Origin of the sequence: Micromonospora jinlongensis (assembly GCF_013410645.1) — a bacterium.
In the GTDB taxonomy this organism is placed as follows: Bacteria; Actinomycetota; Actinomycetes; order Mycobacteriales; family Micromonosporaceae; genus Micromonospora; species Micromonospora zamorensis.
In genome coordinates this window covers 1,597,337-1,654,303 of the sequence record NZ_JACCHK010000001.1, presented here as the reverse complement: position 1 = coordinate 1,654,303, position 56,967 = coordinate 1,597,337, and the positions used below count along the sequence as shown (strand labels likewise).

Below are 56,967 nucleotides of genomic sequence, written 5' to 3'. Positions count from 1 at the left end.
GGCAGGTCCGGTGCGACGACCTCGTCTGCCGGCACCCCTCCGGCGATCTTTGGCCAGCCGTCCGCCGGCCACTCGACCCGCTGGATCGCGGTCTCCCGGCCGAGCACACAGCTGCCCAGTGGGGAGTAGGGGCGGCCCACCAGGTGGGCGAGGTACCACTCGCCGTCCTGCGTACGGACCAGACTGCCGTGACCCGCTTTCTGCAATCGCAGCTCGGGGCGGCCGACGGAGGTGAGCAGCGGACCGTCCGGGTCCACCTCGTACGGCCCGAACAGCTCCCGGGACCGCGCCACGGTGACCTGGTGCTCCCAACTGGTGCCGCCCTCGGCGGTGATCAGCCAGTACCAGCCGTCGTGCCGGTAGAGATGCGGGCCCTCGGTGACACCGACCGGGGTGCCGGTGAACAGGATGCGCGGTCGGCCGACCAGACTGCGCGCGGCCCTGTCGTACTGCTGGATCTCGATGCCGCCGAAGCGGTCCCGGCCGGGCCGCCAGTCCGCGCTCATGCTCAGCAGCCAACTGGTGCCGTCGTCGTCGTGGAACAGTGCGGCGTCGAACCCGCGCCCGTGCAGTTTCACCGGATCCGACCAGGGGCCGGTGATGTCCTCGGCGGTGACCAGGAAGTTCTGCGGGTCCCAGTAGCCGCTGGCGAAGCTGGCGACGTCGCTGTAGACGAGATGGAACTGGCCGTCGTGGTACGTCAGGTCGGGTGCCCACACCCCGTTGGAGTCACCGCAGCCGCGCAGGTCGAGCAGGCGGCGGTCGGTGATGACCCCGCCCAGGGTGCGCCAGTTCACGAGATCACGCGAATGGTGCACACGCACGCCCGGATACCACTCGAACGTCGAGGTGGCCAGGTAGTAGTCGTCCCCGACGCGCAGGATCGACGGGTCCGGGTGGAACCCGGCGAGGACGGGATTGCGGATCGACCGGGTAGCGGTCGCCACGTTAGCGATGTCGGTCGACACGATGGCTCCTCTGGACGGGGCTGTCTGGAACTTCCGGAAACTTGCGGTCCCGGATCACTGGAAGTCGTGACTACGCTAGCCGGTCTTTTCGCAATAGGACAGAGGTCTTGACCGTTGCGGAAACAGCTCGTAGCGTGCCGGCCATCGACCGGTAATACCGGCGAAGCTTTGAAAGTTCCGGAGATCCATAGGTTCCACCCCGCCGGCACGGCCGGCGTCCGAGCACCCCGTGAGTCCCCGAAGGGATGGATCATGACCACGCACCTTTCCCGCCGAACGCTGCTCGGCCTCGCCGGTGCCGGCGCCGGCGCCTACCTGCTGAGCGCCTGTAGCGGCGACGAGAAATCCAGCGACCCGAACGCCCCGCAGACCATCAACTGGTGGCACATCCAGAACACCGACCCGATGCTGCCGGTCTGGGCCGCGATGGCCAACGAGTACAAGACCGCGCACAGCAACGTCACGTTGACGATCCAGCCGCTGGAGAACGAGGCCTTCAAGGCCAAGCTCACCACCGCCACCCAGGCCGGCGACCCGCCGGACCTGTTCCAGTCCTGGGGCGGCGGCGTGCTCAAGCAGCAGGTGGACGCGGGCCTGGTCAAGGACCTCACCGACGACGTGAAGGATCTGGTCGGCGGCATCCTGCCCGCCGCCATGCAGCCCTACACGATCGACGGCAAGATCTACGGCATCCCGTTCGACATCGGCATGGTCGGGTTCTGGTACAACAAGGATCTCTTCACCCGCGCCGGCATCACCGAGGCTCCCGCCACCTGGGCCGCCCTGCTCGACGCGGTCCGCAAGCTCAAGACCGCCGGCATCACCCCGGTCGCCCTGGCCGGCAAGGACAAGTGGCCGGCCCACTTCTACTGGTCCTACCTCGCCATGCGCATCGGCGGCGTGGGCGCGTTGCAGAAGGCCGTCGACGACAAGAACTTCGACACCCCTGATCTCGCCGCCGCCGGCGAGCGGCTCAAGGAGCTCGTCGACCTGCAGCCGTTCCAGAAGGGGTTCCTGGGCGCCGAGTTCGGCTCGCCCGACGGGCAGGCCGCCACGATGGGCAACGGTGGCGCGGCCATGGAGCTGATGGGGCAGTGGGCACCGGCCGTGCAGGCGTCCAGCTCCACCAGCAAGAAGGGTCTCGGCGACAAGCTCGGCTTCTTCCCGTTCCCGGCCGTGGACGGCGGCAAGGGCTCCGCGACCGAGGTCTTCGGCGGCGGCAACGGTTTCGCCGTCGGCAAGGACGCTCCGGCCGCCACCATCGACTTCCTGAAGTTCCTGCTCAGCGTCGACAACCAGAAGCGGTCCGCGCAGACCGGCGCGGTGCTGCCCACGGTGAAGGACGCCACCTCGGCGATCAGCGACGCCAACAACAAGGTCGTCGCGGAGACCCTGGCCAAGAACACCGGCTTCCAGCTCTACCTCGACCAGGCGTACGCGCCCGCGCTCGGGCAGCAGATCAACGACAGCGTCGCCGAGATCATCGCCGGCAAGAAGTCGCCGGCGGCGATTCTCAAGGACATCACGCAGGTGGCAAAGACCGTCTGACCGTGATCCATCACCCATCCGTAGCCGGCCGTAGAACCCGAGTGGAGCAGGCATGACCAGGCCATCGACCGTGTCGGACACGAGGCGCGGCGACACGGCGACCGATCCGCCGGCACCGGGGCCGGGCACCGCGCGACTGCGCGGCCGCCAGCCCCGGCCGGGCCGGGGTGGCGTCCTCGCCGTGTTCCTGGCGCCTGCCCTGGCGCTGTTCCTGCTACTTGTCCTCGCCCCCATCGTGGTGGCCGGCTACGCCAGCCTCTACAAGTGGAACGGCTTCGGGCTGCCGGAGAACTTCATCGGGCTGGACAACTACACCCGCGCCTTCGGCGACCCGACCTTCCGCGGCGACCTGCGGCGCGGCCTGGTGCTGGTGGTGCTGTCGCTGGTCGTGCAGCTGCCGGTTGCGCTGGCCCTGGCCATGCTCCTCAACCAGCCGATTCGCGGTCGGGCCATCTACCGGCTGATCTTCTTCGCCCCGTACGTGCTCTCCGAGGTCACCACGGCCGTTCTGTTCACCCTGGTCTTCTCACCGAACCGAGGGTTGGGTGAGGGTGTCTCCCGGTGGCTGGGCGCCGACGCGGGCGCGGTCTTCGCCGACCCGGACACCGTGCTGTTCGCTGTCTTCCTGGTGGTGTCCTGGAAGTACTTCGGCCTCTACATGATGCTCTTCCTGGCCGCCCGGCAGGGAATCCCCAAGGAGCTGTCCGAGGCCGCGGTCACCGACGGCGCCACCGCCTGGCAGGCGTTCCGGCACGTCACCCTGCCCCTGCTCGGCCCGACGATCCGGATCAGCGTGTTCCTGTCCGTCATCGGCACCATCCAACTGTTCGACATGGTCTGGGTGCTCACCGGCGGTGGTCCGATCCACACCTCGGAGACGCTGGCCGTCACGATGTACCAGTTCGGCTTCCGCCGCTTCGAGGTCGGCTACGCGAGCGCCATCAGCATCGTCATGTTCCTGCTGAGCCTCGTCTTCGCCCTGTTCTACCAACGCATCGTGCTGCGTCGTGACACCGCGGGCGCGATCACCAACCAGGGAGGCCAGCGATGACCGCCACGGCGAGCCGTGCCCAGCGGACCCGCAGCGTCGTGCTGCACCTCGTCTGCGTCGCCGTCGGCGCGCTCATCGTCGTGCCGGTGTGGTTCGGTGTGCTCGGCGGCTTCAAGGACAACGGCCAGCTGTCCACCAACCCCCTGGGCTGGCCCGACCCCTGGGTGCCGAACTACATCGACATCCTGAGTAACGGCGTGTTCTGGCGGCAGCTCGGCAACAGTCTGCTCATCGCCGTGAGCAGCACCGTCATCGTCGTCGGCGCGGCGGCGATGGCCGCGTTCGTCTTCGCTCGCTACGCCTTCCGGGGCCGCGAGTTCCTGGTGACGCTGTTCGCGATCGGCCTGATGTTCCCGTTCGCGGTGGCCATCCTGCCGCTGTTCGTCCTGCTGCGCGGCATGAACCTGCTGGACAACCCGCTCGGTGTCATCCTGCCCCAGGCCGCCTTCGGGCTGCCGATCACCATCATCATCCTGCGCCAGTTCTTCCGTACCATCCCGGCCGAGGTCGAGGAGGCAGCCGTCCTCGACGGTTGCGGCTCGTTCGGGTTCTTCTGGCGGGTCCTGCTGCCGATGGCCCGTCCGGCCCTGGCCACCGTGTCGGTGCTGGCCATCGTGACCAGCTGGAACAACTTCATGCTCCCGCTGGTCGTCTTCAGCGACCAGAGCTGGTGGACCCTCCCCGTCGGGGTGCAGGCCTTCCAGGGCCAGTACGCCGACGACACCGCACGGGTGCTCGCGTACGTCGTGCTGTCCATGCTGCCGGCCCTGGGCTTCTACGCCGTGGCCGAACGCCAACTGATCGGCGGCCTGACCGGCAGCGTCAAGGGATGACACCGCGTCACCGCGAGCAGACCTGACGCTTCCAGCACGACGAAGGGGGGACCGTGGGCACGGAGAACGGCCGAAACGTCACCATCGCCATGATCGCGAGGTTGGCCGGTGTCTCAGTGCCCACGGTCTCCCGGGTCATCAACGGTCGCTCGGACGTCGCCCCCGACACCCGGGAGCGCGTCGAGGCGCTGCTCAACCGGCACGGCTACCGCCGCCGGTCACCGGCCCGGCGCACCGACGCCGCCCTCATCGACCTGGTCTTCAACGATCTGGACAGCCCCTGGGCCGTCGAGATCATCCGGGGGGTGGAGGACGTCGGCCAGACCAGCGGCGTCGGCACCGTCGTGTCGGCCATCCACTGGCGCATCTCCTCGGCCAAGCAGTGGCTCGACAACATGCGGACGCGTTCCACCGAGGGCATCATCTTCGTGACCTCGATGGTCAACCCGCCGTTGCAGGCCGAGCTGCGCCGCCTGCACCTGCCGGTGGTCATCATCGACCCCGCCGGGGTGGACCCCCAGGAGTCACCCACGATCGGCGCCACCAACTGGGCGGGCGCCCTGAGCGCCAACCAGTATCTGATCAACCTCGGCCACCGCCGCATCGGCTTCATCGCCGGCCCACCGCACCTGATGTGCAGCCGGGCCCGGATGGACGGCTACCGGGCCGCCCTCGGCGCCGCCGACATCCCCATCGACGACGCCCTCATCCGGCCCGGCAACTTCTACCACGAGGCCGGGTTCAGCGCGGGTACGCAGCTGCTGGCCCTGCCCGACCCGCCCACCGCCATCTTCGCCTCCAGCGACCAGATGGCCCTCGGCGTCTACGAGGCGGTCCGCAAGCGCGGCCTGCGGGTGCCCGACGACGTCAGCGTGGTCGGTTTCGACGACCTGCCGGAGGTCCGCTGGTGTTCACCGCCGCTGACCACCGTTCGTCAACCCCTCGCCGAGATGGGCATGCTGGCCGCACGGACCGTGCTGCGCCTCGCCGGTGGCGAGAAGACCGAGAGCCCCCGGGTCGAGCTGGCCACCGAACTCATCGTGCGCGACAGTGCCGCACCGCCGCGAGCGTCCTCCTCGGGGCGGCCCCGGTCGTGACACCGTTCAGCCGTCACCGAGAGCGTCGTCGACGCCCGTCTCCCGTCGACCGAGGTGCGCCGGGTCCCGACGGGACAGCAGGTCCAGGGCTGCCTTCAGGCAGGCGCCACGAGTCGTACGTGTCGAAACCGGGTCCGGCCCGGGGCTGACCATCACGGCCCTTCGGGTTTGGCTTTCGTTGCTAGGGTTTCGTGGGCCATGACGGGGAGGCTGCGGGATGCCAGACGATGCCGGGGACAGCTACACCGCGCGGGTGAACGCGTACCGCCAGGAGCTGGCGGGTCTGCGCGCGGAGCCACCGAGGACCGACGCGGTCGCGCAGAGCCGCGCCGACGACGCGCACGGGTCGGTGACCGTCGTCGCGACGGCAGGCCGTCTGCAATCGGTCGAGGTCGCCGCCCAGCTGATGCGGCTGTCCGGTGCGGAGCTGAGCCCTCTGGTGACGGAGGCGTCCAACAACGCGCTCGCCGAGACCCGCGCCGTGCCATCCGATGTGGAGCGTGGCCCGGACGTCTCGCGATTGACTGACAGTGTGGCGGCGGTCCTGGCGGAGAGCGAGCTGGCGATGCACCGCCTCCAGGGGGCGTTGGCCGAGGCTGTCGCCAAGGTTGGCCCGGCGACCGGGCTCGGTGGTGACCTTCCGGCGCACGGCTCCGCGGAGCTGCTGCACGGTGTCCTGGACGTGTTGCGGTCGGCAAGCGCGACGACGCCCGGCCCCGACCAGGTCGAGGAGGGTGAGCGTCAGTGGACCGGGTCCGACGACGCGGGGCATGTCCTGGCCGAGGTGGATGTCACCGGCCAGGTCGTCCGCCTGGAGCTGGTGCCTCGTGCCGGCCGGCTCACCTCCGCGGAGCTGGGTGCGTCGATCGTCGAGGCGGTCAATCGGGCGTTGGACGAGTTCGACCCGGCGGACGCCCCGCAGCAGGGGCCGTCCTGGGAGGACCTCGGCGGTCGGGCGGCCGAGCTGCAGGAGGCCAGCATCCGACAGATGGCTGCGCTGACCGGGGCGTTGACCGGCATGATGGCCCGCGTTCGGGAGCCGTGACGATGATCGATCGAGGTGAGGCGTGATGGCCGGTGAGATTGAGATCAACCCGGAGACGATCATCGAGGCGGGTGACAACATGGTCGCCTCGGCCCAGCGCATCCGCTCCGCGCTGTCCGCCTTCGACGCCGAGCTGGCCGCGTTCGGGGCGCCCTGGGGCAACGACGATCTCGGTTCGCTCATCGGCATGGTGTACGAGACGATCCGCGACCTGGCGCTGGAGAGCTACGACGCCAACGGGGTCGAGATCGAGGACATCGGCAAGTTGAGCCGGGTGATGGGCCTGAACTATCAGGAGACCGAGCGTGCCATCGTGGAGCACCTCGGCCGTTTCGGGGAGATGCTCAGCTGACATGGGAATGACGCTGCCCGCCGAGTTGGTGTCCCTGCTGGGTCTTCTGGGCTACACCTGGCCCGAGGCCGACGAGACGAAGTTGCTGGAGATGGGCCAGGCATGGCTCGCCTTCCCGGACCGTCTGGCCGCGCCGGTGGCCGACGCGGACAGTTCGGCACGACAGGTGTGGACCGACAACCGGGACGACGCCATCGAGCGTTTCCAGGCCACCTGGCAGGCCGGCGACTCGGCGAAGACGAACCTCGACGACGGGGCTACCGCGGCGGCGTTGATCGGGGCAGGGCTCATGGTGTGCGCCGGCATCGTGCTCGCCCTCAAGATCAACGTGATAGTGCAGCTCACGTTGCTGGCCATCCAGATCGCGCAGGCCGTCGCGACGGCGGCGGTCACCTTCGGCGCCTCGTTGCTGGAAATCCCGATCTTCAAGCTCATCACCGGCGCCCTCATCGACCAACTGCTGAACATGGCGACCGAAGCGGTACTCGGTGGGTAGCCGCGGCAAGGCGGGCCTCTTCCGGCCGGTCGAGAAGTGGCTCCGGGCGCGAATGCGCCACCGCCGCTACGAGCACATCTTTCGTGGCCACGTCAACGCGAACGCCACCCCGCCCCGCGGCACCGGCTTCCACCACCGCTTCATGGGGGAGAACCCGCCCGGCGCCCGGGTCCGCGTCGGCCCCGACGGCCGGGAGATGATCCTGGAGCGGCACGTCGACGGCACGTACCGGGCCCGGGTGGACGTGCTCGACGACGGCGGCGTCTGGCGCCAGAAACGGGGTTCGAGCACCTTCTTCCCGGACAACTGGACGCCGCAGCGGGTCGACGAGACGATCGAGGGCGCGTTCCGGTCGGGAGGTCCGCACCCGGCGGATCCGAACAAGTGGCAGGGTAGGGCCAACGGGGTGCTGGTGGAGGGCTTCTACAATCCGGGCGGCACGACGTGGTATTCGGCCTGGCCGGTGGGGGGAAGCTGACGATGGGGCACGTTGAGTTCGGCCGTAACCAGTACGGCGCGCCGACCATGACGAGCGGTGACAGGCGCTTCCGCGACCTCGCCTCCCAACTCACCAGCGACATCCAGAGCTACGCTCCGGACTGCCTGGAGCTGTTGCAGTGCATCGACGACGTGGTGTCCGGGCGTTCCGCGTACGAGGAGTACGAGGGCAACTCCGCCGTCGTGCGCTGCACGCCCACCGGTGTCACGGTGGACAGCCTCGGGCCTGTCCCGTCGGGTACGACGTACACGGTCGACGAGGCGCGCGAGGTCATCCTCACCTACTTCGACTTCCTGGCCCCGGCCGTGCAGGACAGGAAGCGGCACCTGGCGACCTGGGAGCAGGAGCACGGCGGCCCGTTCCCGGGTCGCCACCTGCTGCGTCTCGACGACTGAAAGCAGGTGCCCGCGGGCTACCCGATGTCGTGGGGTGCTCATAGCCAGCCGTTGGCCCTCGCGGTACGGGCCGCCTCGATCCGGTTGCGGGTGCCGGTCTTGCCGATCGCCGCCGACAGGTAGTTGCGCACAGTGCTCTCGGACAGGTGCAGCCCGGCCGCGATGTCGGCGACGGTGGCACCGTCCACGGCGGCGGCCAGCACATGCCTTTCCCGCTCGGTGAGCGGGTTGGGGCCGGCCGACAGGGCCGCGGCCGCGAGCGCCGGATCAATCACCCGGTGGCCGGCGAGCACCCGCCGAACGGCCACCGCCAGTTCCTGCACCGGCCCGTCCTTGACCAGGAAACCCCGGGCGCCGGCCTCCATCGCCCTGCGCAGATATCCGGGCCGGCCGAAGGTGGTGAGGATCAGCACCCGGCAGGAGGGCAGCTGTTCCCGCAGGGCGGCGGCCGTGTCGAGGCCACTGCCGTCGGGCATCTCGATGTCCAGAAGGGCCACGTCAGGGCGTACCCGAAGGGCCGCCGTGATCGCCTGGGCTCCGGTCGCAGCCTCGGCCACCACCTCGATGTCGGGTTCGAGGTTCAGCAGCAGCGCCAGCGCGCCGCGCATCATGCCCTGGTCCTCGGCGAGCAGCAGCCGGATCACCGGGTCACCGTCCTTCTAGTGGGCGGGGGATCCGGGCGGTGAGCAGCATGCCACCACCGCGCGCCGGCCCCACGTGCAGTTTCCCGCCGGCCCGCTCCAGCCGTTCGGTGAGCCCGCGCAGACCGTTGCCCGGCTGCGGCCGGCCGCCCACGCCGTCGTCCCGGATGGTCAGCACCGACTCGCCGGCGCGCGCGTCGACCTCGATGTCGCACCGGGACGCCCGGCTGTGCCGCAACACGTTCGTGACACCTTCCCGCAACACCCATCCGAACGCGTCGTCAGCCTCCACACCCAGTGGTTGGCTCGTCTCCCGCACGGTGACGGTGATCCCCACCTCGGCCAGGGCGGTCCGGACAATGTCGAGTTCCCGGCCGAAGTTGCGCTCCCGGTAGCCGGTGACCGCCTCGCGTACCTCGACGAGTGCGGTACGGCCGATCCGTTCGATGTCGGCTGCCTCCGCCGCGGCCCGTTGCGGATCGCTCGGGGCGAGCCGGCGTACCACCTCCGCCTTCACGACGACCAGCGACAACGTGTGTCCCAGCAGGTCGTGCAGATCCCGGGCGAACCGCAGCCGTTCCTGCTCCACAGCCGTGCGGGCCAGCTCCCGTTGCGTGCGGCGCAGCTCCTCCACCAGGCGGGCCGTCCGGGAGAACGCCAACGTGACGGTGCCCGCGAGCACGGTGATGAGGGCCGCCTGGGCGGTCTCGCTGGCCGACAGCCCGTGCGCCAAACCGATCGCGAGGACGGCGACGACCGACGCGCCGATCCAACCGAACCCCTGGGCCGCCCGCACGAAACCGACCGCGCCGGCGGCGGCGACGTACATGAGCAGGGCCAGCCAACCCTCCGGGCCGTCGCCGTACGCGACGGCGAGCCCGATTCCGAGCAGCGCGAAGGCGACCAACCCGCCGTGGTGCACGGCTGGCCGGACGGCCAGGTCGGCGACGGTCACGGCGACCAGGGCCAGGTAGAGCACCGCGAAGACGACCAGCCCGACGGCAGCCGGCAGCGCGGGGTCCACCTGACCCCGCGCGATCGCGGCGGCAGGCGTCAACAACAGCCACAGCCAGAGGGTGTGAGCCGCGACGAGCAGGAAACCGCGACGGTTTCGAGGCGGCTCGACGGCACCGGACGACATGGTGGACACCGTATCGGCGGTCAGCGGAGGACGGTCGAACGCCGGTACGCCCAAGCCGCGAGGAACCCGAAGGCCATGGCCCACGCGGTGAGCACGGCGAGGCCGGACGGCGTGGGCGCCAGCCCGGCCACCGAGCGCCAGCCGAGTTCGGCGAACCGGTACGTCGGCAGTGCGTGGGCCAGGTGCCGCAGCGCGGCGGGGAAGTACGCCACTGGCACCAGCAGCCCACCGAGCACCGACAGGCCGAGGAAGGCGAGGAAATTGACCGGCTGGGCGAGTTGCGGGGTGAGGCCGTACCCGATGGCGAGCCCGAGCAGGGCGAACGGTGCCGTGCCCGCCCACATCAGCAGCAGCAGTGCGATCCAGCGGCCGGCACCCAGCTCGACGTGGTGTTGGATCCGCCCGGTGACGCCTACCGCGACGATCGCGGGCACCCCGCTGAGCGTGCAGACGACAGCCTTGGCGGCTACCGCCTGCCATGCGGGCAGCGGGGTGATGCGGAGTTGGTGCAACCAGCCGAGCGCCCGTTCCTGGGAGACGGATGTGCCCACCGAGAGGACGCCCGCCACCGCGCCATAACCGGCCAGGCCGACCATGAGGGCGGCTGCCGCGTCGACGCCCTCCAACCGGTCGCCGTCGGGGCCCACCGACGAGAAGATCACGTACGTGACCACCGGCGAGAGGACGGTGAACAGCAGCAGCCGCAGGTCCCGGACCAGCCGACGCAGCTCGAACCGCAGGTACGCACGCATGTCAGTGCTCCGTCCCGGGCGCGGTGAGGGTGAGGAAGGCGGCCTCCAGTGCGGCGGCGTTGACTTCCAGGCCGCGGAAGCCGCGGGTGCCGGCCAGGGCGAGGACCGTGGCGTCGGAGTCCTCCGTGGTCAGCACCACCCGTTGGCCGCGGACCTGCACCGAGCGGACGCCGGGCAGCGCGTCGAGGCCCTCGATCGGCCCGTCGGCGAGGTCGAACGAGACCGTACGGCCGCCGGCCAGTGCGCGGATCTGCGCGGGTGGCCCCTCGGCCACCACCCGCCCCGCGGCGAGCACCACGACCCGGTCGGCGAACTCGTCCGCCTCGTGCAGGTGGTGTGTGCTGAACAGAACGGTGTGCCCCTCGGCGGTGTACTGGTGGATGGCCGCCCAGAACGCCTGCCGGGCGGCGACGTCCATGGCGGCGGTGGGCTCGTCGAGGACCAGCAGGTCCGGGTTGCCGGCCAACGCGAAGGCGAACCGCGCGCGCTGCGCCTCGCCGCCGGAGAGCTTGTCGAGGCGGCGGTCCGCCCGCTCGGTCAGTCCGGCCAGGTCGAGTATCCGGTCGGTGGGGAGCGGGTGGGGGTAGAGCGCCCGGGCCAGCTCGACCACTTCCCGGATCGTCGCGCTGGGCACCCATCCAGCGTCCTGGAGCATGGTGCCGACCTGGCCGGCCCGCACCGCCTCGGCGGGAGGCCGGCCGAACACGGTCGCGGTGCCGCTGTCGGCCGCGTCGAGACCCAGCATGATCGAGATGGCGGTGGTCTTGCCCGCGCCGTTGGGACCGAGCAGGGCGACAGTGCTGCCCCGCGCGATGGTCAGGTCGAGCCCGTCGACGGCCCGGACCGGGCCGAACCGCCGGGTGAGCCCGGTGAGGCGTACGGCTGTGTCATCCATGCCCGTCACGCTACGAGCGGGCGCGCAGCGCTGGCAGAGTCACCGATACGTGTTCGGCGGGGACATTTGTCCCGGGTGGCAGCCGTGTAGCCCTTGAGGTCGCCGATTCGGCCATGACATTCTTGACCGTCGATGACGCCACGCGCGGGGCTGACCGCCGTCCGATGGGCAGCCGGGATCAAACACGATCCCGGGGGACGGTGACACGAGCGATGGAGCACCGGGAGCCATCCGTCCACGAGTCCGTCCGCTGCCGGGCCGCACCCTGACCTGCCGGGCGGCTCACTGCTCAGTCTCCGTGAAGGAACTCCGCCCATGCGTGAACCGAAAGCCCGCACGGCACTTGTGGTGAGCATGTTGCTCGCCGCGGGCGCGCTCTCCGGCATCAATCCTTCGACCGCCAGCGCGGCAGCCGACCCGGTCGCCGTGACCGTGAACGCCCGCGCGGGGCTGGCCGCCGTGCCCAACACATCGTTGGGCGTCAACCACGCCATCTGGGACCAGAACCTGGGCACCACCGAGACGTCGGACCTGCTGCGCGACGCCGGCGTGCAGATGATGCGTTACCCCGGCGGCTCGTACGCCGACATCTACCACTGGAAGGACCACACCGCGCCCGGCGGTTACGTCGCGCCGAACACCGACTTCGACACCTTCATGGCGGCGGTCCGACGGGTCGGCGCGCAACCGATGATCATCGCGAACTACGGCACCGGCACCCCCGCGGAGGCCGCCGACTGGGTGCGCTACGCCAACGTGACCAAGGGGTACGGCGCCCGGTACTGGACGGTGGGCAACGAGAACTACGGCAACGGCCACTACGGGTCCGCCTGGGAGGCGGACGACCACCCGGACAAGAGCGCGACACAGTACGCGAGGCTGGTCGTCGAGTACGCCGACGCCATGAAGGCGGTCGACCCGAGCATCAAAGTCGGCGCGGTGCTGACCATGCCGGGCAACTGGCCGGACGGAATCACCGCCGGCAGCGACCCGGGCCCGTGGAACCAGACAGTGCTCTCCATCGCCGGACCGAAGATCGATTTCGTGGACGTGCACTGGTACCCCGGTGGCACCGCCGCCGAGTCGCTGGCCCGCGTCAACCACCTCCCGGACGCCACCTACCTGCTGCGGCAGCAACTCGCCCGGTACGCCGGCGCGAACGCCGACCGCATCGGCATCAGCTTCACCGAGTTGAACGTCGACGCGGGCCGGACCACCCAGCCGGCGGCACTCTTCCTGGCCGACGTCTACAGCGGGCTGCTGGAGAGCGGCGTCTTCACCGTGCAGTGGTGGAACGTGCACAACGGGTTGGGCACGGTGACACAGGTGGCCGGCCAGACCGACTACGGCGACTTCGGGATGCTCTCCAGCGGCTCCTGCAACGAGGACGGCTCGGTCTGCGAACCGCCGCTGAACACGCCGTTCGCGCCGTACCACGGGCTGAGCATGATGAAACTGTTCGCCAGGACGGGGGACCAGTTCGTACGCGCGGGCACCGACGAGCCTCTGGTCACCGCCCACGCCGTCCGTCGGGGCAACGGTGACCTCGCCGTGCTGCTGGTGAACAAGGACCCGGACAACGATCACCCGGTCACCATCGACTATGCCGGGTTCACCCCGTCGGCCGCCGCGCCGACGGTGTCCACCCTCACCAACGGCGCCACTGGCATCGCGACCAGCCAGTCCGGTTCGGCGACCAGTCGCACGCTGCCCGCGTACTCGTTGACCACGATCGTGCTGCGACCGGCCGGCACGTCCGTCGGGCGCCCCTCGGCCCCGGGCCAACCCACCGCGAGCGGCGTCACCGACCGCGCCGCGACGATCACCTGGCCGGCGGCCACCCCGGGTGCCAGCCCCGTCGCCAAGTACGAGGTGTACCGGCAGAACGGCGCGGTCAGCGAGCAGTTGGGCGAGACCAACGCGACCTCGTTCACGGTCGGCAACCTGGTGCCGGGCAGCCGGTACACGGTGAACGTGCTGGCCCGGGACACCGCCGGTCGGGTGTCCTGGTCCTCTCCGCCGCTCACCTTCGCCACCGGAAGCCCGACGGCCAGCGCGTGCACCGTCCGCTTCACCACGGCCAACGACTGGGGCAACGGCTACATCGGCGGCGTCGAGATCACCAACAACGGGACGAAGCCGATCAGCGGTTGGACGCTCAGCTGGACCTGGCCGACCGGTTGGCAGCAGGTGAGCAGCGGCTGGAGCGCCACCTGGGAGCAGGTCGGCACCGCCGTGCGGGTCACCCCGACCGACGACAACCGGCAGATCGCCGTGGGCGCGAGCGTGAGCGCCGGTTTCGTCGGCGCGTACAGCGGGCCGAACGTCCTGCCCACGGCGTTCACCCTCAACGGCACCGTCTGCACCACCGGCTGACGCCCAGCACCGCCGGGCCACGAGATCTTGGACAGTTTCCGTTACGACGTAACGGAAACTGTCCAAGATTCGCACGGACGGAGGCCATCAACGAGTTTCTGGCGCGGATCGTGCGCCGGCTGGCATCGGGTTTGGGAAGCTTCGCATGGCCGACTTGCCGCCCCCGCTCGCCGCGTTCATCGTGGGTGAGATCCGCCGGACCCGCGGGGTCTTCGGGCCGGTGGCCTGGCGGGCGTTCGTCACCGAGGTCGCCCGGCGGTCCTGACCGAACCCGCACACAGAAGCGCCCGCCCCCAGCAGAAAGGGCGGGCGCTTCGCTGTGCGGGATTCGTCAGCCGACCACCGACCGCAGCGGCACCTTGGCATCGCGGAGCGCGCGTACCAGATCGCTCGCGAACGGGTGTTCGTCGACCTGGAGGCCCTGCGGGTTGGGGATCACGACGTACGCCGAGCTGTCCTTCGCGGGCGTCCTCGCGTCGGTGGTGAAGCGTTCGACGATGGCCTTCGCACGCGGCAGGTCCGCCGCCGCGACCTCGATGGTGATCGGCCGCCATCCGCCGCCCAGGTCCGCCGCCACCGGCGCGGCGGCGGCGCTGGCGCGCGCCGGGTCGATCCCGGCGGAACGCCGGGCATCCGAGGCGTCCGTCGGGTAGAGCAGCGCGTTGGCCACCAGGTGCAGACCATTCTCGTTGTACGCCCGGAAGAGCGGATTGAACGCGAACAGCACCGCCCGGCCGGCACCGGTCGGCTCGTCGACCACTGCCGCCGTGCCCTTCAGGGCGTCCTCGCCGACGGTGTAGCCGTTGGCCCAGAACGTGTCACCCGTCGGGTAGATGAGCACGTTCGTCCCGGTGGTGCTCGGGTTGAGGATCGGGTCGCTGTTGTTGAACTCGAAGTCCTCCGCCGGGCGGCCCAGCGCGACCGGGCTGTCGGTGTCGACGTCGACCCGCAGGTGCGAGCCGATCACCAGGTAGTCGGCCGGTTTGGTCTTCTCGGTGGTGGAGGTGAGCCCGGCCGCGCGGGCCACCCGTGTGCCCTCGTTGCGCAGCCCGAGGTAGGTGTGGCCCTGGGCGATCCAGTCGCGCAGGTTGGCCTGCCCGGTCGCGGTCAGACCGCCGGTCGCGCTGCTGCCATCGGGGACCAGCAGCACGGTACGCCCGGTGAACGCCTCGGTGTTGTCGTTGATGTCGGCGGTGGTGACCGGCGTGAGGTCGAGCCCCCACCGCTTGCCGAGCACGTACCGGGCCTCGCCGTGCGAGCCCGAGGTGGTGGAGATGCCGGTGCCCTGGAAGAGCCCGACGTCGGGCAGGGCCAGGCTGGTGCCGGTGGGCCGCCCGCCCGGGGTGAGGGTCACCCCGAACGACTCGGCCAGCTCGTCGACGGTGCGGCTCAGCTTGGTCGCCGGTATGGCGACCCGGCTGGTCCTCAGGTCACGGACCAGCGGAACGCCGCGACCGAGCAGGCGGAAGGTGAACTCCGCGGCGGCGGCGGAGTCGAGCGGGTACGTGTACGAACCCCACGGCCACGCGAGCGAGCCCCGGCCGCCGGAGATTCCGCGGACCAGCTCCGCCTTCGGTCGGACGTTGTCGCCGGTGTAGATGGTGGAGACGCCCATCAGCAGCGGGTTGCTCCAGGACGACACGTCGTAGAAGTAGGGGAACGGAACGTACGGGTCCTCGCCCATGATGGCCTGGATCCAGTGCTTCTGCGGCTGGTCCATCGGGATCCAGTACGCGCCCTTGGGCACTGTCACGTTCGTGGCGGTCCGCCCGCCGAAGACCCGCGCGGTGGGCACCCGGGTCGGCTTCTGCACCTCGTACACCTCGACGTCCATCCGGCGCAGCCGCTCGACGAGCTGGCGGACGTCGGCGAGCTGCCGGTCCGGCAGCAGGAAGTACGAGCGGATCTTGATGTCCGGAACGGGGAACTGGACCTCGTTGGTGGGCTGCACCACCTCGTTCGGCTCCAGGGTGCCCGCCCTGCCCTGGGCGAGCGCGTCGGTCCAGATGTCGAAGTAGCCGCTGAGCACCTCGCGCTTGTTCGCGGCGGCCCAGCCCAGCGTCGACCACTGGGTGTGGAACTGCTGCTGGACCCGGTCGGCCACCGCCGACGCGCTGCCCTTCTCGTACGTCATGCCGGCCGCACCGAAACCGGTGGTGGGCACTGTGTCGCCGTAACCCATGAAGAACATGTCGTACGTGTCGTAGTTGAAGTAGCACTCGGTGGTGACGGTGTCGTCGCAGGCCCCGTTGAAGCCGAAGCCGGCCTTGTTGGCCTCGCCGATCCGGTTGATCCAGTCCACCGTCTCGCCGGCGATCTCGTGGTGGATCGGGTCGGCGTTCGGCGGGAAGAAGTACTGCCGGCCACCCATCTCGTGCGCGTCGATGAACACCTGCGGCGGGTAGCGGCGCAGCAGTTCGAGCTTGCCGTCAGTCTCCTGCTGGGTGCGGGCGAACCAGTCCCTGTTCATGTCGAAGCCGAACTCGTTCTGCCGACGCGTCGCGTCGCGGCCGTCCGGGTTCTGGGTCGGAACGATGATGGTGACCAGGTTGTCGTTTCGCCGGGCGACCTCGCAGGACAGGCCCGCCGCCAACTCGTACAACGTCTTCAGCGCCGCGTCGGTGCCGCTCTTCTCACCGCCGTGCACGTTCGCGGTGACCCAGACGATGGCCGGGCTGTCCTTCGCCGTCCGGTCGGCCGTCCGCGCGCTGGTCCGGCGCGGGTCGCGCAGGTCCCGTACGTCGTCGGCGATCTTCCGCAGGGCGGCCGGCCGCACGTGGCGTTCGTTGGACACCACCGCGTACGGCAGCGGCTGGCCGAGCACGCTGGTGGCCATCACTCCGGTGACGACCCGGTTGGAGGCGCTGTCCACAGCCCCGAGGTACGTCCGCACCTCGTCGTTGGTGACGACCCGCTCCTGCCCCGCGCCGAGGGGGAAGCCGAGCACTGTCTCCGGGCTCGGCACGGTGCTCAGCCGGGCGGTCGGGTCGTTGCTGCAGGGGGAGGGTCGGGTGGGGCTCGCGGTCGCCGTGCCGCTGAGCAGGGGAGCCATGCCGAGCAGGAGCGCGATCGTGGCGGCACCCGCCAGCCGCTTCGGAGGGACCGTCCAGAACGGACGCGACGATGGGGCCATGTCTCGGGTTCCCTTCCTGGGGAAAGCCTCGCAGTGGCCGGAGCCTATGAACCGTCGATGCGACGGTCAATAGCTGATCGACTTGGGTGATTCTGTGGGGCTGCCCGAAGGCGACACCGGCTGGCAGGATAGGGGAGTGGGGTTTGCCTTCGTCGGAGGGAGAAGACGGTGCCCGCGTCTCAGCAGACGATCACGCTCTCGGTCGACCCGGATCTGCCCTCTGCCGATGCTCGGAGATCCCTCGCGTCCTGGCTGCGCGCCGAGGACCGGCTCCGCGGGCAGGTGACCGCCGCGCCCGCGCCGGGTGCGACGGCGCCGACCGACGAGATGTCGGCCGGGGCCACCGACGTGCTGCTGGTGGCTGTCGGTAGTGGCGGCGCGGTGATGGTGCTGGTGCAGTCGATCGCCGGCTGGCTGACCCACCGTCGCGAGGACGTCACGGTGAAGCTGACCCTTCCGGACGGCTCGTCGGCGGAGTTGGACGTCCGCCGGGCCCGTGACATGGACCAGGTCACCACGCTCATCAAGGCTGCCGTCCGGGCGCTGTCCGAGCACGAACCGGCTGTCGAGACGACCGACAGGTGAGCCGCCCCGACCCGACCAGGTCGACCGCCCTGCTGATCGGCACTGCCACGCACAACCAACAGGCACTGGACGATCTGCCCGCCGTGCGGGCGAACGTGACCGAGTTGGCGCGACTTGTCACGACTGGGCCGGTCGATCTGGTCGCGGTGGAACGCTGCACGCAACTTCTCGACCTCTCGCACCCGGGCGAGGCGGGCGTGACCATCGCCGAACGTTGCGGCGAGGCAGAGGACCTGCTGCTGGTCTACTACGCCGGCCACGGGCTCCTCGACGACAACGGGGAGTTGTTCCTCGCGCTGTCCGGCACGAACCCCCGCCCGGACTGGCTCAAGTACACGGCGATCCCGTTCAGCTGGATCCGGGACGCGATGCGGGACAGCCCCGCGCGTACCCGGGTGTTGATCCTCGACTGCTGTTTCGCGGGCCGCGCACTCCACACCATGTCCGCCGCCGACGTCGAGAACGGGCTGGCTGACCGCAGCGAGATCCAGGGGACGTTCACCCTGACCGCCACCTCCGACAACGTCGCCGCCATCGCCCCGGTCGGCGCGGAGCACACCGCGTTCACCGGGGAGCTGCTCACCCTGCTCCGGCACGGGCCACCGATGCGCGACGGTCATCCCGACGGGGAAGACCTCACCCTGAACGCCGCGTACCGGCACCTGGCGGTGACCCTGCCCAGCCGGGGCCTGCCCCGTCCGCGTCAACGCAATACCGACCTCGCGGCCGACCTGGTGTTACGTCCGGGGTCCGGCGGCCCACCGGCAGCCGATGACCAACCCTCGGGTGAGACGGCCGGCGTTGCTCCGGCGGCGAATCTGCCCGCACTGACCGTGGCCCGACCAGTGCTCGACACACTTCGCCGACCGCAGCGGCTGTTCCACCCACTGCACCGGGAACTCCTAGGCGTGCAACGGCGACGGCTCGCGGTCTCCGTCGGCATCGCTGCCCTCTACACCGTGTTGTTGTTGGCGCGGCTCGTTGTTCCCGAGTTGACGTCGAGCCGAGGTGGGTGGCCGGGCGCGGGGGTGTTGCTCACGATCCTCGACATCGCCGCCGTGGCTGTCGGCACCGGCCTGGCACTCACCGCCGCCAGCGACGCGCGAGAAGGGTTCCCGGGGGACGCAAGGATCAAGTGGGGCCTGGCCATCGTCATCTGGGGCGTGGTCGCCGTGTTCCTGTTGGTGACGGTGGCCATGCGAGTTCTGGTGCCGCTGCTCGGTGAAGACTCGCATTCCCTCGTTCCCTTCGGCTCCTGCGTGATTGCCCTGGCGTTGTGGTGGTGGTTCGGGGGCGATCGTGACGTGCTGCGGATGTGGTGGCGCGCCGCGTTCGTGGTCGCCGTCGTCTTCGGTGCGATGACCGCGTACTACGCCACCCCGGACCCGATTCGGGGAAGGACCCGGTTCATCAGGTTGTTCGAGACCCACGCCCTCGGTGAGCTGTGGACGCTGGCCGGCTTTCTCACCGTCGGCTTCCTGCTCGTCGTCCAGTGCCAGGACGTCCTGACCGGCCACCTGGCGCTCTCGAAGAGACCGCTCGTCGTCGCTCTCTCCAAGCAGGGCATCGGCATCCAGACCAGAGCGCACCACAGGTTCATCGCCTGGCATCACCTGGACCGGATCTTCGTCGCCGGCAACGTCCTCGTCATCGCCTTCAAACGGGACTATCCCGAGGTGGACAAGCCGCGCGAGTTCACCTACTCCACCGAGCTGGGTGGCTTTCCAGTGGCCGACATCCGGCACTTCCCGCACAGCCGGGGGGAGATCCTGCACGCCCTCTCGCACTTCGCGGGTGCCACCCTGCACGGAGTCACCCCACCCGGCCCGGACGAGGACCGCCTGCCAACGCGGCCGGACGGCAGCCCGGCATGGCGGTACAACGAGCGGTGGAGCACCCACTGACCTGACGCCGGCCCGCCGCCAGCCGAGGAATCGGCCGGCGACGGGCCGGAGGACCGCCAGGTGGATCGCGGTACGCCTACCAGGTCGTCAGGCCGAGGCCGATCGTCCTGGTCAGCGTGGCGTTGTCGTCGTCGCCGTCCAGCGACCAGATCATCGCTCCGGCCAGGCCGGCACGGCGGATGTAGAGCGTCTTCTGTAACACGACCGCCGGGTCGTCGTACGTCCAGAACGTCGTACCGTCAAATAGCCAGGCGTGCCCGGCGCGCAGGTCGCGGTGCACTGTGTAGCCGTTGCCGGCCAGGGTCTTGAGCAACTTGTAGTCCTCGTAGCCGGCCTCGAAGGTGGCCGGCGCGGGCCCGGTGGCCGGCTGGAAGAGGCCGTTGCCGCCTCCGGTGACACCGGTCCAACCCCGACCGTAGTACGGGATGCCGAGCACGAGCTTGTCGCGCGGCGCCCCGCGGGCGATCCAGCCGTCGATGGCCACCTCGACGGAGAAGTCCGGGTTGTCCGGCGATCCCGCCGGTACGCGCAGCGCCGACTGCTGGTTGGCCACTGCCTCCCAGCCGCCGTGGAAGTCGTACCCCTGCACGGTGGCGAAGTCCAGGTACTTGAAGATCTTGCGGCCCTCGTAGCCGGCGTCCATGGTGGCCGGGTTGGCCGGCAGGAAAGCGGTCAGCGGGTGGTGCTTCCGGGTGGTGCGCCCGTACGCGTCGAGTTGCCGGCGGAACTCGGCGAGCAGCTTGGTGAAGTTCTCCCGGTCCTCCGGGCGGATGACGTTGCCGGGCTCACCCTCCCAGTTGGGCCACTCCCAGTCGAGGTCGATGCCGTCGAAGACGCCGGCCCCGGCACCCGGGCTGCTACCCGGGAGGTTGCCCTTGAGGTACAGGTCGATGCAGGACGCGACGAACGCCTTGCGGGAGGCGTCGGTGCGGGCGGCGTTCGAGAAGTACGTCGACCAGCTCCAGCCCCCCAGCGAGATCAGCACCTTCAGTTTGGGGTGCTTGGCCTTCAGCTTGGCGAGCTGGCCGAAGTTGCCGTTGAGGGCCTGGCCCGGGGCGTCCGCGACGCCGTCGACGCTCTCCTCGGCGGGGACGGGTCGCTGGTAGTCGGCCCAGGCGTCGCCTTCGCCCGGCCCTCCGTCCACGTAGCAGCGTCCGTCCTCGCTGACGTTGCCGAAGGCGTAGTTGACGTGGGTGAGGCGGCTCGCCGCCCCGGACGTGTCGAGCTTCTTGACCGGGAAGGCCCGGCCGTAGATGCCCCACTGGGTGAAGTAGCCGACCCGGTGGTAACCGGCGCGGCGCTGCTGGTTGTCGCCCGCGCTCGCGGCGCTGGGCGGGGCGGCGGTGAACAGCAGGGCCGCCAGGGTGACGACGGCGGTGAGACGGCGGTGGCGGAATGGTCGCATCGGCACACTCCCACGAGGCATCAAGCAGTATTAGTAAAGAGACTTATCTGATTGATGAAGTTAAGCCGACCACAGTCCGGGGTCAAGAGCGTCCAGCCACATGGGGGATTGTTGCGGCGTTACCCGGTGGTAACGATGTTGTGCCATGGACTCCGCCCTGACTCTGATCGGCCTGCCCATCGCCCTCGGCATCATCATGCTCGGTCTGGGTCTCGGACTGACCATCGCGGACTTTCGCCGGGTGGCCCAGCATCCACGAGCCGCCGTCATCGCCCTGGTGTGCCAGGTGCTGGTGCTGCCGGCGCTCTGCTTCTGCCTCGTCCTCGCGTTCGACCTGGCACCCGAGCTGGCCGTCGGCATGATGCTGCTGGCAGCCTCGCCGGGCGGCACGACGGCCAACCTCTACAGCCACCTGTTCGGCGGCCACGTGGCTCTGAACATCACCCTGACCGCCATCAACTCGGTGCTCGCCGTGTTCACCCTGCCGATCCTGGTCAACCTGTCGGCGGCGTACTTCCTGCCCGACGGCAGGAGCATCGGGTTGCAGTTCGACAAGATGGTTCAGGTCTTCGCCATCGTGCTCGTCCCGGTCGCGATCGGCATGCTGATCCGGGCCCGGCTGCCGCACGTCGCCGAGCTTCTGAACCGGCCGGTCCGGATCCTCTCCGTCGTCGTGCTCGTCGCGGTGATCGCCGGGGCCGTGCTCGGCGAACGGGAGAACATCGCCGACTACTTCGTCTCGGTCGGCCTGGCCGTGCTCGCGTTCAACCTGCTGAGCCTCGCCATCGGGTACGGGGTGCCGCGGCTCGCCGGTGTCGAGCGGAGCGCCGCGACGGCCGCCGGGTTCGAGATCGGCATCCACAACAGCACCCTGGCCATCACGATCGCGCTCAGCCCAGCGTTGCTCAACAGCACGCAGATGGCGATCCCGGGCGCCGTCTACGGCATCGTCATGTTCTTCACCGCGGCGGCCTTCGGCTACCTGGTGACCCGCGTCGGCGCCCGGTCCGCCACCCTGCAGCCCTGACCCGGGTGCCGCCAGCCCGGCCGGCGGTGCCGCCGGCCGGGCTGATGCTGATCAGCCGACCTGGCTGTTGTCCTTGAGCGAGCCCCAGCCGTGCCAGCGGTCGATCTCGATCAGGGCGCTGACCCGGGCGCGCTCCCGCCGGGGGTACGCGTTGCCGGTGTAGTGCCGGGACAGCCGGTCGATGTCGGCAAGGGCCTCGTCCTCGCGCAGCTCGGCGACGTGCCCGATGATGCTGACGTGGGTGTACCAGCCCGCGTCGTCCAGCACGGTGAGGGAGACCCGGGGGTCGTTCCGGACGTGGTTCAGCCGGCGGCGGCCCGCGTCCATGTTCACCAGGATCCGGCCGTCCTCCCACAGGTACCAGGTAGCGGCAGAGACCGGCTGACCGGTCGCCTGCAGGGTGGTCATGACAGCCGGATTCGGCTTCTGCAGCATGGCGATCGCGGGCTCGGGCAGCGGTGGCTTGGACATGAAGTCTCTCCTCGTCGCGTCAGGGTTACCCCTGCACGTTACGCACCCTCCGTCCCGGTCACCGTGGGATGTGATCGCTCAACTGGCGTACATCATCGTGGCGGGGAACTCGCCGCTGGACCGCCACGCCTTGACGATCTTTACGCTGATCGCGCTGGCGGCCGAGTTGAATTCGCCGTCGTCGACACCTGCTTCAAGGGTTCTGGGATCGATCGTGAGAACCCGGTCGAACCTGTCCTCGAACCCGAATTCATAGCGGACCTCATCCGCGGTGGCCTCGATCCGCCTCGCGGTTACCATCATTCCCATCGCGCTGACTCCCAAAGTTGTACCGTGATGCCACCTAGTCGAGGTCCGCGCAGATCCGCTCGTGCGGCAGCAGCGGTCGGACCACCAGGCGTACCCGGTGTCCCTCAGCCTGCCATCGGGTCTCGCCGCGCGCCGCGCCGGCTTCGGCCAGCAGCGGTGCCAGCGTCGCGCCGTCGACCACGTGGCAGGGCCGCTGGGGTGCGCTCCACCCGCGTGCGGGGTGCCGCGCCACGCCGGAGAGGATGTGGGCATGACCGATCCCGCACTGCCCAGCCGTGTTGTCGTCACCGGGGCCACCGGCAAGCTCGGCCGCGCCGTCGTTGCCCACCTGCGCGCCGTGGGCGTCGACGTGCTCGCGGTCGACCGCGCCGGAGGCCGCGACCTCCGCGACGTGGCCGGCGAGTTCCTCCAGGTCGATCTGACCGACTACGGGCAGGTGGTGGAGGCGTTCACCGGAGGCGCCGACGAGCACGCCGGCGGCATCGACGCGGTCGTGCACCTGGCGGCGGTCCCGGCCCCCGGGCTGATGCCGAACGCGACCACGTTCGCCAACAACTCCGCGGCCACGTACAACGTCTTCGCCGCGGCCAGGGCGGCCGGGATCAGGCGGGTCGTCTGGGCGTCCAGCGAGACGGTCCTCGGGCTGCCGTTCGACACCCCACCGCCGTACGCGCCGGTCGACGAGGAGTACGCGCCGCGCCCCGAGTCGACGTACTCGCTCAACAAGGCCCTTGAGGAGGAGATGGCGCGGCACTTCTGCCGCTGGGACCCGGAGCTGGTCATGGTGGGTCTGCGCTTCTCCAACGTGATGGACGTCGAGGACTACGCCCCGTTCCCCTCCTTCGACGCCGACCCGCTGCTGCGCCGGTGGAACCTGTGGGGCTACATCGACGCCCGCGACGGTGCCCAGGCGGTCGAGCGCGCCCTCGCCCACGACCAGCCCGGCGCCGACGTGTTCATCATCGCCAACGCCGACACCGTCATGACCAGGTCCAGCGCCAGCCTGATGGCCGAGGTCTACCCGGGCGTCGAGATCCGTAAGGAGCTGAGCGAGCACGAGACCCTGCTCAGCATCGACAAGGCCCGCCGGGTGCTGGGGTACGAGCCGCAGCACTCCTGGCGAGACCACGTGGATCAGCTCTAAATCAGCGAGCCGCCTGGTAGGCGCGGCCCACGGCGGTCGCCTCGCTGCCCGTGCGGAAGAGCCCGGTCTGGTCCTTGTCCGTGGCGGGTAGGCCGAACCACGCGTACCGCTGAAGCCAGGACAGGCCGCCCAGCATCCGGGTCGCCGCGGTGAGGAACGCGGCCTGCTGCGCCTGGGTCGGGAAGCGAACGCCGTTGGAGAAGTCGATCAGGGCGAACTCGGTGAGCCAGACCGGCAGCTTGTAGCGGTCGTGCACCGCCTGCAGGTACGACCGGAGCTGGTTGACCGCGTTGGCGGTGGTGAAGTCGCCGCCGTACCAGTGCAGGGCGATGAAGTCGACGCGGTACCCGCGCTGCTTCGCGCCGGCCATGAAGCGGTCGAGCCACTCGCCCGGCCGGTCACCGCCCCAGGCCACGGCGGGGCTGCCCAGCGGAAGGCCGGTCGCCTCCAGCTGCGGCCACAGCTCCAACGCCTGCTCCACGGTCATCTCCGCCTGACCCTTCAGGTCCGGCTCGTTGAACCCGAGCAGGTGACTGCCGTTCTTTTTGGCCTGTTGCAGGTTGGTGGCGGTGACGCTCTTCGCCCCCCAGATCATCGGGACGAACTCGGCGTCCTTCGGGCTGGTGACGCCCTGGTGGGCCACGTCCCAGGTGTAGTACCAGCTCGCCCCGGAGCTGGCCAGCGCCTGGTTGACGCCGTCGAAGGTCCACACCCCGACACCCTTGCGCTTCGAGGTCACCACGGGTGCCGCCGGGGCGACCGTACGCCCGGTCGTCGGCTTCGTCGTCGGCGTCAGGGTCGGGGTCGCTCCCGTCGGGCTCGGCGTGGCGGCCGGCGTTGTCGCGATGGCAGAGCTGGACGCCGGGTTGGCGCCCAGCGGCTCGTCGACGGCCTGCGGGGCCGCCGCCGGAGCGGGCGTCGGCCCGGTCGGTTGGATCACGACGATCACCCCGGTCACCAGGAGGACGACCACGGCGGCCACGGCGAGCGGCCACAGCAGACGCCTCGCGCCCCGATTCCCCTTCGCGGCGTCCGCTCCACCCTGACCTGTTGCGCGCATCGTCTCGACTCCTCCGTGTGGTCGCATCGCTAACCGATGCCGTGGTGGCGGGGGATCTTGCCACCACCTTCCCCTCAGGAGACTGGACGCCCGTACCGGGATAACAGTTTCTGCCCGGGGTGAGCGGCGGGCCAGATCCGCCATCTACCGCAGAATCCCAGAAAGATGGATAAAGTACGCGGAACAGGATCACGCGGTCGGTGAGGGGGCTGGGGGCGATGGCAACGGGTCGAATCGCCGAGCACCGCCATCACCTCGGCCCGCCCGTGTCGGCGGCCCTGGCCGGCTGAGCTGTCCCGCCGTCCGTGTTGACGCGCATCCGGTCTCGTGGGCTCGGGGACAGCAGGAGCCCGAACTCGGCGACCGTCCTGGAACTGCTGTTCGACATCGTGTACGTCTTCGCGCTGGCCCGCCTCGCCGGGCGGGTCGCGGACGACCTGACCATCGTCCGGCACACGCTGCTGTCCGAGGCGGGCCAGACGGTGCTGTTCTTCACGGCGATGTGGATGATCTGGTCGCTCAACGCCCTGCTGGCGAGCACCTACGACCCGCGTCGTTCCGATGTGCAGGCAGTCCTACTGGCGACGATGTTCGGCACGCTGGTGCTGGCCGTCTCGTTGCCGCAGGCCTTCGGTCAACGCGGCGTCGTCTTCGCCTGCACCTACGTCGTCATCCAGGTCGGTCGACCCCTCTTCCTGGCGTTCGCCCTGCGGGGCCATGCGGTTTACGCGTTCTCGCTCCGGGTGCTCACCTGGCACCTGGTGTCCGGCGTGCTCTGGATCGGTGGTGGGATCAGTGGTGGTCTCGGTCGGGGCATCTTCTGGACCCTCGCTCTCGCCATCGAGATGATCGGCGCCGCCACCACCTACCCCCTTCCGCGCATTGGCGGGAGACAGCTGAACGCCCTGGGGGTCTCTGTCTCGGAGGAGCATCTCGCCGAGCGGTACAACCAGTTCTTCATGATCGCTCTAGCCGAGGTGGTGCTCGAAGCCGGCGCCGCGGTCAGTTTCCCGGGCTTCTCGACCGATGGGACCATCACCCTCGTCGCCTCGTTCGTGGCGGTGGTCTCGTTCTGGCGGATCTACTTCTACCACGTCAGGTCCGGCCATGCCTCGACCCCGAGCGGTGAGGGGGTCCATCTGTCGAGGTGGGCGAGCTACAGCCTGCTGTTGATCGTCGGCGGCATCATCTGCACCGCCGTCGGCTTCGGGCAGGTCATCGAGGATCCGCACCCGCCGATCGACTGGGCCCTGGTGGTCATCATCTTCGGCGGCCCGGTGCTGTTCCTCATCGGGCGCAGCACCCTGGAGCGGGCGAGCAAGACCGCGCCGCGGTGTCGGGTGCTGTACCTCGGCGCGGTGGCGCTGGTCGTGGTGGCCCCAGTGATGGTGGTGCTCCCGCCGGTCGCCGTGGCCGCCCTCGCGGCGGTGGTCCTGGCCGGCATCGCCGTCTTCGACCAGCGAGCCCACCGGCGTGGGTCGGAGACCAACCCGACGCTGTGACAACCTGTTGCGGGCCAGCGACCGATCGGCGTATGTTCTTCCGGCACGCCGTCGAGCCGGGAGGAGGTCAGAACAATGTCCGATGTTCTGCGCCCCCTCCGCGCTCCGGCGTCCGCGCGGATCTGACCCGGGGCGCTCGCTTCCCGGAGGACCAAGCCATGACTGATCTGGTCATCCGTCCGCTCGTCGCGGGCGAGGAAAACCTGTTCGACTCCATGCCTGATCCGCTGCCCCAACTGCGCCAGGTCGGCTACGCCGACGGGGTCGCCGGCGGCGGCTATCGGCCCGAGACCACCTGGGTGGCCCTGCGCGACGGCCGGGTGGTCGGCCGGGCCGCCTGGCTCCTCCCACCGGGCGCCGTCGGCGCGCCCTGGCTGGACCGGTTCGATCTGGACGCCGAGCCCGAGGTCGGCGCCGAACTGCTGCACGCCGCCCACCAGGCGCTGGGTGGCCCCGGCCTGTACTACGCCGCCCTGCCGGCACACTGGCGGCGCCGCCCCGAGGTGCGGGCCGTGGTGGAGGCACCGATGGCCGCAGCTCGGCTCGCCGGCCTGGTCGAGCGGGGGGAGCGGCTCCGGTGCTCCTGGGCGGGCACGCCCCTGCCGGCGTCCTCCAGGCGGTACGACTTCCGTTCGCCCGTCGACGCGACGGAGGTCAACGCCCTGGTCGCCAGGATCGACGAGCCGGACGTGCTGACCGGCGTCGAGATCGCACGGGTGGTCAGCGGCGTCGACCTCGCCACCGACCCTCTGGGCTGGCTGGGGGACGGGGTGCAGGGATGGCGCGTCGCGCTGGACGCCGGAGAGCCGGTGGGTCTGGTCGGCACCGCCGGGGACGCCTGCTACCCGCTTCTCGTCTACCTCGGCCTGCTTGACGAGGCCGCCCGGCCAGAACTGCTGGTCGAGGCGGTCCGGCTGCTGGCCGCCGGGGGCGCCCGGGAGGTCATCGCCGACGTGGACGCGCGCCGGGTGGCGGTGCTGGCCGAGCTGGAACGGACCGGGTTCCGGCAGTTGCGCACCAGGGTCGTCTTCGCGCCGGCGGACCAGCAGGAGTAGCGGAATCGGGGGTGCGCCCTGTCACCGGGGCGCACCCCCGCACCGGTGCCGACCGCTGGCCCTGTCAGCATCGGGCCATGCTCATCGTCGGCGTACTGGCGCTGGTCGTGGCGGCCGTCGCCACGCTCTGCCTGTGGCGGTCGCTGCGCCGTGAGCCACCGGTCGCACCGGCGCGGCCGCTCGACTTCGACACCGCCGTCCGTGCCGCCGAGGCCGTTATCGCCGCCGAGGCGGCTGACCCGGCGGTCCGGCCGGAGTCGCGCAGCCGTCTCCTGAGCCACGGCTCCCGCACCGGCAGGGTCGTGTTGCTGCTGCACGGATACACCCTCGCGCCCGACCAGTACGACGAACTGGCCGAGGAGTTCTTCGACCGCGGCTACAACGTCTGGGTTCCGCGAGCCCCGCAGCACGGCACCGTCGACCTGCGGGCCCACCACCGGGTCCGGGCCGACGAGCTGACGACGTACGCCGCGCGGGCGTTGGCCGTCGCCGAGGGCCTGGGAGACGAGGTGGGCGTCGTGGGGATCTCCGGCGGTGCCGTCCTGGCCGCCTGGCTGGCCCAGGTGCCGGGCACCGTCGTACGGCGTCTGCTGTTGCTGTCGCCGTTCTTCGGTCCGGACCGTCGGCAGGCGCCGGCCTTCGCGGTCCGACCGCTCATCATGTTGTACGGGCGCCGCATCCTCCCGGACCGCGTCACGTCGCGCGGTTACTCCCTCGCCGCCGTCACCCAGTACCTGAGCATCGCGCGTACTCTGCCGACGCCGTCACGACGGACCGGTCTGCGAACCGCGGCCGTCGCGATCAGCCCCCTCGACGGCGTGGTGGACCTCGGTGCGGCGGTGCGCGTGCCGCGCCGGATCGCCGACGCGAACGCGATCCCGCTCCAGGTCTGCACCCTGCCGGAGGCGTTGGGCGTCGGCCACAACACCCTCAACCTCATCGCGCTCGGCGCCGATGGGCCCGAGTTGCGCCGGTTGTACATCGCGCTCTACGAGGGGGAGTCGTTCCCCGGACCGTTCCGCTACTGGATGGGCGGGGTGGCGCCGTTGAACACCGGCGGGGCGTAACCGGCCGGCTTGTCGCCGATGCCGAGGCCGGGGCTCACCACCCAGGACTGGTACCGCGGGGTGAACATGCTGTACACCAGCCCGAGGTTCGGGGCGCTCGCCTCGTCGAGTCGCCGACGGGCGTCCGCCGGGATCTCGAAGTCGAGCGCACCGAAGTTGCTGGCGAGCTGCTCGGGGCTGCTCGCCCCGACGACCACCGAGGCGACAGCGGGTTGGGTGGCCACCCAGTTGATCGCCACCTGCGCCATGCTGCGCCCGAGATCGGCGGCCACGCTCTCCAGTGCCTCGATCACCTGCCAGTCGCCGGGGCTGATCTCCCGACCCGCGGCGTCGGGGTTGGTCAACCGGCCGGTGCCGCTCATGCCTTCGCTGGTCCGGCGGTACTTGCCGCTGAGCAGGCCGCCACCGATCGGGCTCCACGCGGTCACACCCATTCCCAGGGTCTGGGCCATCGTCACGAACTCCGCCTCGATGTGCCGGGTGACCAGGGAGTACGGCAGCTGCACGTTGATCATTGGGGCGAGCCCGTGTGCCTCGGCGTAGCTCTGCGCCCGGGCCGCGTACCAGGCCGGCACGTCGGAGAGCCCGGCGTACCGGATCTTGCCGGCCCGTACCAGGTCGTCGAAGGTGTGCACGACCTCCTCGACCGGGGTGATCCGGTCCCAGGTGTGCAGGAGGTACAGGTCGATGTAGTCGGTGCCGAGTCGGCGCAGCGAGGCCTCCGCCGCCCGCGTGATGTGCTTGCGACCGTTGCCGCTGGCATTCGGGTCGGTTGGGTCGACGGTGTTGGTGGCCTTGCTGGTGAGCACGAGCCGTTCGCGGACGCCGGCCCGGTCGATCAGGCGGCCGAGGATCTTCTCGCTCTCCCCGGCGGTGTAGAAGTCCGCCGTGTCGATGAAGTTGCCCCCCGACTCCAGGTACTGACGGAAGATCGGCTCCGCCTCCTCCTCGGTCTTGCCGTAGGCGGCATGGAACCCGTCGACGCCGAAGTTCATCGTGCCCAGCGCCAGCCGGCTCACCCGCAGACCGGACCGCCCGAGCAGGTAGTAGTGGTTCATCGTTGCGTCCTCTCGATCGCGTGTCGGCCCTGAGCGGGCCGCTCCAGACCTTTGCTCGGTAAAAATGGACCCGCAAGTCCAAAGCCCGCGCTAGCGTTGGACCGGCAGGTACGGATGCGGATCGGTGACGGGGGTCTCATGACACGGGCGTTGACCCGCAAGGGCGAGGCCACCCGGGCGCGGATCGTCGCCGGCGCGGCCGCCGAGATCCGCGAGCGCGGCGTCGACGAGGTACGCCTCGAAGACGTGATGGCCCACACCGGCACCAGCAAGGGACAGCTCTTCCACTACTTCCCCGGCGGTAAGGAAGACCTGCTGCTGGCGGTGGCCCAGCACGAGGCCGATCAGGTGCTCATCGACCAGGAGCCGATGCTCAGCAACCTGACGTCCTGGCCGGCCTGGCTGGCGTGGCGCGACCGGCTCATCGAGCGCTACCTTGCGCAGGGCGTGAAATGCCCGCTCAACGGGCTGCTCGGTCAGACCGGCCGACGCGCGCCGGGCGCGCAGGCGATCGTGACCGGGCTCATGTGGCGCTGGCAGGCGGCGATCACCGAGGGCATCCGGCACATGCAGTCGACCGGGGACATCGGCCCGGACGTGGACGCCGACCGTGCCTCCGCGGCGCTGCTGGCCGGCATTCAGGGCGGCGTCCTGCTGCTGCTCTCCACCGGGAAGATCGATCACCTCGAGGCGGCCCTCGACCTCACCATCGACTCGCTTCGGGCCAGCGCCCGGACGATCGGAGAGCAGGAAAGGCGCGACAATGACTGACGACGACCGACCACCGTTGGTGCTGCTGCACGGCCTCACCTACGACCGGCGACAGTGGGACCCGGTCCGGCGCGAGCTTGCGGCGATCGACCCCAACCGACAGGTCCTCGCCCTCGATCTGCCCGGTCACGGCGACGCACCACGTCGGCAGTCCTACCGGATAGCGGAGGTCGCCGAGGTCCTGCACGACCAGGTGACCAAGGCCGGTCTCGCGCAGCCGATCGTGGTGGGACATTCGGTCGGCGCGGTGGTCGCCACGACGTACGCGGCCCGCTACCCGGTGCGCGGGGTGGTGAATCTGGACCAGATCCTGCTGCCCGGCCCCTTCGGTGCGGTCGTACGCCAGGCGGAGTCGACACTGCGCGGCCCGGACTGGCGGCGGGTGTGGGACGGCATGCTGGCCGGGATGGGCATCGAGTCGTTGCCGGCCGAGGCCCGGGAGATCGTGACCACCGCGACCGATCCCCGGCCGGACCTGCTGCTGGGCTACTGGGGGGAGATCCTGAGCGGGTCGGACGAGGACATCGCCGCCCAGCGGACCCTCGCCCTGCGGTCCATCGGGGTGCGGGGGATCCCCTACCGCTGGGTGACCTCGTCCCAGCCGCCGCCCCGGTATCTGACCTGGCTGACGGATGTCCTGCCGGAGGTGGTGGTGACCGTGCTACCCGGTAGCCACTTCCCGCACCTGGCGGAGCCGGCGACGATCGCCCGGCTGCTGGCGACCGGCTGAGACGACGATTGGGCATGGCGGCAGGAACGACCGCAGCCCACCCCCACCCCGCCGGTGATCAAGAGGTTTCGGTCACGACACGCCGGGCCGGATGACAGAAACCTCTTGATCGACGCTGGTGGGGCGGGGGTGGGGGTGGCCTGGTCAGGCAGGCCGGTTCAACCGGTCGAGTCGGGTGAGCTCGGCGTCGCCGGCCCGGACCACCTCCGTGGCCAACGCGGTGGTCGCCGGAGACACCCCGTTCCGCTGCTCCGCGGTGGCGACCCGCACCGCCTGTTGCAGGTGCGCTCGTACGTGCTGACCTGCCAATCGCTGGAACGCGACACCGGTGGCCGACCGCAAGGTCGTCAACTCCTGCTCGGTGACCATGCCCGGCATGTCGTGGCCCTCGTGCGGGTTGGTCGCCGGGGCGCCGGACTCGGCGAGCAGCCGTCGGGCGGTGCTCAGATCCGCGCGGTGCGCCGTGCCGAGCCGGGCGGCGAACGTTTGCCAACCCGGGTCGGTGGTCCGACTCGGCACCATGTCCAGCACAGGCAGTAGGCGTTCGTTCATCGCCACCGTCAGCTGGAGCCACGCGACGTCGGTGGGGCTGAACAGGCTGGCCGAGCCGCTGGGCGAAACCGAGCCGGACGGTCCGGCGTTCGACGGTGCGGTCGTGGTCGGTGATCCGGTGGCGCAGGCCGTGACGAGCAGCGCCGCGAGGAACAGGGACATGGACGCGCTCACGGGGGCTCGCATCCGGCCTCCTCTCGCCCCCGGACGGCGGGCCCGGCGTGACCGGACCCGCCTCCGTGGTGGGAGCCTGTCGGCTCAGATCGGTCGGCCGTCGTGACCGCACTTGATGACGGGACGAATGCAGTCCTGAACCCGACGGGCCATCTCCGCCACCGGCCAGGCATTGAAGAAGTCACCGTGCATGGTGTAGCCCGGCCCGGAGGCGAGCCGGATCCGCGAGGGGTCGCCGGTGACCGGGTACCGCAGCACCTGCCGCAGCTTCGGCACGTGCACCGGGTGGGTGCTCGGGCAGGCCTGGTTCACCGGGTACGCCAGGTGGCTCTTGTGGTCGGGCGAGTCCAGGTCGCGGCCGTTCCAGCACTGCGGGAAGTCCAGGTACGACTCCAGCATCGTGCCGGACGGGCAGTTGACGAAGTCCTTCGACGGAGGCACGTGCCCGGCGTGCAGGCACGACCACCGGGCGATGCTGTCGTTCGAGCCGGTGGCTTTCGCGTTGCCGGCGACGAGTCGCAGCCCGAGCGGAAACGGCTGGGTGTTCGCGACGACGTCGGAGCGTACGCCCTCGCCCAGGTAGTAGAACGTGGCGATCGCCGGCTCCACCGGCACGTTGTCGCGGTACAGCGTCGGTACCCAGTAGGACGAGACGTCCACCCGCGGGTTGCAGGTGCTGGGGGAGTTGACCAGGTCAGGGAGGGTGGTGTTGGCGTTCGTCACCGTGGCGCCGAAGAAGCTGTGCATGTGCGAGGCCCCGGGCAGCCCGGGGAAGATGATCGGGTCGTCCGGCAGTCGGTGGCTGTAGGTGCAGTCGGCGGGGAATTCGGCAACCCGGATGGCGTTGGCGACCGGGGCGGCGTCGGCCCGCTCGGTGGTGGAGACGACGTACGTGCCGAGTAGCACCAGCAGTGCGCCGATCGCCGTGGCGAGGCGCAGCCGGCGGTGGGTGCCGGAGAGGGGTGCGGCCCTGTCCATCTCGTGACTCCTGTCGGGGGGACGGGTCAGGGACAGCTCCGGCGCCGCCGCCGAAGACATCGGAGATTGCCCTGGCCAGACTGGTGGTGGCCGGTTGAGGCCGGGTGCGAGAGAGCGCTCTCAGCGAGTCAAGCCTCACCCTGATGTCGAAACTTGTCAATACGTTCCGCAATTGGCGGAAATGAAAGACGACGAAGGGCCGGTCCCCGTGGTGGGGTCCGGCCCTTCGTGGTGTGTCAGTCGCGGTCAGCTGGTGGCGTAGCCGCGGGTGGCGATCCAGTCGGCGAGGTGCTCGACGGTGACCTCGTAGGAGGCCTGGTTCGGGTCGGCGGAGTCGGCGATCTTCACCAGGTTGCCGTTGTCGCGGTAGCCGACGACGCTGATGTAGTGCCCGCCCTCGTAGGAGTGGGTGGTGCCATCAGTGTCGGTGCTGGTGCCGGCGATGTTGGCGATCACGGCCCGACCGTCGTCAACGGTCTTGACGATGTCAGCGCGCAGCTTGTCGGTCTGCTTCGCGTCGGCGTTCGAGTTCTTGATCTCGACCGACCGGTAGGCGTCGTTCTTACCGGTTTCCTTGTTCAGCACGGGGGTGATGTCGTTGATGGAGTTGGTGCCGGCCTCGGTGGTGCCCATCTCCTTGGCCATGTCATCAACGTTGATGTTCTTACCCTGCACACTCAGGGCGTTACGGGTCGCGGCGGGCCCGCAGTAGTAGAAGTTCGGCTGCGCCTCGTAGCGCACACCCAGCTGACGCTCACCGGCCGGCTTACGATCCGACTGCGCCTGCGAGGTCGGCTTCGCATCCGACGCCGCGTATGCGGCGGTGACAGGTCCGACGATCGCACCACCGGTGAAGGCCAGACCAGCGGCGGTGAGTGCGGTCTTACGAATCAGATCGGTACGCATGATGGCGTGCTCCTCTGCATCGGGGGTGTCCGCACGGCACCTCACAAGGGGGTACGGCGACCGTGCGGGAAAGTCTCGCGACAAACGCCGGCGATCCTCGGGGGACCTGCTCGGGCGTTGCGGGGGATGTAACCGGGGCGGCCCAGCGGATGTTCCCGGCCGGTGCGCCCTGCCCCACGACCCGAAAGTCGCGGTGGCATGCCAGGTATAACGACCCCGCCCGGCCCACGATTCCGCCCCCACGGTGGCGCCGGCCACGGGACACCGACCCCCCAAACCGGACACCCACCCCAGGACCGCGCCCCGAAACCGGACAAAACCCACTAACCGACGGCGTGGGCAATCCAAGATCCGCGCACTTTCCGGGAAATTGCTGCCTCAGATCGCGGCGAGGCAGCAAGTTCCCTGATGTTGCGCGGATCTTGACCTGGGTGGGGATACCGGACAGCGCCGGACGCAAGGGTGGGGCAGCTCGAACGCGTCGGACTGCCCCACCTGTGGCACGAAGACGAAATCAGAACCCGAGGACGCTCCGCCCGCCGACCACCGGCAGCCGCAGTTCGCTGTCGTTCGGTGCGACTCGCAGCTCGGTGCCACCCAACGGCAGCAGGGTGTACTCCTGGTCGCTGGAGAAGATGACCACGCCGATCCGGTGCCCCGCCGGGAAGACGTAGTCCTTCGGCTCCATGGTCCACCGGTAGTCGTACAGCTTGCCCTGCTTGACCGGCTCGGTGCGTGCGGCGCTCTTGCGGTTCTGCGGGTCCATCCAACCTCGCGTCACCACTGTCGGCGCGGCGGTCGACCCGGCCGGGCCGTAGTCGACCAGGTACGCGGTGAGGTTCGCGTCCGGCTTGTTGTCGATCGCCATCCGCAGCCGCATCTCCGGACGGCCGGAGATGCGCACGCTCTGCGTCAGCTCGGGCGAGCGGTACGCGAGCCGGTTCGCGCTCGCCGTGTCCGGGTTGGACACCAGGGTGTCCGGGTGGATGGTCCGCCCCTCGTCGACGAAGCTCTGCTCGACAGTGGACTTCGGCGGCTTGCCCGTGGTGAGTGCGCCCGGGGCGGTGGCGTCGGTGGCGGCGAACCGCAACCCGACCTCACGCGCGGCCGGGTCGGGCCAGTTGGCGTACGTGGTGTAGGCCCGGTCCTCGCGCTGGAGCACCGCGGTCGGCTCGTCCATGATGCCGTTGCGCACGTTCCACAGCCAGAAGTCGAACCAGCGGTTCTCGGTCTGCTTGTACGTCCACGTCTGGCCGCTCGGCAGGGTTACCGACGCGTTGCTGCCCGGGCCGCCGTGGCCGCCCTGGTGCAGCCAGATCTTGCGCGGTACGTCGCGTTTGGCGAGCTGGTCCCACCAGCCGGCGAAGTGCTCGGTCTTCACGTTCCAGTCGTTGAGGCCGTGGACGACGAAGACGCTCGCCTTGACGTTGCGGGCGTCGAGGTAGTCGCGGTCCCGCCAGAATTCCGAGTAGTCGCCGGTGACCCGGTCCTGCTCCTCGGTGATGGCGGCGAGCTCGTCGGCGCAGGGCCCCTCGGCCCGCGCGTGCCCGGCGGTGTACTGGGCGAGGATGTCGAGGTCCTCGCCCTGGAACGTCCCGGGGGCGACGACCAGACCGTTGGCCCGGTAGTAGTCGTACCAGCTGCTGATCGCGGAGACCGGCACGATGGTCTTGAGTCCCTTGACCCCCGTGGTGGCCACCTGGTTGGGCAGCGTCCCGTTGTAGGAGACACCGGTCATGCCGACCGCGCCGGTGGTCCAGCCGGCGGTGACCGGGGCGCCGTTCGCGTCGTACCCCTTGGCCCGGCCGTTGAGCCAGTCGATGACCGCCTTGGTGCCGAGCGTCTCGGCCTGGTCGCCGCTGGTGGGGCAGCCGTCCGAGTCGCCGGTGCCGACGCTCTGACCGAGCACCACCGCGTACCCGCGGGGCACGTAGTAGTCGTCCAGCGAGCCCGGCAGGTTGGCCTTCGCCTGGGCGCGCTGGGTGCCCACGTCGAACGCCCGCCGTCCGGAACGGTCGGTCAGACCGTTCTGCGGCAGGTCGTCGACCAGCACGCTCGGGTACGGCACGTCACCCCAGGTGCCCTTGCGGTACGGGCTGTGCTCGAAGATGACCGGCACCTTGAAGCCCTGCGTGGCGGTCTCCCGGGGTCGCGAGATGTCGATCGCCACCCGGTCGGGTCGACCGTCGTGGTCGGTGTCGACCGGGGTCTGGACGAACACCCGCTCCTCGATAGCGTCGGCGAGCGAGAACACCGGTTGGGTCATGCCGTCGCTGACCACGATGCCGGTGGGCGTGGTCGCGGTGGGCGGTGCAGCCGTTGCTGTGGGGGCTGCGCTGAGCACCAGAGCGCCGGACACACCGATGCTCAGCAGTGCCAGATGACGGGGTCGACGCATGCGCGTCTCCCTTCGGTTGGGCTGGTTGCCGGGGGTCGGCAGGGGCCAATCTCGAAGATCCATTCGTCGCCATGCTAGGACGGCGCTGGCGTCCCGTCGATCCCCTCGGACGGAGAGGCATCCCTCGCGCGGGCCAGAAAACTCCTCGTTCCGGGGCCTCGGAAGAGACACTCCCGTGCATATGATCTTGCGGGAAGTCGCCCGAAGAGACGGCTTCGTCCACATTAGACGAGGAGCACCATGCTCAGGAAAACGCGGTGGCTGTTGGCCATCGCCGTCACGGCCACGACACTGACCGCCCTACCGGGCGGCTCTGCCACGGCCGGGCCAGGCGGCATCGGCACGACCGACACGCCCAGGACCTCGGTCGACGGGAAGACGCACACCGTCACCCTGCTGACCGGGGACGTGGTGACCGTACGGAGCACCGGATCGGGATGCCCCAAGGCCACGGTGCGGCCGGCCGACGAGAACGCGGTCATCCAGCAGACCTGCGGCCCCGACGGTCACCTGCACGTCGTACCCGCCCGCGTCGCGTCCCAGATCGGTCCGGTCCTCGACCCCGACCTGTTCGACGTCACCGCGCTGATCGCCGACGGGTACGACGACGAGAACACCACGGAGCTGCCGGTCATCGTGCAGCCCGCCACCGCGTCCGCCCGGGTGGCCGCACTCGGTGACGTGCTGTCGCTGCCCAGCATCGGCGCGGTCGCCGGTCACGTACCCAAGAAGAGCCCGGCCACCGCGAAGCTGGCGACCGACTCGCTGCTCGCCGGCGCGAAGAAGGTCTGGCTGGACCGCAAGGTCCGCGCCACCGCGCTGACCGGCGGCGGACAGCGCGCCGACCTGGACCGCAACCTCGGCCAGATCGCCGCGCCCGACGCCTGGAAGGCCGGCTACACCGGCCGGGGGACCACCGTCGCGGTGCTCGACACCGGTGCCGACTTCACCCACCCGGACCTGGTCGGCCGGGTCGCCGACCGGGCCGACTTCACCGCCGATGGCGGTGACGCCGTCGACCACAACGGCCACGGTACGCATGTCGCGTCGACCATCGCCGGCACCGGAGCGGCCGCCAACGGTCAGCGTCGCGGTGTGGCACCCGACGCCAAGCTGGTGATCGGCAAGGTCCTCGACGACCACGGTTCCGGTGCGGACTCCGGGATCATCGCCGGCATGGAGTGGGCCGCCACCCGGGCCGACGTCATCAACATGAGCCTCGGCGGCAGCGACCCGGACGACGGCAACGACCCGCTCTCGCTGGCCGTCGACGGCCTGAGCAGGTCCACCGGCGCGCTCTTCGTCATCGCCGCCGGCAACAGCGGCGGGGCCATCTCCTCGCCGGGCTCGGCTGCCAGCGCGCTGACCGTCGGCGCGGTCGACCGGAACGACAAGCTCGCCGACTTCTCCAGCCGTGGGCCGCTGGTCACCAGCAACGTGGCCAAGCCTGAGCTGGTCGCACCCGGCGTCGACATCGTCGCCGCGCGGGCCGCCGGCACCAACCTCCAGGACCCGATCGACAGGTACTACGAGGCCATCAGCGGCACCTCGATGGCCAGCCCACACGTGGCAGGTGCCGCCGCGCTGCTCGCCCAGCGGCACCCGGACTGGACCGGCGCACAGCTCAAGGCCGCGCTCGTCGGTGCCGCCGACCCGCTGAGCGGCGTCGACGCGTACGCCGTCGGTGCCGGCCGGCTCAACGCGGCCCGGGCCCTCGGCGGCCCGACCAGCGACCAGCCGGTGGTCAACCTCGGCACCTTCGCGTACCCGCAGTCCGGGACCAGCGAGGCGAAGCTGAGCTGGACCGGTGAGTCGGCGGCCGTCCTCGACCTGGACGTCACGGTGGTCAACCACGACGGCCAGTCGGTGCCGCGCGGCGCCGCGTCGCTCTCGGCGAGTCGGGTGACGCTCAAGCGCGGCGCGACCGCCGGCGCGACAGTGCGGATCAACCGCGCGGCGCTGGCCGCCCGACCGGGCTTCTACCTGGCCACCGTCACCGCCCGCACCGCCGGGCACAAGCTGGTCTCGACCACGCCGGTGAGCTTCTACGTCGAGCAGCCCAGCTATGACCTGACGATCCGGACGAAGCCACTGCCCGGCCTCAAGGAGGGCGCGGAGAGCTGGATCAACCTGCTGGTCACCAACCTCACCGACCCGGTGGTCTACTACAGCGGCGCTGGCGGTACTCCGGGAGACACCTTCACGCTGCGGGTGCCGGCCGGCCGGTACGCGATCCTCGGCTCATCCGTCGCCTACTACGTCGACAGTGACGTGCTGGAGACGACGCTCGCCGCCGAGGCGGACCTGGATGTGCGTGGTGCCCGAACCGTGACGCTCGACCCGGCGCGGGCCAGACCGGTGACGGCGACTGTCGACGGGGTGCGCACCACACCCACCCGGACCGACCTCACCAACGTCCAGACCGCCCCGAACGGGCTGTCCTGGTGGCACCAGATCAGCGGGTACGGGGCCCAGACGACGGTCCGCACCACCGCGCTGCCGAAACCCGGTGTCGGGTCCCGGCGCACCTGGGCGGCCGTCAACCTCGATTCGCCGGCCGGCACCGCCAAGCCGTACCGCTACAACCTGGTGCACGAGTACGCGGGCGGAGTACCGGGTGACCCCGCCTTCCGGGTGAGCAAATCCGAACAGGCGAAGCTCGCCCGCATCGAGGAGCGCTTCCACCAGATGGACTCGGAGGGGATGGTCACCCAACTGATCCGCAGCGGCTTCACGCCCGACGGGGTGCCGGTGACGCAGACCCACGAGGGCAACCTGCCCCCGTACCGCACCGACTACCTCTCACCCGGCTACCTGTGGGCCGACGAAGGTGTCTACGGTGGCCTGTCGGCGCAGGAGGCGCCGCGCACCTACCAGCCGGGCAGTCGGCAGACCAAGGTCTGGGCGCGGCAGCCCCTGCACTCAGGCTGGTACGACGACCCGGCCGGGGCCGAGTCCAGCTGCGCCACCGCGCCGTCGCGTACCCGGGGCAACCTGCACATCGACCTGGTGTCGCTGACGGACCAGCACCAGCGGGCCGACTGCCTCCAGGGCGGCTCGATCGGGGTGAACCGCAAGCTGTCGGTGTACCGCAACGGCAAGCTCGTCGACGAGCGGGACCGCCCGCTCGCCGACGTCACCGTTGCGCAGCAGATGGCCGACTACCGGCTGACCCTCGACGTCGACACGAGCCTGATCCTGCCGATCTCCACCAGGGTCAACACGTCGTGGACGTTCCGGTCCGCCGGGCCGGACGGCACCGGCAGTGTGCCGCTGCCCCTGCTGGCGGTGGACTACGCGCTGCCGATGGACACCCTCAACCACGCCACCGGCGGAACGGCCGAGCTGACCGTCCGGCAGATGCGGGGAATCAAGGCGCAGAAGGTGACGTCGTTCCAGGTCTGGACCTCGACGGACGACGGTGCCACCTGGACGTCGGCCCGGGTCACCGGCACCGGCGACAGCTACCGGGTCGCGCTGCCGACGGCCGCCACCGGACAGCCCGTCTCGCTGCGGGTGAAGGCCGCCGCCAACGGCGGTAGCGGCATCGACCAGACCATCATCCGGGCGTACAACGCCGGCTGACGGTCCGCGCACTGGTGCGGCCCGGCTCCGGCCGGGCCGCACCACCGCTTGCAGCTCCGTGTCGATCCGGCACCCACCTCGGGACAGCTCACTGGCCCTCCCAGACCGCCTTCGCGCCGGAGTCGCCGGTGCGGATCACGTAGTACACGGTGACGGCGGCGGCCAGCAGCGACAACACCTGCAACGCCGGAGTCAGCAACCGACTGGACCGCTTGTCGTCGGTCGCGGTCGCCTCAACGGCTCTCGGCGGCACGAAACGGACCAGGGCCAGCGCCACGATCGCCAGCCCGATGGTCGCCCAGAGCGTGATGTCGCCGAACTCCTGATGCGTCTCCAGGGTCGGAAGGAACTCGGGGGTGACCCGGTTGGCAGCGCGCATGCGCTCGAAGAAGGCATCACCGGACAGCTTCGCCAGCAGGGCGGCGAGCGGCGCGCCCACGGCGAGCAGCCCCAGCACCCAACGGGTGTGCGGCCGGATCGGCGGAACGAGCGCGTAGCCGACCGTCAGCAGGGCCAGCAGCGGCACGAACACCACAGCGGCGTGCAGCACCAGCGGGTGGGCGGGGATGCCCATGAACTCCTCGAACATCGGCGTCTCCTCCTGACACGGGCCGGACGTCGATCGTCCAGGAAAGGACGCTAACGGTACCGAAGGGACGCGTCAGCCCCAAGATTGCCGACGGCGTCCACCCGGCCCCGTCGCGAGGTGATCAGCGCAGGCCTTTACCGAAATTGCTGCTCAGGGCCACCCACGAGGCGCAGGGCAGCTCGCCGGGAGCCAACTGGATGTGCGCCGGCCGCCAGAGCTCGGCGCCCTCCTCGGTGACGCGGGCGAGGATGCAGTCGTACTGCGCGGCCCGCAGAGCCACGCCGACCATGCCGTCCTTCGCGGCCACCTCCAACGCGATGGCCGGGTCCAGCTTCAGGTTGGCGATCGCCGCGCGGACGGCGGATTCGTCCGGGTCGACGGCCTTCAGGGCGCTCTTCAGGCGGTCGTCGACCCCGTCGAGAGAGGGGTCCTGCCTGACCTGGAGAGGATCATCGGCCGGGCACTCGATGTCGTCGTCGCGGTCGTCGTCGTCCGGGCCGAACTGAAGCCGAAAGCAGATCGGCTCGTCACGTTCGTCGATCACCGAGCCGTCCGCGCCGATCTCCACCCCGTGGCCCATCACCCGCAGCACCAACGTCACGCCGGTCTCCCAGTGCGTCTCGCCGGTGACCGAGAGGACCGCGACGTCGGGGTGCTGGCTGGCGGAGTGCACGTACTTGTCGGCCTGGTAGAGGTGGTCGTACTCGAAGCCGAACAGCACCCGGTCGACCTTCTCCGCGGCGTCGGCCACGGCGCTGTCGTGGGTCGGGTCGTCCGGGCGGTCGACGTACTGCCAGAGACCGACGCCGACCAGCGCCACCACCAGCAGCGCCGCTCCACCAAGGATCGCTCGCCGTCTTCCCTTCGCCACGGACGGGATTATGTCGCAGTCGGGACCGCGCCGATGCCCCCTCGGCTACCGGGAGCGCGGCAGACAGTCCTTCTTGTACTTGAGACCCGAGCCGCACCAGCAGGCGTCGTTGCGCTCCGGCGGCCAGGCGATCCGAGCGCTGGGTCGCGCCTGCACCTCGGCCGCGTACCCTGCCCGGACCGCCGCGTCGGCCGGGTCGCCGTCACGTCGACCGGCGAACGCGTTCAGCCCGTCCACTGTGGCGCGGAACACGCCCAACCCGGCCTGACCGGCACTCCTCAGCCGGACCAGTTCCTTCTCCAGCCGGCCCCGGTGCGCGTCCCAGTCCGGCCCGTACACCTCGCTCAGCGCGGCGTGCTCGGCGAGCAGCCGGTCGAACTCCGCCCGAGGCCAGAAGAGCAGGTCCGACTCGGCGTCCCTGCGCTCCCCGGCCCGGCGCACGAGCTGGGTCTCCAACCGGTCCGCCAGGTCGTCCTGCCGGTCGTGCGGCAGGTTGAGATTCCGGCGTACCCGGTGCCGCTGTTGCAGCAGGAAGAAGACGACACCGGGAGCGTCCGGCGGACCGAGATCCACCACCGGGTCGATCGCGGTGCTGGCCGGCCCGGACGCCGCGGTCGCGCGCTCGCTGAGCAGGCTGTCGACCGCCTCGCTCAGCCACGTCTCGACGGTCGCCGAGCGACCACCCGCGTCCAGCGCCGCACTCACGTAGGCGGGTGCGTCGGGCTGCGTGAGCAGCAACGGGCGCAGCGCGGTCAGCTCCGCCACCGCCTCGTCGTCCCGACCGCCGGCCCGGAACAGCGCCCGGGCCCGCAGCGCCCGGGCGACGCCGGCCCGGGGATCGTCCCCGGACGGGTACGCCGCCAGAGCCTGCTCCGCGTACCGCAGGGCGGCATCGGGCCTGGCCCGGATCTCGGCGATCTCGGCAGCCAGGGTCAGGGCGTCCCCGGCGTCGTCCGGATCCTCCAGCCGGCCCTGCTCGGCCGCCTCGGCGAGGTCGGCGGCGACACCGAGCGGGTTGGCCGTCCCGAGCGCTGAGCGGCGAAGTTCAGCGAGGTCAGCCTTGGTGAGTACGTCTCTCGTCGGCACGATCTCACGGTACGTCGGGGTGCTCTCGGTACGCGGGCAGATCACCTGTTACGCCGCTCTCACACCGCCCGCAGCTCCGACCAGCGCCGCCCGCAGTCATGACCACGCGCCGGCTGCCGCCGCCCGGGCGACGTAGGTGTCGAAGTCGAGCGGGTCACGCCCGAGCACCCGCCGTACCACGTCCGGGGTCGGGTGCCCCAGCGGCTGCTGGGCGCGCTGCCGCCGGTGGTCGGTGGGTGGAACCGCCGCTGACCTATCTGACCGACTGGCGGATGACCCTGGGGCGATCAGAACTCCTCGTACACCGCGGGGTCCTGGTCCGCGAGCCGCCCGTCCGGGCGGCCCAGCGCGGTGATGGCCTCGACCTCACCGTCGGTGAGCGTGATGCCGAAGACGTCCAGGTTCTCGGCCTGCCGCTGCGGGGAGGCGGCCTTGGGCAGCGGGATCACCTGGCGGGCCACGTGCCAGGCGAGGATGGTCTGCGCCGGGCTGACACCGTGGGCGTTTGCGATCTCCACGATGACGGGGTGCTGCTGCAGGTCGTTGCCGTGGCCGAGCGGGCTCCACCCCTGCACGAGGATCCCGTGCTCCCGGTGGTGGTCGAGCGCCTCCTGCTGCGGGAAGTACGGATGCACCTCGATCTGGTTGACCACCGGGGCGACCCCGGTCTCGGCCACCAGGCGGTCGATGTGCTCGGGCAGGAAGTTGGAGAGGCCGATGTGCCGGACCAGGCCACGCTCGCGGGCCTCGATCAGCGCCCGCCACGCCTGCACGTACAGGTCGACAGTGGGGTTCGGCCAGTGGATCAGATACAGGTCGACCCGGTCGAGGCCGGTGCGGAACACACTCTCCTCGATCGTGGTCAGTGCCTCGTCGTAGCGGTGGTGCCGCCCCGGCAGCTTCGAGGTGACGACCAGCTCGTCCCGCACGTCACCCGCCGCCCGAGCTGCCCGGCCGACCGCGCCCTCGTTCTCGTAGTTCACCGCCGAGTCGATCAACCGGTAACCCGCCCGGATCGCCTGCCCGATCGCGTCGACACCCGCCGAGCCGTTGAGCTGGTAGGTGCCGAGCCCGATCGCCGGCAGAGTCGTGCCGTCGGCAGCCGTCAGGTGGGGAATCGTCATGATCGGAACCTTACTCGTGCGACTGTCCCGCAGGCTGTGCCTTCCGCCCGGACGGTCACCCGTCGCCGGTGGGGGCGTCTCGGATGGCGAGTGCGGCTTGGACGAGCGCGGCGTGGGTCAGCGTCTGCGGGTAGTTGCCGAGGTGGGCACCCGTCGTAGGGTCCACCTCTTCGGCGTAGAGGCCGAGTGGGCTGGCGTGGTCGACCATGGCCTGGAACAGCTCGACGGCCTCGCGGCGACGCCCGATGCGGGCAAGGCCCTGGACGAGCCAGAACGAGCAGGGCAGGAACGCGCCCTCGGTGCCGGGGAGGCCGTCACGTCCGGGCGGGTAGCGGTAGAGCAGTGGACCGCCGGCGGACAGCCGGTCCCGGATGGCGTCGATGGTGCCCCGTACCCGGGGCGAATCGGCCCGGTCCATCCCCAGCAGCGGCAGGACGAGCAGGGCTGCGTCGAGATCCTGCGAGCCGTAGCTGCGGACGTAGCTGCCCGCCGTCGGGTCGAAGCCGCGCGTCCGGACCTCGGCGGCGATGGCATCCCGGGCTTCCTGCCAGCGTCGACGTTGACGGTCCGGCAGGTGGTGCGTGTCGGCGATGGCCAGGGCACGGTCCAGGGCGAGCCAGCCCATGAGCTTGGAATGGACGTGTTGGGCGGGCTCCCGTACCTCCCAGATGCCGGCATCGGGCTCCTGCCAACAGTCGGCGACCACGTCGGCGAAACCGCGCACCGCCCGCCACGTCTCGGCGTGGAGGAGGTGTCCGGCCTGAGCGAACGCCCAGGCGGCGTCGATCACCCAGCCGTAGCCGTCGAGCTGGTGCTGACCGGCGGCACCGTTGCCCATCCGCACCGGAAGGCTGTCGAGGTAGCCGGGCCAACCGGACAGTTCTCGTTCCGCTGGTACTTGTCTGCCGTGCACTGTGAGCAGCGCCGGCAGGCGTGGCCGTTGCAGTCGGCTGGCGTGCAACAGCCACGCGAGGAAACCGCGGGCCTCGTCGGTCTTGCCGACGCTGAGGAAGGCGCTGACGCCGATGCTGGCATCACGCGGCCAGACGTAGCGGTAGTCCCAGTTTCGTCCCCCGCCGGGATCCTCGGGCAGTGACGTGGTGGGTGCGGCCACCGGCGCCCCCGAGGGCGAATAGGTCAGCAGCCGCAAGGTGAGCAGGCTTCGTACGACGTGTTCCCGAAACGGCAACCGCTCGTCGATCTCCGCGGTCCAGGCCCGCCAACGAGCTTCATCCTCGACGAGCAGTTCCCAGGCGGCCGTCGGCTCGACGTGGATCAGCGGTTCGCGGTGGGCCACCGCCAGTACGAGGGTGACCGGACGGCCCGGCCTGACCGTGATCGAGGTTGGCAGACCCGGTTCGATTCTGAACGTGGGCGTGCTGTCCAACGCGACCGCAAGCGCCCCCCACTCACACACGAGCCCTTGGCGCCGGTGCTGCGCTCGGGGCCGGCGGTGCCGTGCGCCCAGTCGGGGATCGAACTCCACCACCGCGTCGACCGCCGCCTGCTCGGCCGACAGCCGTCGCACGATCAGCGACGTGGGCAGCAGGCGACCGCTGACCTCGGCCACCATCGCCTCAGTGAGGCGGAGCCGGCCGCTGCCCACCGCCCAGGTGGTCTCCAGAGTGGCGGTGTGCTGCCGGTACCGCCGTTCGACGACCGTGGACGGCCGCGCCGGGCCAACCCGGAACGTTCCGGCGTCCGGGCCCCCGACCAGTCGACCGAACAGGGGATCGCCGTCGAAGCGTGGCACGCAGAGCCAGTCCATCCCGCCGTCACTCGCGACCAGGGCGGCGGTACGCGTGTCGCCCAACAGACCGTAGTCGCTGATCGGTGGCCCGCCAGTCATGGAGATCGCTCCTCGACGAGCCGCGCTCGCGAGCAGCGGGTCACCTGGCCTGCAGGAGCAGCCCGAGGCAGACCCCGTAGACGACGTGGACGACAACCGTGACCAGCGGGGTCTGGATGCCGTAGTTGAGGGCGAACAGCCCGGGCGGCTCCAACACCGCCGTGCTGGCCGGCCCCGCCCGTTGCGAGGCCATGCGCGGGTGGACACCAGGAAGCAGCGGCAGAATCACCGTCAACGCGATCCCGACGTGCACAATCCCGAACAACGCCCCGATCCACCAGGTCGCACGGTGCAACAGCGCGAACGTGGCCGCGTAGCCGAGGGCGAAACCCTGCCCGGCGCAGAGGTGGAGGAAGAACCCGACGACCCGGGCCCGGTCGGGATCCCCGGTGACGAAGGCACCGAGCACCAGGGGAAGGTCGAGCCGCGTGAGACCGGCCAGTTGAGCGGTGATCATCGCCGCGGTGAGCGCCGCGGTGGCGACCAACCCGAACAACGCCCATCCGGCCCAGTCCATCTCAGCAGTCGTCGACGTCGCGGGCGTTCTCCTTCATCGGTCCACCCTCCGGTCGAACAGCGTGAAACCCGCGGCCCGGACCGGACACCCGCCTCGTCCGGCTTCGAGAACCGCCCGGTTTCTCACCATAAGCCACCGGACCCGTCACGCTGACCTGCTCGCCCAGACGTCCCTTGACGAGTTGGCACCAGGTGGCGAGCGCTCTTCGCACGAGCCGGGCTGCCGAGCTCAACCGGTCGTCAGCCGAGGACACCTCCGATGGGCGTCTCGTATACCGTCTCGACCGGCCGGATCACCTTGACCATCGAGGCGAGGTACTCCCGCGTCTCGGGATCCGTGGAGTAGACGATCGTGCCCTTCATCCCGCGGGTCAAAAGCACCTTGTAAGTGTTTCGAATCAGCAGATCCGCCTCGGCGTCGCTGACCGACTTGCGATTGCGGAATGCTGGATCCTTCGACTCGTCGCGTCGCGTCACCAGTTGGCCGTCCCGAGCAACCAGGTCCGGCCCGATGATGACGCCAGACCAGTCGTACTCGAAGCCCTGTGCCGTGTAGACGCAGCCCACTTGGCCGAAACCGTTCGGGTCGGTGGCCCAGAACGCGCTGCCTGGCGCGTCTCCGACGCTGCGGTCGCTCTTGACATTCCAGGGTCGCGACCAACCGCCGAGCTGCACATCCGGCACCAAGCTGTCGTCCGGGCGCGGATCGCTCCACGGCCAGCAGTACCCGGCGGACATCCTGGCGCTGACGCCCGGTGCCTGTTTGCTGGCGAGGAAGGCCTCCATTTCCTCCGGCGAATCGGCGAGACGCAGGTCGACCCTTCCGTCGCCGACCCAAACCGACGGCTCGCCGCCGTCGAGGTCGAGCAGGTCAACGACCCATCGCTCGTACGCCTCGCTGCCCCCGCAGCGGAACTGGCTGTGCAGCGAAACGACTTCGATATCAAGGTTGAGCTGCCTCGCGTACGACGAGATGACCTCGACATTTCCCAACTCGCCCGGCTTCACCACCTGGTGCTCGTCGAGCAGGAACACCGGCACCCGGGCCGCGGCGATAAGCTCGTCGATCTGGGAACGAGCCTTCTCCCGCTTAGCCTTCGGCGTGAACCGGTTGACGGAGTTTCCCCGGATGCGGTGTGCCTCGTCGCAGATCAGGACGTCCAGCCCGTTGCGTTCGGCGGACATGAAGCTGTTGAAGTAACCGAAGAGATTCTTCAGCCGGGTCGATCCCTTGCCGGCGTACCGGCGCAACGTCTGGGTGAACGACCGCGAGCCCGTTGCATGCATGACGGAGCGGTTCTGGCGCGCCAACTCACCGAGCACTGACAGTGCGATCACGCTCTTCCCACTGCCCGGCCCACCGGACACGACCACGACCGACTTGCGGTCCGCCGAGCGCGCCCGCTCCACTGCGTGCAGCACCAGCTCGTACGCCACACGCTGCTCGTCCAACAGCGTGAAGTGCGACCTGTCCTTCAGCTCCTGCGCGGCGTACCGCAGCAGATGCCGACTGGGCCGGACGGAACTGCAGAGGAAGCGGTCTGCCGCGCCAGCCCCTGACGTCGGTGCGAGGTGGGTGCGTAGGTAGTCGAGAAACTCACCCCGCCGCTGCTTGGTGAAAATCCGGCTCTGCTCGGTCGCCTGACGGTCGAACAGGTCGCTGATGTCTCGGTCGACCGCGTTGTGCAGGTACGCCACCCCACGGACCGGGTTTTGTTGACCGGCGAGGATGCCAAGGAAGTCGGTCAGGTACTCGCAATAGAGTCCGACTTGGACGCCAGGGTGAAGCCGTGGGCCACGAGCGTGCTGCACCGCCACCAGGTTTTCAGAGCCTTCGTAAGACTCGGCGTAGGACCATTGCTTCAACTCCACAACGACGTAAGAGTCGTCGGTGGTCCTCGGGTCCGCCCCAGCGAGAATGACGTCCACCCGCTTGCTCGTCAGCGGCAACTGGTACTCCACCAACATCTCGACCTGACCCAGGCCGGCGTCAGCGAGATCCTGCCCCAGCACCTCAAGGCTCCGCGACCATGAGCGGCGTTCTGCCGGGCTCACATTGCGACCGATCTGCTCCACGATTCGGTCTTCGAGCATGCCGGCGCCAGCCAAGCGCAGCAGACCACCGGCGGACGTACGGAACGCTGACAACACTTGCCCCCGGGCAGCACGAAGTGATCGTGCGCATGGGGGGCATGTCCGGCAGCCGCCGGAAGCCCGTCGTGACGCGCTTCTACGCCATGGACTGTAACGAAGAGATCAACTCAGCGCCATGATGGAATCGCCTTGGGCTACCGTTTTGCCGCCGAGCCGCGAGCCTGCTCAACCGGATAGCGGCGGGCCGAATCCTCGAGCTTCATCTGAGCTGCCTCTACCAGGTCGACGCCGAGCACGTCGGCGAGTCGAGTCAGATAGATCATCACGTCGCCGATCTCGGCTCTCACCCGGCTACCCGCGTCCGGGTCGGACATGACGATCGCCGACTGCTCGGCCGTGAGCCACTGGAACTCGGCGGTCAACTCACCGACCTCACCGGCGAGCGCCATGGCCAGATTCTTGGGTGTGTGGAACTGCTGCCAGTCCCGCTCCTCTGCGAACGCCCGCACACGGCTCGTCAAGTCATCCATGGCTGGGAGCATCGCAGATGCCAGGTACCAGCAGCCCGCGCTGCCGCCTACTTGTCGGCGAGGCCGGCGGACTTCATGGCGGCTGTGAACAGAGCCAGGCGCGATGCTCGAAGTGAAGAGCCGGCCCGTCAATATGCTTGAAATCGCGTACGGCGACCAGGTCGGGGATGTTGGTCGCGACCTCGACGCAGGCGCCGCCGTTGTCTCCGCTGCGGGTGCTCTTGCACCAGAAGGCGCCGCTCAGGCCGCGCAGGAGCGCGCACTCGACGTGTTCCGCCATCACAAGAGCTACCGGGGGTAGACGTGCTGTACCAGATCCACTTCGAGGAAGAGTTGCCTGCGGACGCACTGCGCCGGCACCTGCAGCAGGATTACGGCATCGCCCCCGACGCCGTGTACGTCGGTCGGATCGAGGACCGGACGGCGGACGATCCACGTCCGGTGGCCATGTTCACCCCGCCCGACGAGGATGAGGGATTCGGGTGGATTCTCACCGGTGACACCGAACTCGCCGACGCCACAGGGCGGAACGAGCGGGATCTCGCCGTCAGCCTGGCGCGTACCTTCGGGGTGCGGGCACTGGTCGACGACGGCAGCATCTATCCCGACCGGTGGCTGCTGGTCAGTGTCGACGGGAGCAGCGGACGAGTCGTGACCGATGAGGACGCCGCCGCCGACGGAGACCTCCGGGTCGTGCACGCCCTCGAGCCGATCTCGGGTGAACCGCAGCTCGCCGTGGTGCCACCGCCCGAGTGGGCGCGCGGCTAGCAGACCGTCGTACGGCCGGGGCCCTCTCCACCGGTCGGTTGACCGCTAGGCTGGCCCTCCCTGGTCTCCCCACCTGGAGAAACGCCCATGTCCGACAGCGTCTTCGCGCAGTTCACCGCCGACGACGAGCAGCTCGAAGTTGGGCTGATCGTGCAGCCGGCGATCAACGCCGCCCTGGTGCACAACCGGGTGCCGTTGGTCCGCCACCTCACGCTCGTCAACCGAGGTGTGGTGCCGCTGACCGATGTCACGTTGACGCTGGAACTGCGAGGCCCGGACGGGGCGCTGACCGAGCCGTGGACGCGTACGCTGGCTGCGCCGCTGCGCCCCGGGGCCAGCACGAGCTGGGATGACTTCCGCGACTTCACGCCCGACCGCGTGCTGCTGTACCGCACCGACGAGGCGTTCCCGGTCGACTACACCCTCCGGGTGCAGGCGCAGGAGCAGACACTGCGGCTGGTCGCCCCGTCCAGAGTGCTGGCGCACAACGAGTGGTTCAACAGCCCCGCCCTGTACGACAGCCTGGCGGCCTTCGTGCAGCCGAACACCCGGGCGGTGGAGGCGGTCCTGCGGGCAGCCGCCCAGCTCCTGCTGGCGCGGACGGGCTCGGGCTCGCTGCAGGGCTACCAGGAGGGTTCGGAGCGGGCGGCGCTGATCGCCGGTGCGGTGTACGAGGCGCTGCGCCAACTTGAGATCACCTACCAGACCCTGCCGGCATCCTTCGAGAACACCGGCCAGAAGGTGCGCACGACAGCGGCCGTCCTCGACGGTCGGCTCGGCAACTGCCTCGACCTGTCCGTCACGTACGCCGCGTGTCTGGAGGCGGCGGGGCTGCACCCGCTCATCTTCGTCAGCGCGGGGCATGCGTTCGGCGGCTTCCTGCTGGAGGAGGAGCGGCTGGGCTCGGCCGCGGTGACCGAGACCAACCTGCTGATCTCGATGGTGGACTCGGGCCGGGCCGTGCCGGTCGAGCTGACCCGCATCGGGCCGGGCGCGCAGTCGGCGACCTTCACCGAGGCGGTACGCGTCGGGCTCGGCCACTTCCGCGGCGACGGCGAGCGCATGCAGGGCGTCGTCGACGTGCACCTGGCCCATCGCTCGGGGATCCGCCCGCTGCCGTCAGCCGACGAACTGATCGCGCCCGCCGCGGTCGACCCCGAGGCGACGCAGAAGATAACAGCGTCTCTCGACCTTCCGCCCGGCGTCGCCGCCGCGAAGCTGCGCCAGTTCGCCGACGAGGGCGAGGAGGTGCCCCAGCAGTCCGACGGGTCGCCGGCGCGCGTCCAGCAGTGGAAGAAGTCGCTGCTCGACCTGAGCCTGCGCAACCCGCTGCTCAACCTGCCCAAGCGTGGCCGTGGCCTGGACCTGCACGTGCCGGCGGGTGCGCTGGCCCTGCTGGACGACCTCATCCACGACGGCCGTCAGGTGCAGGTCATTCCGCAGGACGACATCAGTCACGTCCACGAGCTGGCCGGGGCACGTCGGGCGCAGGACCTCGACGCCGAGATCCTGACCCGGGAGCTGCGTACCGACCGGCGGGTATACGGCGCGGTCACCGACGCCCGTTACAAGACGGCGATGCGCGCGCTGCAGCGCGAGGCGCGCACCATGGAGCAGGAGACCGGCAGCAACTACCTCTACCTGACCATCGGCACCCTGGTGCACACGAAGACGACCGGGGGAGAGGCGTACGCGCCGCTGTTCCTCCTACCGGTGCGCATCGAGGGTGGCAGCGGCCGTCGCCCGTACGCGATGGTCATCGACGGCACCGAGGTCGCCAGCCCGAACTACTGCCTCATCGAGTGGTTGCGGGTCAAGCACAGCGTGCGGATCCCGGAGCTGGAGCGACCGGTCCTCGACGAGCACGGCATCGACATCGCCAAGACCCTGGCCGCGATCAACACCGGGCTGCTCGACAACCGGCTCAACTACCGCATCGACGAGAGCGCCAGCCTTCGCCTGTTGCAGTTCTCCACCTTCCAGATGTGGCGGGACCTCACCGACCACTGGCCCCGGTTCATGGAGAACCCGGTCGTCCGGCACCTGGTCGAGTCTTCCGGCGCCACGTTCGACGATCCCGCCCGCCCGGAGCACGACGTCGAGATCGCTGTCGACGAGGCCGACCTGCACCTGCCCATCCCCGCCGACGGGTCGCAGATGCAGGCCATCGTGCGCGCCGAGCGGGGCCACTCCTTCGTCCTGGAGGGCCCGCCGGGCACCGGCAAGTCCCAGACCATCACCAACATGATCGCCCGGGCGGTCAGCGCGGGCCGGTCGGTGCTGTTCGTCGCCGAGAAGCAGGCCGCACTGGAGGTGGTGAAGCGCCGCCTCAAGCAGATCGGCCTCGGCCCGTTCGCGCTCGACCTGCACGGGCGCAAGCAGTCCCTCAACGCGATCCGCCAGCAGCTGCGCGACGCGCTCGACCAGTACGACCAGGGCGGCGACGGCACGTGGACTGCCGTCGAGACGGCCTACCGGACGCGGCTCGCCCCACTGACCGAGTACCCGGCCCAGGTGCACACCACCAACCCCGTCGGGATGTCGCTCTGGTCGGCCTACGAGCAGACCCTGGCGTACGGGGACGGCCCGGTTGCCCCGATCCCGGTGGCCTACCTGCACGCACTCGCCCCGGCACGCGCGCAGGTCGAGACGACAGTGCGGGAGTTCCCGGCGGCCGCACGATCGGCCCGACTCCGGCCCGCGCACCCGTGGGCGATCAGCGGCTGCCGCACCCTCGACGGGTTGCACGGCGCCGCGGTCACCGAGATCGCCGGTGAGCTCGAACGCCTCCGCGCCGACCTCGCCGCCCACCCGCGCTTGGTCGAGTTGCTGCGGACGCTGCCCGCCCCGGAAACCGTGAGCGAGCTGCAGGCGGGTGCCTGGCTCGCCGTACGCGGACTGCTGCCGGACCGGCAGACCACCCTGCACGCCAGCGACCGGCGGTGGGACGAGGCGGTGGCCCGGCTCCAGACGGACCTGGCGGCCTTCCGGCAGGGCTTCGCCGGTGAGCTGGCCACCTTCCGGCAGGACGTGTTCGCTCGACCGGAGCTGACCGCCTGGCACGGTGAGGCCCAGGAGGTGGCGAAGCGGCTGATCGGTAAGCGCAAGCGTCGGCAGGCCATCGTGGATCGGCTGGCGGTGCACCTGGTCGCCGGTGCGACGCTCGACGTCGAGCGGGTGGAGGTCGCCACCGGTCGGCTGATGGCCGCCCAGGCGCAGGCGGCGGCCCTCTTCCAGCATGTCGTCGCGGTGGGCGGGCTGCGGCTGTCGCAGTGGCAGCCCACGGACCCCAACGCGCAGGAGCGGCTGACCGAGGCGATCGAGGCGACCCGCGTCGGCCGGACGCTCCTGGCCCGGCACCCGCAGGCCTGGGAGCTGTTTCACGGCGGGTTCACCGATGTGGATGCGGTGCTCCTCGACCGGTTCGCCTCCCGGTGGCGGGCCTGGCGCGGAGTGTTGCGCTCCGGTGAGGCCGAGCTGGCACTGTGGGCCGCCGGTTCGCACTGGACCGACGCCTGGCAGCGCGACGGCGCGGCCTGGCTGCACGAGGTGCAGAGCGAGGAGTTGTTCCCGCTGCGCCGATGGGCGACCGTCCTGACCCACGCCGACGTGCTCGCCTCGGCAGGTCTCACCGACTATCGGGACCAGCTGCTGCGCGCCGAGGTGCCAGCGCATCTCGCCGAGGAGGTCTACCGGCGGGGAGTCGCGACGGCGTCCCTCGCCGAGCGGGTACGGGCCGGCGGCCTGCAGTACTTCGACCCGGAACTGCACGACGACGAGATCAGCCAGTTCGAGGCGGCCGCCGGTGAGCTGCGGTCCGCGCTGCCGACACAGCTGCCGTCGGTGCTGGTCCGCCGCCGACCCTTCAGCCCGGCCGACCGGCGTGGTCGCTTCGCTGACTTCGCGGCCGAGCTTCGCCGCAAGCGGGGCGGGCGGTCCTTCCGGGAGCTGTTCGAGCAGTACGCGGACGCGGTGCTCGCACTGACCCCGTGCGTGCTGGTCAGCCCCGCGTCCGCGGCGAACTTCCTGGCGCCGGGAAGCCAACGTTTCGACCTGGTCATCTTCGACGAGGCCTCGCAGATCCGCGTGGCGGAGGCGATCGGCGCGATGGGCCGGGGCAGCGCCGTGGTGGTGGTCGGTGACTCCCGGCAGATGCCGCCGAGCAGCATCATGCAGGCCAGCCACAGCGTCGACGAGGTCGACGAGGGCAACGGCCCGGTGCCGGAGGACCTGGAGAGCATTCTCAGCGAGGCCGTCGAGTCGGGACTGCCGCAACGGTGGCTCTCCTGGCACTACCGCAGCCACGACGAGTCACTCATCGCCTTCTCCAACCGCTACTACTACGACAACAAGCTCTCCAGCCTCCCGTCGCCCGGTGCCGCCAGCTCGGCGGGCGTCAGCTGGCGGCGCGTCGAGGGCCGGTACGACCGGGGCGGATCCCGCACCAACGAGGTCGAGGCGCGGGCGATCCTCGCGGACATCACCCGGCGGTTGCACGACCCGGCGACCGCCACCCAGTCCGTCGGCGTGGTCACCTTCAACATCCAGCAGCGGGACCTCATCCTCAACCTGCTGGAGGAGAGCCCCGATCCGATCATCCGCGAGCACCTCTCCGGCGCGGTCGCGGAGCCGATCTTCGTCAAGAACCTGGAGAACGTGCAGGGCGACGAACGGGACGTCGTCCTGTTCTCCCTGGCCTTCTCCACCAACCTGGAGACCGGCCAGCTCCCGCTGAACTTCGGCCCGCTCAGCCAGGCCGGCGGCGAGCGGCGGCTCAACGTGGCCATCACCCGCGCCCGCCGCCAGGTCATCCTCTACTCGTCCTTCGACCCGTCCGACATCGACCTGTCCCGCACGTCCGCGCTGGGCACCCAGCACCTGCGGGCGTACTGCGAGATGGCCGCCGCCGGCGCGGAGCGCCTGGGCGACCTCGCCACCGACCGCACCGAGCGGCGCGGTCGGATCCGCGAGGAGGTGGCCGCGGCGCTGCGCGACCGCGGCCACGAGGTCCGTACCTCGCACGGCCTCTCCGACTTCACAGTGGACATCGCCGTACGCACACCAGGCTCACCACGGTGGCAGGTTGCCGTCATGCTCGACGGCCCGGACTGGAGCGCACGCCCGACGGTGGCCGACCGGGACTCGGCACCCACGCTCCTCCGCTCGATCATGGGTTGGCCGGAGGTCGTGCGGTTCTGGCTGCCGGCGTGGATCCACGACCGCTCGGCGCTGCTCGACCGGGTCGACGAAGCCGTCACCCGGGCCGACGCCGCCACCACCGCCGAGCCCGAGCCGTCACCGGTCGCGGCGGCACCCGAAGCCATCGAACTGCCGCAGCCGCGCTCCGAAACGGACGTGGAGCCTCTGCGCCCGACACCGCCCGCCGAGTTGCCGCAGCCGCGCCTCGCGGTGGACGAGGAGCCGCTCCGGGGCGAATCGGCGGCACCCGTCACCGCACTGGCCGCCACGGCCACGGCGACCTCGGGCGCAGACAACATCACGGTGAGCCCATTCGTTCCGTACGTCCCGACCCCGCTCGGAGACCAGGCCGACCTCGACCTTCTGGCCACCGACCGGCGCGTACGCGATCTGATGCGGAGCGCCCTCCGCGAGATCATCGAGGCTGAGGGGCCCATCGAGCAGCACCGGCTCGCACGCCTCGCCCTCGCCCGGTTCGGTTTCCTCCGCACCCGGGAGGACCGGCGTACCGCCGTGCTGTCGCTCGTCGACTCCCGCCGCCTCTACACGCACCCGACAGTCAGCCGGTACGCCTGGCCCGAAGGCGCCGACCCGCAGACGTACCGCGCGTACCGGGTCACGCAGGCGAGCAACGACCGCGCATTCGAGGAAGTGCCGCCCGAGGAGGTGGCCAACGCCTTCGTACACGTACTCGAGGGCATGCCGAGCATGGACGAGGAACGGTTGCTGCGCGCCGGCCTGGAACGGCTCGGCTACCGTCGCCGCACCGAGAAAATCGACAAGCTACTCCGGTACGGGCTGCACGTCGCCGTGACCAGCGGACGCCTCCGCTTCGACCAGGAGGGCCGCCTCACCCGAGGCTGACGAGAGTCACCACTCATATCGGTAACAGGCGTCACCTGAGTCGGTCGCGGCAGAATGAGCGAGGTCTGGGCCGCTTCAGCCGAGGCCGTGCTCGTCGGGTCGGGTGTTGAGGACCCAGGCGAGCGGCATGGTCGCACGGGCGACGTACTGGTCGCCCTCGAGACGGTGCATGGTGACGGTCTGCGCTGCGTCCTGGTCGACCACCCAGTATTGCGGGATGCTCGCGGCGGCGTACTCACTGCGCTTTGTCACTGTGTCGACACCCTCGGAGCCGGGTGAAACGATCTCGATAACAAGGACCACGTCGGCGACCGGCAGCCACACACCGTCGGCCTGAGCCTTGCTCCACACGACCAGGTCCGGGATGCGTCCGCCGACGCCGCCGTCACGGCCCGGTATGCGTAGCCCGACTGCCTGGGCGATGTGTTCCGCTGGGACACCGCCCTGAGCGAGCCACACCATGAGCCGGGTCGCGATGATCGCGTGGTTGTAGCCCGGCGGCGGCAGGATCGAGACGAGTCCCTCCGGGCTGATTTCGTACCGGTGGTTCTCGTCTGCGGCCATCATCGCCGTCAGGTCATCGAGCGTCACGACCGGGGGCATGTACCTGCCAACCGCCTCTCAGCTCATGGGCGCATCCTACCGGTTCGCAGCCCAGCGCCTGCGGTGATGGGACCGCACGGTGTGCCAGCGACTACCAGGATTGCTCGATCCAGGAATCTCGGATGCGTAGGTTGCGGCCACCAGCCCGCTGCCTCCGAACTACCTGTCGCGGTGCACTATGTGGTCTGTCCGGAGCGTGACCATGGCGACCGTACGGCCATCGGCGTCAGCGAACTCGACTTCGTACGCAGGCGGGGGGCCGTTGAAGACATGCACGACGGTTCCCGTTGCCCCCGCGAGCAGTTCTTCTCCCGGAATGGCTTCCCGGAGTTCAACCACGTCGTACAGCTCCAACATGTCAACCTTCCTTTGGCGGGAACGAGATGGTCACCATCCGAGGTGCAGATGCCCCGCTCTCCAGTATCCAGGCTGTGCGGACGGTGATCGTGCCATCGGGGCCGGTCAGGGGTAGGTCCACGTTCCACCGCTGGCCGAACTCGTCCGCCCTGCCGATCTTCTGCGACCTACCGCTGTGTGGCGGCCGGCGCTGCCTGTTCCACGACGGTCACGACGGCGCCTGCTCCCGCCGCCTACGCCGGTGAACGGGTTCTTACGTCACGAGGCGGTAGTCGGGGATGCCACGGTTGCGTTCCTCGGTCGGCTCGTCTGTCGATCGTGCGGTGACACCGACCGGAACAGGTGCCCGGGACACGTAAATCCCCTCCAGGCAGGTGTCGCACCAGAACGAGACATACCCGTACTCGGCAGCGGGCCGTGCCGTGAAGACGATCCGTAGGGTCCGGTGACCGCAGTTCGGGCAGGCAAGATCGGACGTCGCTGGCAGCGCGCGGTATACGACGTCGTATGCCGTCAACCACTCATCGAACGTGGCCATCAGTGCGCTCCTTCCGGCCTGACCGAGTGGTTGGTCCACCACTGTTCCTCATGGGCGTAGGCCCGATCCTCGAATG

The 56,967-nt window shown here is 70.0% G+C and carries 52 protein-coding genes (2 of these 52 only partly in view); 22 read left to right on the top strand and 30 right to left on the bottom strand.

What is annotated here, in order from left to right; all coding sequences use genetic code 11:
• On the bottom strand, positions 1-968 hold the 5' portion of the coding sequence (locus HNR22_RS07020) for a family 43 glycosylhydrolase (RefSeq protein ID WP_179779640.1). The gene continues 658 nt to the left of window position 1, outside the view; 968 of the gene's 1,626 nt are visible here — the first part of the coding sequence; its start codon is at positions 966-968; its stop codon lies off the left edge, out of view.
• Between the two features lie 252 nt (positions 969-1,220).
• Here HNR22_RS07020 and HNR22_RS07015 point away from each other — a divergent pair, with 252 nt between their 5' ends.
• The 9 genes from HNR22_RS07015 (at position 1,221) to HNR22_RS06975 (ending at position 8,284) form a co-directional block, all read left to right on the top strand.
• Positions 1,221-2,516: an extracellular solute-binding protein gene (locus tag HNR22_RS07015; RefSeq protein WP_179779639.1), complete on the top strand. Its 1,296-nt coding sequence runs from the start codon at positions 1,221-1,223 to the stop codon at positions 2,514-2,516.
• A 52-nt stretch (positions 2,517-2,568) separates the two neighbouring features.
• On the top strand, positions 2,569-3,567 hold the full coding sequence (locus HNR22_RS07010; RefSeq protein WP_179779638.1) for a carbohydrate ABC transporter permease: 999 nt from the start codon (positions 2,569-2,571) through the stop codon (positions 3,565-3,567).
• Positions 3,564-4,400, top strand: coding sequence for a carbohydrate ABC transporter permease (locus HNR22_RS07005; RefSeq protein ID WP_179779637.1), 837 nt, complete (start codon positions 3,564-3,566; stop codon positions 4,398-4,400). Before HNR22_RS07010 ends, HNR22_RS07005 begins: the two co-directional genes overlap by 4 nt.
• 53 nt (positions 4,401-4,453) lie before the next feature.
• The gene (locus HNR22_RS07000) at positions 4,454-5,497 is read left to right on the top strand and encodes a substrate-binding domain-containing protein (RefSeq protein WP_179779636.1); all 1,044 of its coding nucleotides are present in this window, start codon (positions 4,454-4,456) and stop codon (positions 5,495-5,497) included.
• Positions 5,498-5,714: 217 nt separating this feature from the next.
• On the top strand, positions 5,715-6,542 hold the full coding sequence (locus tag HNR22_RS06995) for a hypothetical protein (RefSeq protein WP_179779635.1): 828 nt from the start codon (positions 5,715-5,717) through the stop codon (positions 6,540-6,542).
• A 25-nt stretch (positions 6,543-6,567) separates the two neighbouring features.
• Entirely contained in the window at positions 6,568-6,894 is a 327-nt protein-coding gene (locus tag HNR22_RS06990; protein ID WP_099854663.1) for a hypothetical protein, read from the top strand.
• A 1-nt stretch (position 6,895) separates the two neighbouring features.
• Positions 6,896-7,390 carry a WXG100-like domain-containing protein gene (locus tag HNR22_RS06985; RefSeq protein ID WP_141909895.1) on the top strand — a complete coding sequence of 165 codons (495 nt, stop codon included), beginning with the start codon at positions 6,896-6,898 and terminating at the stop codon, positions 7,388-7,390.
• Complete coding sequence (locus tag HNR22_RS06980) at positions 7,383-7,868, top strand: EndoU domain-containing protein (RefSeq protein WP_099854659.1); 486 nt, start codon at positions 7,383-7,385, stop codon at positions 7,866-7,868. The genes HNR22_RS06985 and HNR22_RS06980 overlap by 8 nt, the downstream gene beginning before the upstream one ends.
• Before the next feature lie 2 nt (positions 7,869-7,870).
• Entirely contained in the window at positions 7,871-8,284 is a 414-nt protein-coding gene (locus tag HNR22_RS06975; protein WP_179779634.1) for a hypothetical protein, read from the top strand.
• A 38-nt stretch (positions 8,285-8,322) separates the two neighbouring features.
• On the opposite strand, the gene HNR22_RS06970 is transcribed toward HNR22_RS06975, so the two are convergent.
• Genes HNR22_RS06970 through HNR22_RS06955 form a run of 4 tightly spaced genes read right to left on the bottom strand, consistent with a single transcriptional unit; the run spans position 8,323 to position 11,713 of the window.
• On the bottom strand, positions 8,323-8,928 hold the full coding sequence (locus tag HNR22_RS06970) for a response regulator (protein WP_179779633.1): 606 nt from the start codon (positions 8,926-8,928) through the stop codon (positions 8,323-8,325).
• A gap of 4 nt (positions 8,929-8,932) precedes the next feature.
• Positions 8,933-10,066 (bottom strand): sensor histidine kinase, encoded by a 1,134-nt coding sequence (locus tag HNR22_RS06965; RefSeq protein ID WP_179779632.1) that lies wholly within the window; start codon positions 10,064-10,066, stop codon positions 8,933-8,935.
• A gap of 20 nt (positions 10,067-10,086) precedes the next feature.
• Positions 10,087-10,818 carry an ABC transporter permease gene (locus HNR22_RS06960; protein WP_179779631.1) on the bottom strand — a complete coding sequence of 244 codons (732 nt, stop codon included), beginning with the start codon at positions 10,816-10,818 and terminating at the stop codon, positions 10,087-10,089.
• A gap of 1 nt (position 10,819) precedes the next feature.
• Entirely contained in the window at positions 10,820-11,713 is an 894-nt protein-coding gene (locus HNR22_RS06955) for an ABC transporter ATP-binding protein (RefSeq protein WP_179779630.1), read from the bottom strand.
• Positions 11,714-12,028: 315 nt separating this feature from the next.
• Between HNR22_RS06955 and HNR22_RS06950 the strand changes: the two genes are divergently transcribed.
• Positions 12,029-14,089, top strand: a complete 2,061-nt coding sequence (locus tag HNR22_RS06950; RefSeq protein WP_179779629.1) for a cellulose binding domain-containing protein — start codon at positions 12,029-12,031, stop codon at positions 14,087-14,089.
• Positions 14,090-14,420: 331 nt separating this feature from the next.
• Here HNR22_RS06950 and HNR22_RS06945 read toward each other — a convergent pair whose 3' ends face one another.
• The gene (locus HNR22_RS06945) at positions 14,421-17,222 is read right to left on the bottom strand and encodes a M14 family zinc carboxypeptidase (RefSeq protein ID WP_179779628.1); all 2,802 of its coding nucleotides are present in this window, start codon (positions 17,220-17,222) and stop codon (positions 14,421-14,423) included.
• Between the two features lie 168 nt (positions 17,223-17,390).
• Between HNR22_RS06945 and HNR22_RS06940 the strand changes: the two genes are divergently transcribed.
• Positions 17,391-17,807: an effector-associated constant component EACC1 gene (locus HNR22_RS06940; protein WP_179779627.1), complete on the top strand. Its 417-nt coding sequence runs from the start codon at positions 17,391-17,393 to the stop codon at positions 17,805-17,807.
• Entirely contained in the window at positions 17,804-19,711 is a 1,908-nt protein-coding gene (locus tag HNR22_RS06935; RefSeq protein ID WP_179779626.1) for a caspase, EACC1-associated type, read from the top strand. Before HNR22_RS06940 ends, HNR22_RS06935 begins: the two co-directional genes overlap by 4 nt.
• Positions 19,712-19,787: 76 nt before the next feature.
• On the opposite strand, the gene HNR22_RS06930 is transcribed toward HNR22_RS06935, so the two are convergent.
• A complete protein-coding gene (locus tag HNR22_RS06930) occupies positions 19,788-21,116 on the bottom strand; it encodes a glycoside hydrolase family 18 protein (RefSeq protein WP_179779625.1) in 1,329 nt (442 codons plus the stop codon).
• A 145-nt stretch (positions 21,117-21,261) separates the two neighbouring features.
• On the opposite strand from HNR22_RS06930, the gene HNR22_RS06925 reads away from it, so the two are divergent.
• Positions 21,262-22,143 (top strand): bile acid:sodium symporter family protein, encoded by an 882-nt coding sequence (locus HNR22_RS06925; RefSeq protein WP_179779624.1) that lies wholly within the window; start codon positions 21,262-21,264, stop codon positions 22,141-22,143.
• A gap of 51 nt (positions 22,144-22,194) precedes the next feature.
• Here the strand turns inward: HNR22_RS06925 and HNR22_RS06920 are convergent, their stop codons facing one another.
• From HNR22_RS06920 to HNR22_RS06910, 3 genes are all read right to left on the bottom strand, one after another.
• The gene (locus HNR22_RS06920) at positions 22,195-22,614 is read right to left on the bottom strand and encodes a PPOX class F420-dependent oxidoreductase (RefSeq protein WP_179779623.1); all 420 of its coding nucleotides are present in this window, start codon (positions 22,612-22,614) and stop codon (positions 22,195-22,197) included.
• A 78-nt stretch (positions 22,615-22,692) separates the two neighbouring features.
• Positions 22,693-22,923 carry a hypothetical protein gene (locus HNR22_RS06915; RefSeq protein WP_179779622.1) on the bottom strand — a complete coding sequence of 77 codons (231 nt, stop codon included), beginning with the start codon at positions 22,921-22,923 and terminating at the stop codon, positions 22,693-22,695.
• A gap of 34 nt (positions 22,924-22,957) precedes the next feature.
• Complete coding sequence (locus tag HNR22_RS06910) at positions 22,958-23,155, bottom strand: hypothetical protein (RefSeq protein ID WP_179779621.1); 198 nt, start codon at positions 23,153-23,155, stop codon at positions 22,958-22,960.
• Between the two features lie 18 nt (positions 23,156-23,173).
• On the opposite strand from HNR22_RS06910, the gene HNR22_RS06905 reads away from it, so the two are divergent.
• Complete coding sequence (locus HNR22_RS06905) at positions 23,174-24,067, top strand: NAD-dependent epimerase/dehydratase family protein (protein WP_179779620.1); 894 nt, start codon at positions 23,174-23,176, stop codon at positions 24,065-24,067.
• 1 nt (position 24,068) lies between these two features.
• Here the strand turns inward: HNR22_RS06905 and HNR22_RS06900 are convergent, their stop codons facing one another.
• Positions 24,069-25,127 carry a glycoside hydrolase family protein gene (locus HNR22_RS06900; RefSeq protein ID WP_246380712.1) on the bottom strand — a complete coding sequence of 353 codons (1,059 nt, stop codon included), beginning with the start codon at positions 25,125-25,127 and terminating at the stop codon, positions 24,069-24,071.
• A gap of 305 nt (positions 25,128-25,432) precedes the next feature.
• On the opposite strand from HNR22_RS06900, the gene HNR22_RS06895 reads away from it, so the two are divergent.
• The 3 genes from HNR22_RS06895 to HNR22_RS06885 all read left to right on the top strand — a co-directional run bounded on the left by HNR22_RS06895 (position 25,433) and on the right by HNR22_RS06885 (position 28,751).
• Positions 25,433-26,629 carry a low temperature requirement protein A gene (locus HNR22_RS06895; protein ID WP_179779618.1) on the top strand — a complete coding sequence of 399 codons (1,197 nt, stop codon included), beginning with the start codon at positions 25,433-25,435 and terminating at the stop codon, positions 26,627-26,629.
• Positions 26,630-26,787: 158 nt separating this feature from the next.
• On the top strand, positions 26,788-27,684 hold the full coding sequence (locus tag HNR22_RS06890; RefSeq protein ID WP_179779617.1) for an acetyltransferase: 897 nt from the start codon (positions 26,788-26,790) through the stop codon (positions 27,682-27,684).
• Between the two features lie 77 nt (positions 27,685-27,761).
• A complete protein-coding gene (locus HNR22_RS06885) occupies positions 27,762-28,751 on the top strand; it encodes an alpha/beta hydrolase (protein WP_179779616.1) in 990 nt (329 codons plus the stop codon).
• Here the strand turns inward: HNR22_RS06885 and HNR22_RS06880 are convergent.
• Complete coding sequence (locus tag HNR22_RS06880) at positions 28,706-29,809, bottom strand: aldo/keto reductase (RefSeq protein WP_179779615.1); 1,104 nt, start codon at positions 29,807-29,809, stop codon at positions 28,706-28,708. The genes HNR22_RS06885 and HNR22_RS06880 overlap by 46 nt on opposite strands.
• A gap of 138 nt (positions 29,810-29,947) precedes the next feature.
• Here HNR22_RS06880 and HNR22_RS06875 point away from each other — a divergent pair, with 138 nt between their 5' ends.
• Both HNR22_RS06875 and HNR22_RS06870 read left to right on the top strand, forming a co-directional pair.
• On the top strand, positions 29,948-30,580 hold the full coding sequence (locus tag HNR22_RS06875; protein WP_179779614.1) for a TetR/AcrR family transcriptional regulator: 633 nt from the start codon (positions 29,948-29,950) through the stop codon (positions 30,578-30,580).
• Positions 30,573-31,310 (top strand): alpha/beta fold hydrolase, encoded by a 738-nt coding sequence (locus tag HNR22_RS06870; RefSeq protein WP_179779613.1) that lies wholly within the window; start codon positions 30,573-30,575, stop codon positions 31,308-31,310. Before HNR22_RS06875 ends, HNR22_RS06870 begins: the two co-directional genes overlap by 8 nt.
• A 144-nt stretch (positions 31,311-31,454) precedes the next feature.
• On the opposite strand, the gene HNR22_RS06865 is transcribed toward HNR22_RS06870, so the two are convergent.
• The 4 genes from HNR22_RS06865 to HNR22_RS06850 all read right to left on the bottom strand — a co-directional run bounded on the left by HNR22_RS06865 (position 31,455) and on the right by HNR22_RS06850 (position 36,318).
• On the bottom strand, positions 31,455-32,048 hold the full coding sequence (locus HNR22_RS06865; protein WP_179779612.1) for a DUF305 domain-containing protein: 594 nt from the start codon (positions 32,046-32,048) through the stop codon (positions 31,455-31,457).
• Positions 32,049-32,120: 72 nt separating this feature from the next.
• On the bottom strand, positions 32,121-33,014 hold the full coding sequence (locus HNR22_RS06860; protein WP_179779611.1) for a DUF1996 domain-containing protein: 894 nt from the start codon (positions 33,012-33,014) through the stop codon (positions 32,121-32,123).
• 246 nt (positions 33,015-33,260) lie between these two features.
• Entirely contained in the window at positions 33,261-33,920 is a 660-nt protein-coding gene (locus tag HNR22_RS06855; RefSeq protein ID WP_179779610.1) for a C39 family peptidase, read from the bottom strand.
• A gap of 514 nt (positions 33,921-34,434) precedes the next feature.
• Positions 34,435-36,318 carry a Xaa-Pro dipeptidyl-peptidase gene (locus HNR22_RS06850; RefSeq protein ID WP_179779609.1) on the bottom strand — a complete coding sequence of 628 codons (1,884 nt, stop codon included), beginning with the start codon at positions 36,316-36,318 and terminating at the stop codon, positions 34,435-34,437.
• A gap of 240 nt (positions 36,319-36,558) precedes the next feature.
• Between HNR22_RS06850 and HNR22_RS06845 the strand changes: the two genes are divergently transcribed.
• Entirely contained in the window at positions 36,559-39,903 is a 3,345-nt protein-coding gene (locus HNR22_RS06845; RefSeq protein ID WP_179779608.1) for a S8 family peptidase, read from the top strand.
• Positions 39,904-39,991: 88 nt separating this feature from the next.
• On the opposite strand, the gene HNR22_RS06840 is transcribed toward HNR22_RS06845, so the two are convergent.
• The 9 genes from HNR22_RS06840 to HNR22_RS06800 all read right to left on the bottom strand — a co-directional run bounded on the left by HNR22_RS06840 (position 39,992) and on the right by HNR22_RS06800 (position 48,842).
• Positions 39,992-40,492: a DUF2231 domain-containing protein gene (locus HNR22_RS06840; RefSeq protein WP_179779607.1), complete on the bottom strand. Its 501-nt coding sequence runs from the start codon at positions 40,490-40,492 to the stop codon at positions 39,992-39,994.
• Between the two features lie 121 nt (positions 40,493-40,613).
• Positions 40,614-41,363, bottom strand: a complete 750-nt coding sequence (locus tag HNR22_RS06835) for a hypothetical protein (RefSeq protein ID WP_179779606.1) — start codon at positions 41,361-41,363, stop codon at positions 40,614-40,616.
• Between the two features lie 45 nt (positions 41,364-41,408).
• Positions 41,409-42,449, bottom strand: a complete 1,041-nt coding sequence (locus HNR22_RS31805) for an SEC-C metal-binding domain-containing protein (RefSeq protein ID WP_179779605.1) — start codon at positions 42,447-42,449, stop codon at positions 41,409-41,411.
• 287 nt (positions 42,450-42,736) lie between these two features.
• A complete protein-coding gene (locus HNR22_RS06825; protein ID WP_179779604.1) occupies positions 42,737-43,573 on the bottom strand; it encodes an aldo/keto reductase in 837 nt (278 codons plus the stop codon).
• A 55-nt stretch (positions 43,574-43,628) separates the two neighbouring features.
• Complete coding sequence (locus HNR22_RS06820; protein ID WP_179779603.1) at positions 43,629-45,422, bottom strand: glycoside hydrolase family 15 protein; 1,794 nt, start codon at positions 45,420-45,422, stop codon at positions 43,629-43,631.
• Between the two features lie 40 nt (positions 45,423-45,462).
• A complete protein-coding gene (locus HNR22_RS06815) occupies positions 45,463-45,939 on the bottom strand; it encodes a hypothetical protein (protein ID WP_179779602.1) in 477 nt (158 codons plus the stop codon).
• A 239-nt stretch (positions 45,940-46,178) separates the two neighbouring features.
• Entirely contained in the window at positions 46,179-48,014 is a 1,836-nt protein-coding gene (locus HNR22_RS06810; protein ID WP_343059710.1) for a DNA/RNA helicase domain-containing protein, read from the bottom strand.
• Positions 48,015-48,226: 212 nt separating this feature from the next.
• Positions 48,227-48,562 carry a nucleotide pyrophosphohydrolase gene (locus tag HNR22_RS06805; RefSeq protein WP_179779600.1) on the bottom strand — a complete coding sequence of 112 codons (336 nt, stop codon included), beginning with the start codon at positions 48,560-48,562 and terminating at the stop codon, positions 48,227-48,229.
• Positions 48,563-48,635: 73 nt separating this feature from the next.
• On the bottom strand, positions 48,636-48,842 hold the full coding sequence (locus tag HNR22_RS06800; RefSeq protein ID WP_179779599.1) for a DUF397 domain-containing protein: 207 nt from the start codon (positions 48,840-48,842) through the stop codon (positions 48,636-48,638).
• A gap of 23 nt (positions 48,843-48,865) precedes the next feature.
• Here HNR22_RS06800 and HNR22_RS06795 point away from each other — a divergent pair, with 23 nt between their 5' ends.
• Both HNR22_RS06795 and HNR22_RS06790 read left to right on the top strand, forming a co-directional pair.
• The gene (locus HNR22_RS06795; RefSeq protein ID WP_343059709.1) at positions 48,866-49,330 is read left to right on the top strand and encodes a hypothetical protein; all 465 of its coding nucleotides are present in this window, start codon (positions 48,866-48,868) and stop codon (positions 49,328-49,330) included.
• An 87-nt stretch (positions 49,331-49,417) separates the two neighbouring features.
• Positions 49,418-55,393: a DUF4011 domain-containing protein gene (locus HNR22_RS06790; RefSeq protein WP_179779598.1), complete on the top strand. Its 5,976-nt coding sequence runs from the start codon at positions 49,418-49,420 to the stop codon at positions 55,391-55,393.
• 75 nt (positions 55,394-55,468) lie between these two features.
• Here the strand turns inward: HNR22_RS06790 and HNR22_RS06785 are convergent, their stop codons facing one another.
• From HNR22_RS06785 to HNR22_RS06770, 5 genes are all read right to left on the bottom strand, one after another.
• The gene (locus HNR22_RS06785; protein WP_343059707.1) at positions 55,469-55,984 is read right to left on the bottom strand and encodes a Uma2 family endonuclease; all 516 of its coding nucleotides are present in this window, start codon (positions 55,982-55,984) and stop codon (positions 55,469-55,471) included.
• 171 nt (positions 55,985-56,155) lie between these two features.
• Positions 56,156-56,353 (bottom strand): DUF4926 domain-containing protein, encoded by a 198-nt coding sequence (locus HNR22_RS06780; protein ID WP_179779596.1) that lies wholly within the window; start codon positions 56,351-56,353, stop codon positions 56,156-56,158.
• A gap of 1 nt (position 56,354) precedes the next feature.
• A complete protein-coding gene (locus tag HNR22_RS31990) occupies positions 56,355-56,510 on the bottom strand; it encodes a DUF6883 domain-containing protein (RefSeq protein WP_425488094.1) in 156 nt (51 codons plus the stop codon).
• A gap of 96 nt (positions 56,511-56,606) precedes the next feature.
• Complete coding sequence (locus tag HNR22_RS06775; protein WP_179779595.1) at positions 56,607-56,891, bottom strand: hypothetical protein; 285 nt, start codon at positions 56,889-56,891, stop codon at positions 56,607-56,609.
• Positions 56,891-56,967 carry the final stretch of a WXG100 family type VII secretion target gene (locus tag HNR22_RS06770; RefSeq protein ID WP_246380708.1) on the bottom strand. 1,069 nt of this gene lie beyond the right edge of the window, so only the last 77 of its 1,146 coding nucleotides appear in the window; the start codon falls outside the window, past its right edge — the gene reads right to left on this strand; the stop codon is at positions 56,891-56,893. The genes HNR22_RS06775 and HNR22_RS06770 overlap by 1 nt, the downstream gene beginning before the upstream one ends.

Coding starts and splice junctions, on each gene's coding strand:
- HNR22_RS07015 (WP_179779639.1), top strand. CDS start 1,221: ATGACCACGCACCTTTCCCGCCGAACGCTGCTCGGCCTCGCCGGTGCC.
- HNR22_RS07010 (WP_179779638.1), top strand. CDS start 2,569: ATGACCAGGCCATCGACCGTGTCGGACACGAGGCGCGGCGACACGGCG.
- HNR22_RS07005 (WP_179779637.1), top strand. CDS start 3,564: ATGACCGCCACGGCGAGCCGTGCCCAGCGGACCCGCAGCGTCGTGCTG.
- HNR22_RS06995 (WP_179779635.1), top strand. CDS start 5,715: ATGCCAGACGATGCCGGGGACAGCTACACCGCGCGGGTGAACGCGTAC.
- HNR22_RS06990 (WP_099854663.1), top strand. CDS start 6,568: ATGGCCGGTGAGATTGAGATCAACCCGGAGACGATCATCGAGGCGGGT.
- HNR22_RS06985 (WP_141909895.1), top strand. CDS start 6,896: ATGGGAATGACGCTGCCCGCCGAGTTGGTGTCCCTGCTGGGTCTTCTG.
- HNR22_RS06975 (WP_179779634.1), top strand. CDS start 7,871: ATGGGGCACGTTGAGTTCGGCCGTAACCAGTACGGCGCGCCGACCATG.
- HNR22_RS06965 (WP_179779632.1), bottom strand. CDS start 10,066: ATGTCGTCCGGTGCCGTCGAGCCGCCTCGAAACCGTCGCGGTTTCCTG.
- HNR22_RS06960 (WP_179779631.1), bottom strand. CDS start 10,818: ATGCGTGCGTACCTGCGGTTCGAGCTGCGTCGGCTGGTCCGGGACCTG.
- HNR22_RS06955 (WP_179779630.1), bottom strand. CDS start 11,713: ATGGATGACACAGCCGTACGCCTCACCGGGCTCACCCGGCGGTTCGGC.
- HNR22_RS06950 (WP_179779629.1), top strand. CDS start 12,029: ATGCGTGAACCGAAAGCCCGCACGGCACTTGTGGTGAGCATGTTGCTC.
- HNR22_RS06945 (WP_179779628.1), bottom strand. CDS start 17,222: ATGGCCCCATCGTCGCGTCCGTTCTGGACGGTCCCTCCGAAGCGGCTG.
- HNR22_RS06930 (WP_179779625.1), bottom strand. CDS start 21,116: ATGCGACCATTCCGCCACCGCCGTCTCACCGCCGTCGTCACCCTGGCG.
- HNR22_RS06925 (WP_179779624.1), top strand. CDS start 21,262: ATGGACTCCGCCCTGACTCTGATCGGCCTGCCCATCGCCCTCGGCATC.
- HNR22_RS06920 (WP_179779623.1), bottom strand. CDS start 22,614: ATGTCCAAGCCACCGCTGCCCGAGCCCGCGATCGCCATGCTGCAGAAG.
- HNR22_RS06915 (WP_179779622.1), bottom strand. CDS start 22,923: ATGGGAATGATGGTAACCGCGAGGCGGATCGAGGCCACCGCGGATGAG.
- HNR22_RS06905 (WP_179779620.1), top strand. CDS start 23,174: ATGACCGATCCCGCACTGCCCAGCCGTGTTGTCGTCACCGGGGCCACC.
- HNR22_RS06900 (WP_246380712.1), bottom strand. CDS start 25,127: ATGCGCGCAACAGGTCAGGGTGGAGCGGACGCCGCGAAGGGGAATCGG.
- HNR22_RS06890 (WP_179779617.1), top strand. CDS start 26,788: ATGACTGATCTGGTCATCCGTCCGCTCGTCGCGGGCGAGGAAAACCTG.
- HNR22_RS06885 (WP_179779616.1), top strand. CDS start 27,762: ATGCTCATCGTCGGCGTACTGGCGCTGGTCGTGGCGGCCGTCGCCACG.
- HNR22_RS06880 (WP_179779615.1), bottom strand. CDS start 29,809: ATGAACCACTACTACCTGCTCGGGCGGTCCGGTCTGCGGGTGAGCCGG.
- HNR22_RS06875 (WP_179779614.1), top strand. CDS start 29,948: ATGACACGGGCGTTGACCCGCAAGGGCGAGGCCACCCGGGCGCGGATC.
- HNR22_RS06870 (WP_179779613.1), top strand. CDS start 30,573: ATGACTGACGACGACCGACCACCGTTGGTGCTGCTGCACGGCCTCACC.
- HNR22_RS06865 (WP_179779612.1), bottom strand. CDS start 32,048: ATGCGAGCCCCCGTGAGCGCGTCCATGTCCCTGTTCCTCGCGGCGCTG.
- HNR22_RS06860 (WP_179779611.1), bottom strand. CDS start 33,014: ATGGACAGGGCCGCACCCCTCTCCGGCACCCACCGCCGGCTGCGCCTC.
- HNR22_RS06855 (WP_179779610.1), bottom strand. CDS start 33,920: ATGCGTACCGATCTGATTCGTAAGACCGCACTCACCGCCGCTGGTCTG.
- HNR22_RS06850 (WP_179779609.1), bottom strand. CDS start 36,318: ATGCGTCGACCCCGTCATCTGGCACTGCTGAGCATCGGTGTGTCCGGC.
- HNR22_RS06845 (WP_179779608.1), top strand. CDS start 36,559: ATGCTCAGGAAAACGCGGTGGCTGTTGGCCATCGCCGTCACGGCCACG.
- HNR22_RS06840 (WP_179779607.1), bottom strand. CDS start 40,492: ATGTTCGAGGAGTTCATGGGCATCCCCGCCCACCCGCTGGTGCTGCAC.
- HNR22_RS06825 (WP_179779604.1), bottom strand. CDS start 43,573: ATGACGATTCCCCACCTGACGGCTGCCGACGGCACGACTCTGCCGGCG.
- HNR22_RS06820 (WP_179779603.1), bottom strand. CDS start 45,422: ATGACTGGCGGGCCACCGATCAGCGACTACGGTCTGTTGGGCGACACG.
- HNR22_RS06815 (WP_179779602.1), bottom strand. CDS start 45,939: ATGGACTGGGCCGGATGGGCGTTGTTCGGGTTGGTCGCCACCGCGGCG.
- HNR22_RS06805 (WP_179779600.1), bottom strand. CDS start 48,562: ATGGATGACTTGACGAGCCGTGTGCGGGCGTTCGCAGAGGAGCGGGAC.
- HNR22_RS06800 (WP_179779599.1), bottom strand. CDS start 48,842: ATGGCGGAACACGTCGAGTGCGCGCTCCTGCGCGGCCTGAGCGGCGCC.
- HNR22_RS06790 (WP_179779598.1), top strand. CDS start 49,418: ATGTCCGACAGCGTCTTCGCGCAGTTCACCGCCGACGACGAGCAGCTC.
- HNR22_RS06780 (WP_179779596.1), bottom strand. CDS start 56,353: ATGTTGGAGCTGTACGACGTGGTTGAACTCCGGGAAGCCATTCCGGGA.
- HNR22_RS06775 (WP_179779595.1), bottom strand. CDS start 56,891: ATGGCCACGTTCGATGAGTGGTTGACGGCATACGACGTCGTATACCGC.